Origin of the sequence: Caldicoprobacter faecalis (assembly GCF_900115765.1) — a bacterium.
GTDB classification, from domain to species: domain Bacteria; phylum Bacillota; class Clostridia; order Caldicoprobacterales; family Caldicoprobacteraceae; genus Caldicoprobacter; species Caldicoprobacter oshimai.
Window position 1 is genome coordinate 1 of record NZ_FOXR01000009.1, and the last position, 57,671, is coordinate 57,671.

Here is a 57,671-nt window from a genome sequence, read left to right on the forward strand (position 1 = left end):
ACATGATATATTCTATCAAAAGCATAGAGGTAAAAAATGGATATCTATATCATACTGTTTCTTAAAAAGTGTTGCATTTAATATTGCAATTTTCAATAATTATATCCATAAAACATGCAAGAGTAAAATTGAGAATCGTAATATTCGGGATAACTATAGATTATAGGCTGGAAGCAACAGATTTTGAACAAGCGGCACCCAGCGCCAAAATATAAAAACCATGGCAAGGGGTATTACACCCTCTTACCATGGTTCCATCCGCCTTATCATGACCAGTATATCCCACCATATAGTATAAAGACAATGGCTTCGCAAAATCTACCGACATTAGGGAACTCATCAATATCTCACGCAATTTCTCCCATCATTTTTTGCCCTGTACATCATTGCATCAGCTCTCTTCACAATGGAATCCGCTGTATCACCTTCTTGGTATTCAACCACGCCAAAGCTGGCGGTCAGACTATCGTCGTTTCCCACTTTCAGCTGCATCAGTTTCTGGCGCAGTTCCTCGGCCAATTTCACCGCATCCTCCAGCTTGGTATTTGGAAGGAGGATTATAAACTCCTCACCGCCCCACCGTGCCAGAGTATCGGTTCTCCGTATTCGTCCCTTCACCATATCAACCGTGGCTTTCAGTATCAAGTCTCCCACTTGATGGCCAAAGGAATCATTGAAACTCTTAAATCGGTCTATGTCAAACATTATGAGCGTAAAGCTTTCGCCGTATCGCTGCGCCCGCAAAATCTCCTCTTCAAGCTTTTTGGTAAAATATCGGAAATTATACGCATTGGTCAGGGGATCGGTGATGGACATCTCGTAAAGCTGCCTCTCCATCTCTTTCTTTTCGGTTATATCATCCATTATGATTTGGGCACCTTTTACCATTCCATCCTTATTTAAAAGGGGTTTGATGTGAGTCCTGAGCCAGATGCTTTTTCCCGATTTTGATGTATAAGACTTTTCTACAGTCTGGGACAGGTTGTTTTCCATACACTCCTTTAATTTTTGCGACAGGCCTGCCTCGACAAGCAATGGAAATGTCAAGAAGTTTATACTACTGGTTTCCTCCACCCCCGGAGATCCGAGTATCTCCAGGGCTTTTTTGTTTATGTATACAATATTTCCCTCCACATCGCACTTCAATATACCAATGGGAGCCTCTTGTGCCAGCTCGACATACTGCTTCCTGCTCTCATCAAGTTCGTCCTCGACCTTTTTTCGTTCAGTGACATCAACCGCAAACATCATGCAGTATTTGGATCTCCTGTATTCAAAGAGCTGCAGGTATGCTTCTACGTAATACAGCGAGCCATCCTTCCTTCTGTGAACAGTATTAAGCACCACCCGCTCCTGTTTGCCATGCATCAATCCTTTAATGATTTCTCTCAAGGTTTCAGTATCCAGCTGTGGATTTATATCAAAAATCGTCATTGCCTCAAGCTCACGATAGCTGTATCCCAAATTGCTTGTGGCGGCCCTGTTGACCACCACAAACCTGAACGACTCCGGGTTAAATATATAGAGCTCATTTACGGAAGTCTCAAAAAGGCGTTCAAACATGGTGGCATACACGCTTGCTTCGTGCAGCCTCATAGCCATATCTATCGTGGAAAGCAGTGCAATCCTGTCGGTATCCTTGAGCACAAATCCATACGCTTTAACCCTTCTAATCTTCTCAATGATCTCCTTTGACGTGTTGGCGGTGAGAAATACAATTGGTACATCCTGCTGTTTCGATATGATATCCGCTGCCTCAATGCCATCCATTTCCCCGGCCAGCTCTATGTCCATCAAGATCAAATCGGGAATTATACCCTCCTCTATCCGCTGTACCACTTCTTCTCCCGTAGGCACGACCTCTACTTCAAAGCCATTTTTAACCAAAAAATCGGCCACCATGGCAGCCGTCAGGCGGCTGTCCTCAACCAGCAGAATCCTCTTTTTTTCAAGTTTTTCGCTCATATTCCAATTTCATCCCTTTGTAAAGTCAACAGATATTCCTCCTATAATCTAATCTCGCCTACTTAAAAAGTCAAGTACACAAAATCAATATGGATTATATACCCAAAACCTTACTATATATAGGTAAACCTCAGACAGCAATGTTAAACGCCGTATCGATGAGTTCAAAAACTCTGAAAATTTAAAGGCCGGCCCTAAAAGCCGGCCCACACAGCCAAAATAAAAGATAAGGAGCCGGGAAACGCCCTCTTAGCCCCTTATCTTTCATGCATCCAAGCGCTTCAGATATAGCAAAACCTCTTATCATATTCGTACCCTTATTTGGTCAGTCCCTTCCTCAGCCTTGATGCAAGTCCCCAATGAATCCTGAGAAGCCCTTATTCCCTTTATAACCTCCACCGGCGTGATGTTGCGCAGCAATACATTCCACGGCTTGGCAGCGTTATCCACGGTAACGGTGATGATATCGCCTTCTCTTTCGGCCCGCACGCGCATTTCAGCCTGGCCGTGGATGTTGGGAACCTCTGCCTCCACGGCATTGCCATCATCCAGCTGGAAGATATGGAAGGTTACATTCTGGCTGTAATCATAATCGGGCCTTGTATCAACTGCACCCACAGCAACTATGGAATTGGGCCTTACCCATAGGGGTAAGCTCATATAATCGTATTTCTCCCTTATCCATCGTCCGCCATCCACTACCCGTCCATCTAGGAAGTGAGTCCATCGCCCCTCGGGGAGGTAATATTTGGCTATGCCCTTATCGTTGAATATGGGAGCCACCAGCAGAGCCCCGCCAAGCATGTACTGCAGGTCAAGATAGCTGCACGTGGGGTCGTCTGGAAACTCGAGCAGCATGCTCCTCAGTACGGGAATTCCCTTTTGAGAAGCCTCGCAGGCCGCAGCATACAGGTAGGGCATGAGCCTGCATTTCAGCTTTGTAAAGTGCCTGACCACATCCACTGCTTCCTCGTCAAACAGCCAGGGCACCCGGTAGGAGCTGCTGCCGTGCAGGCGGCTGTGGGAAGATAGAAGGCCGAAAGCCGCCCACCTCTTATACAGGTCCGGCGTGGCGGTGTGCTCAAAGCCGCTTATGTCGTGGCTCCAGAAGCCAAAGCCCGACATCCCAAGGGATAGGCCTCCCCTCAAAGTCTCGGCCATTGACTCATAGCTCGCCGTGCAGTCGCCTCCCCAGTGAACCGGGAACTGCTGGCTCCCTGCCGTAGCCGACCTCGCAAACAGGCACGCTCCGCCTTTGCCGTACTTCTCCTCCAGCACCTCAAACACCGTCTTGTTGTATAAATAAGTATAATAGTTGTGCATCTTTACCGGATCCGACCCATCGTAATACACCACATCGGTGGGTATCCTCTCGCCAAAATCGGTCTTGAAAGCGTCCACGCCCATATCAAGCAGGCGCCTCAGCTCGGCTTTAAACCATTCCCGTGCCTCGGGGTTGGTAAAGTCGACCAGAGCCATGCCGGCCTGCCACATATCCCACTGCCACACATCGCCATTGGGGCGCTTGAGCAGATACCCGTGCTTCATGCCCTCTTCAAACAGCCTGGAACGCTGGGCAATATATGGGTTGATCCACACGCATATCTTGAGCCCTTTTTCTTTTAGCCTCCGCAGCATACCCTCAGGGTCGGGGAATACCCTCTCATCCCATTCAAAGTTGCACCAATGAAACTCCTTCATCCAGAAACAGTCGAAGTGAAACACATGGAGGGGGATATCCCTTTCAGCCATGCCATCGATAAAGCTGTTGACGGTCTTTTCATCATAGCTGGTGGTAAAGGAGGTAGTAAGCCACAGCCCAAACGACCAGGCCGGCGGAAGAGCCGGCTTGCCGGTAAGGTCGGTATACTTCTCAAGTACCTTCTTGGGTTCGGGGCCGTAGATTATGAAGTATTCGAGGTATTCGCCCGGCACGCTGAACTGCACGCGGCTTACCTTCTCGGAGGCTATTTCAAACGACACCTTCTCGGGATGGTTGACAAATACCCCGTACCCCTGATTGGTCATGTAAAACGGGACATTCTTGTAGGCTATCTCGCTGCTGGTACCCCCGTCTTCGTTCCACATATCCACCGTTTGCCCGTTCTTTACAAAAGGAGTAAACCGCTCACCCAGCCCATATACGCATTCCCCAACTTTAAGCAGCAGCTGCTCGTGCACGTACGTCTCACCGCTGTCCATGACTATATAGCCCATATTCCTGAAGCTGCTCTCGGTGACCAGCTCATCGTCTCGCCCCAGAAACTCCACCCGCCAGTCGCCCTGCTTTCTCACCCGTACCTTAAGCTGTCCCGAAATGAGCGAGGCGTATTCGTCACCATCCACGATCTCGACATTTACATCGCGCTTTTCGTTGATATTGAAAAACGGCGGCTTTTCAACCTTTCCCTTGTGATGGCATATCTTTACTCTGATAACGTCCTCCATGGGCGAGCTGAACTCCACCGTAAAGAGCAGGCAATTCAGGGTATCGCCCCTGTGCCTTATGTGCCTGCAGGGAGCATACACTATGAGGGAATTGCCCTTTATTTCCACGTCATGTACCTCTGCGGGAAAAAAAGCCTTAAGCCCTTCGCGCATCTGCCAATAACCGTTTGTAAACTTCATCCAATCACCCTTTCCTCTCAAGAAGCTTTGTGTATTTATACCTGTTGAAAACTTCTTAAAAATCCGGCACTCTTCTTTTTAAAATATTGCCGATAACACACAGAGTGGTTGACACACCCCTCGCTGATTTTAAAGCATTTTGAAGCTTAACCGAATACTTTCTTTAAAACCCTTATCCAACTGCCAAAATTCCGCTGTTGAGCCAACAAAGCGCCCTCTATCGGCTCTAGACAAGCCAAGCAGGCTTACTTCTGCCCATAATAGGCATTGGGCCCATGCTTGCGCAGAAAATGCTTATCAAGTAGCACCTGATCAATGGCCTTGACGTTGGGCGATAGAGCAAACGTGTGGAAAGCCAGCTTAGCCACCTCTTCCATCACCACAGCGTTGTGAACCGCTTCATGAGGGTCTTTGCCCCAGCTGAAAGGCCCGTGGCTTTTAACCAGTACACCGGGCACATGCATGGGGTTTATACCCCTTGCCCTAAACGTTTCGACTATGACATTTCCGGTTTCGGCCTCATAGTCCCCCTGTATCTCTTCAGCCGCCATGTCACGGGTACAGGGTATCTCGCCGTAAAAATAATCGGCATGGGTGGTGCCCAGCGCAGGAATGCCTCTTCCCGCCTGCGCCCAGCTGGTAGCCCACGACGAGTGGGTATGTACCACACCTCCAATTTCGGGGAAAGCGCGATACAGCACCAGATGAGTGGGAGTATCAGATGAAGGCCTGAGCTTTCCCTCCACTTGATTCCCATCAAGGTCCACCACAACCAGGTCTTCCAGCTTTAACTCTTCATAAGGGACACCGCTTGGCTTTATGACCACCAAGCCCTCTTCCCTGGATATGCCGCTGACATTGCCCCAGGTATATATAACCAGGCCTCGCCGGGGCAGCTCCAAATTGGCCTCGAGCACAGCCTCTTTAAGCCATTTAAGCATATTAAAACATCACCCCTTCTTTATCCTCTAGTTCTAATCGATACAATTGAAAGCCCGTTGTTTCGTCAATATATTTCCCTCTTCCTTCAATCACTAATGCTTTACTGCTTCAACCAAAAACTCAATCAGCCTTAATTATTCCCATGAATGAAAGACGGGCGTCATTTCCCTAAATTCAACATTTCCTCCACACATCTCCCTCAGCATACCGCAAAACTCGTCCCAGTCCACAGGAACGACAACCTGCATGGTGACTTTGTCGCTGTATTCCACCCAGACAACGTGTACGCCCTTCTGACGCAAGAAATACTCCACCTGTCCTATGTGAGCATAGTCTAAATATATAATGCCTCTGGGGCTCAATACCATACGCCTTGTCCCGGCCCTATCCAAGACCTCAGCAGCAGTTCTAGAATAAGCCCTGACCAGCCCATTGGCACCAAGCTTTATCCCGCCAAAATAGCGCGTTACCACCACCAATACATTTTTGAGTTCCCTGTTTTGTATCACCTGCAGTATAGGCATCCCGGCAGTGCCGCCGGGCTCGCCATCATCGTTAAACCGTTGAACCAAAGCTTCCTGTCCTACTATATAGGCATAACAATGATGAGTGGCATCAGGAAACTCGGCCTTTACATCTTGAAGCCTTTCAAGGGCCTCACCCTCTGAACTTACATAGAATGCATCCCCTATGAATCTGGATTTCTGTATCACGATTTCATGCCGAGCTCTTTGCTTGATGGTGCAGTATTCCCTATTCATCATGTACGAGCGCAAGAGACCCTCTCTTCTTCAAGAGGGAGTCTCTTGCGCCTTTCCTCCCTTTCTGACACCAAAGTTTTTTACCCCTCTGCAAGTTTTAACCTGCTGTATACCTTATCCGCCGAAAGGCTTCTTACAACAAAGTAACCGCCCCTTACACCGGAAAATATCCCTTTCTCTTGCACATCGCATTTTGCATAACGCCAGATGCCTCTCATCTTTGAATCCCCAGTATTACATCTACCGCCACCGGCTGCATCCCTTTTAAATTACACCCATATTCTTAAGATTATCTATGCTCAGCTTAACGCTCTCCAACGGCGGCCTTTGGCACACATCCTGCTCAACTATTCCCCATTGAACCCCTATTTCCCTGGAGACCCTTATGATGCCGGCAATATCGATGCAGCCCTCTCCCACCTCAGCAAAGGGCGGTTCCTGGCCCTTGATCATATCTTTGAGATGCACCATGGTAACGCGGCCCGATAAGCCCTTCAAATAATCAACAGGGTCGACGCCTGCATACTGGACCCAGAAGGTATCCACCTCAAGCTTGACCACATCGGCATCGGTGTTATCAATTAGGATATCCAGCCCATACTTGCCATCAAACTTCTGAAATTCAAAGGCGTGGTTGTGATAGTGCAGGTTAAGACCCGCCTCTTTAATTTTCTTGCCCATGTCCTGCAATTGTCTTGCAACGGCTATCCACGCTTCCTTGCTGTTCCGCCTGTTTTCAACAAGATAGGGTACTGTTATATCCTTAAGCCCGATCCCCAGCGCATAGGAAATCTCGCCGTCCAAATCTTTCTCCAGCCTCTCTATTGCCACATGGCTGTTTACTGGAACTAAATTAAATTCTCTCAACGCATCCCTTAGCTCATCTGCTGGGAGTCCACCATACCCCGCAAACTCCACACCTTGATAACCGAGTTCAGCCACCTTTTTTAAAGTACCTATAAAGTCCTTTTCGGCCTCACTTCGCAGAGTATACAACTGTAAAGCGATGGGCATTTTAACAGACATAATAAACACCCTTTCTTTATTTGATATGTACCTATGTTACATTATACCACAGTTCAAACTCTTTTGAATACGAATTTGGTCTTGAAATTAGATTTTCAATCCATTAAACTTAGAGCATGTATACTCAAGTAAACAGGTGCTGGTTTTAAAGCTTTTAATTTTGACCAAAGGGGGACAACGTTGTAGTTATATGCTGGGCTACTCATAGCATATAAGCTTTGCTGGAGGATGTTTTATGTTCGAAGCGATGCATTATTTTCTAATATAAGGTGTCACCCGAATTAAACTGAAAAATTTTTAAAATTAAAAACAGGAGGGACCATATCATGAAGAGGGAAGAAATGATTCAAAGGGCAAAAGAGCATTTCGGGAAGCTCATTGAAGAGCAACTCGAAAGGATAGAGAGGATGAAGAGCCAACAGGACTTTATCGATTACAATAAGCTGCCCACAATAGTGATCGGTATAGTCGGCGGTGATGGCATCGGCCCATACATCACCTCTCAAGCTCAAAGGGTGCTGGAGTTTTTGCTTCAGGATGAGGTGAAAGCCGGCAAAGTAACGTTCAAAGTCATAGATGGGTTGACCATCGAAAACCGCGCAAGGCACAACAAAGCCATCCCCGATGATGTATTGGAGCAGCTCAAACAGTGCCACGTAATACTCAAAGGCCCCACCACCACGCCAAGAGCGGGAGACCCATGGCCAAACATAGAAAGCGCAAATGTGGCCATGAGAAAAGAGCTTGACCTTTTCGCCAACGTAAGGCCTGTCAAGATACCCCAGGAGGGCATAAACTGGACCTTCTTCCGCGAGAACACCGAAGGTGCCTATGCTGTTGGCAACAAAGGCATTCACGTCAATGAAGACCTGGCCATAGACTTCACCATAACCACCTACGAAGGGTCATACAGGATCCTCAAAGCCGCTTTTGATTATGCCCGCAAGACCGGCTTAAACAGGGTAACGGTAGTGACAAAAGCCAACGTCGTCAAAACCACAGATGGAAAATTTCTAGAAGTAGCCCGAGAAGTGGCCAAAGAATATCCCGAAGTTGAATGGGATGACTGGTACATCGATATCATGACTGCAAAGCTTTTGGACCCCAAACGCAGAACGCAGTTCAAGGTGATAGTTTTGCCCAATCTTTATGGGGATATACTGACCGACGAGGCCGCCGAACTGCAGGGAGGCGTAGGAACCGCCGGAAGCGCCAACATCGGGAAACGCTATGCCATGTTCGAGGCCATACACGGCTCTGCTCCGCGCATGGTGGAAGAGGGCCGTACCCAGTACGCCGACCCCAGCAGCATAATCCGCGCTGCAGGCATGCTTCTTGAACATATAGGCTATGGGGATAAAGCTAAAAAGCTGGACATGGCACTGGATATTTGCGGAACATACGAGAAAAAACTGGTCATAACCGGCAGGGATACGGGAGCCACAGGCGCCCAATTTGCCGATTACGTAATGGAAACGCTGTCTGATGAAAACCTGGAGAATCGCTGGGCAGAATATACAAATCTGCTCAAAGATTGACATTTGACAGTCTCATGAATCCATTAAAAAAGCCAGGGCAAACAAGATTATAACAGCTTTGCCCTGGCGTAAATTTTATGCCAATCACTCCAAAATAATTTTTATATCCCTCAAATTTTTATCCAGCAGCTCAAGGTATTTTTTGTAAAACATATCGCTGTGCTGCTTTTCCCATTCAGCCAAGTCGGTGAGCAGCTTTTTGACCTCAGGCTCGTCCACCGCCTGAGCTGCCTTGTTGTAGAAGTGCCAAAAGTCGGTCTCTATCAAATAGGCCATACGCATTACCGATACATCCGACACCCCTACATCCGCCTCTTGGAGCATATCGGAATTATCTGCCAATATATGAGGGTCTCTGGCTTTAAAATTGTCATCCACCACCCATGAGATATCTATGGGAGCCTCTGTAAAGCCCAACTTATCATATTCCTTCTTTAAGGTGTCAAAGTGCTGCTTTTCAATTTCAATCAGCTCTTCAAAGATGCGCTTTGTCTCCTCCGAGACATCCTTCTCAGCATAAAACTCATAGAAATCCTTGGCGTTTTTCTCCATTCTCATGGCAAATTTCAATATCTTCCTGATCTTTTCCATAAAAATCCTCCTATTCGTATTATTAATTTTATGTTCTACTACTCTAATACTACTACTCTAATACAAAATACCACACTGCGATAACAGTTGGGCTCTGCTATCATACGGCATTATACCATATCAGTCTTAAATAAATCTTAAATGAAATCATTTAAATACCCCTTTATCTTTTGTATATCGACGGGCCTATCTATAAGTGCAGGGCCTTCCCTTAAGAATTCAATCTTATCGCAGTATGTGGGTTTTTCTTCGCGATAGATTATGCCAATGGGTATACGGTCCCCCCACTCCATGGCCTTTTCCATGGCCTTCAGCTTATCGGTAGGGTCATAGCTCTCATCTAGTTTGTAAACCCTTTTGCTGTACCACTGAAAGGTGTTTACCTTATTAAAGCTGACGCAGGGCTGGAGTATGTCCACCAGAGAATACCCCTTGTGCTTTATGGCCTCCACCATGATCGATGTCAAATGTTCTTTATCGCCGCTGAAGGCCCGTGCCACAAAGCCTGCACCCAGCGCTATAGCCAGAAGCACTGGGTTGAGAGGCGGGTTTATATTGCCCGCAACCTGAACCTCGGTAACATGACCCAAATCAGTGGTGGGAGAGGCCTGCCCTTTGGTAAGCCCATATATCTGGTTGTCGTGCACAAAATGGGTTATATCGACGTTTCTCCGTATGTTATGTATGAAGTGGTTTCCGCCTTCACCGTATGAATCGCCGTCCCCGGTGTGCACGATAACGGTAAGGTCCTTATTCACCATTTTGGCTCCCACAGCGGCCGGAAGCGCCCTACCGTGCAGGCCGCAAAACCCGTTTGTGTTTATATATTGAGGTGTCTTGGCGGCCTGACCTATCCCCCCAACGATTAGCACTTCATGCGGCTTTTTCCCGAGAATCTCCAGGGCATTTTTCAATGCTTCAAGGATATTAAAATTGCCACAGCCGGGACACCATGCAGCCTCTGAAATGACATAATTTGTATTGCTCATAAGCCCTACTCCTTTTCCCTCACTTTCTCAAAGATATATCGTGGGCTCATCGGCCTTCCGTCGTATTTCAGTACGCTGAAGTCGCAGAATATCCCCGCCACCTCGGCCACCAGAGAGGCAAGCTGTCCGGTGGCATTTTGTTCTACGTTTATTATCTTCTTTGCCTTTTTGGCCTTTTCCACAAGCACCTTGGTAGGCAAAGGCCATACATCGCCAAACACCAGAGCAGCATATCTTGTACGCTGCCCGCTATTCAACATCGACACCGCTTCAGCCAGCGGCCCCCAGGTTGAACCCCACGCCAAAATCAACACATCAAAGTCGTCGTCGCCCAAAAACCAGGGCTCCTGCAATTCCTGCTTCAGATACTCCAGCTTTCTCAGCCTTTTGTCCACCATCTGCTGCCTGACGTCTGCCGATTCGGTTATATGGCCGTACTCGTCGTGTTCATCGCTGTCCACCAGCACCGTAACGCCAGGGATTTTACCCGGTATGACCCTGGGCGATACTCCTGTGGGAGTGATTTTGTACCTTTTGTAAGGCTTATCCTCCACAGTATGCGTTATGTACCTCTCATGGCGTATTCCATCGAAATCAAATGGCTTTATGGTCACCGTCGAATCGGCAAGGAATTGATCGCTCAAAAGTATGACTGGAATCTGATACTTATCGGCCAGGTTGAAGGCCCTCACCGTCTGGTAAAAGGCATCTTCAGCATTTCTGGGCGCGATGACCATGCGTGGAAACTCCCCTTGGGAAGCTGAAATCACGAATTTCAGGTCGCCCTGCTCGGTCCTGGTGGGAAATCCGGTTACCGGGCCCGGACGCTGCACCTCGACTATGACCAGCGGCACTTCAAGCATGCCGGCCAGTCCCAGCCCTTCCACCATGAGGGAAAACCCTCCGCCCGATGTACCAGTCATGGCTCTTGCCCCTGCATACGAAGCGCCGATTGCCATGTTTATGGCAGCAATCTCATCCTCGGCCTGCTCAACCACTATTTCAGCGTCCATCATCTTTGAAGCCAGATAATTCATTATGCTGGTTGACGGAGTCATGGGATAGGCCGAATAGAATTTGCAGCCCGCCGCCAGCGCTCCGAGGGCAATGGCCTGGTTGCCATTAATCAATATGTTTTCGCCTTCCTTGGGCAAGGATAGGCTATTTTTCGGCAATGATAGGTTATCCCCAGGCAATGACAGGTTGTACCTTGGCTGTACCAGCTTGCTGCCCTCCAAAACGGCCTCGGCGTTTTGCCTTGCTATATCGGGCCGAAAGATCTTCGAATATACGGCCTCAACTTCGGTCGCTGAAATGCCTAGCAGCGCTAGTGCCGCTCCCAAAGCAGCGCTTCCTGACACCCTGGCATTTCCGACCCGCCTGGCGACCTCCATCAAGGGAAGCGCCATTACCCTGTCATCGGCGTGAGCAACCTGCTTATCGCAAATTACAAAACCGTCCGCCTTAAGCCTGCCTATGTGTAGGTCAACCGTTTCCTCGTTCAAAGCTATTATGCCATCCAGTTCATCTGCGTGAGAAAAAAGCTCTTGGTCTCCAAAGCGTATCTGAACGAAGTTGTGGCCACCGCGTACCCTTGACATGTAATCCCTTATGCTGAAAACCTTGAAGCCATTTCTCTGGAGCACCTTTTCGAACACGCTGGACAGGGTCTCCACCCCCTGACCGGCCGCGCCACCTATCAGGATACTGTAATCCATCTTTTCACTCCCTTGTTTCTTTCTTTAAATTACGGTAAAATGGCTTTCTTACACACTGCCTACCTTGACAAGCCGCTTATTTAAAACCCCCTTTCATATACAAAATACCAAAAACAGAATAAAGATGCTAACCGCGCACCTCCCAAAATTCCGAATGATTCTAAAGGATTTATACCACTGTATCTCGTTTCGAAAACAAAGATTCTACTCTTTTATTGTTTATGTTCAATATCGTATCGGGATAACAATATACAGCATCAAACTTCCCATCAGCATCTACAATCTTGCAATAAGTACTTACGCCGGCAGAAGAACCTACTATTCCGGCTTTTACCCCCTTGCCCGCTACCAGCATTCCTCCCAATACTATACTTTTGGGATCTTTGAAAATAATGCGGTTTTTAGCAACTATCTTGGATTGATAGCTTCCACGCCCTGTTACAAAAACGCTCCCACTGGCCAAAATCAAGGAGTTCTCACAATAGCTGAACGTTATGTTCATATTGGCGACATAGCGTTGTTTAAGGACATTTTCATACTCGACAAGCTCAGTATAAATGTGATGTATTTCATCTAAACTGTCTATCCGAAAAGCATTAACGCCAAACAACTTATCTTTTATTTTATGCAGCAATTTTAAAATATCGCTGGCTTCTTCCTCTTCCATGAGGGGCAGTATATTCTCTATATCCTCCACAAGCGTCTTAAGCTTAGTATTTTCGTTTATCAATTTATATACAACATGTCCTATGCTTCCATTCCTTTGCCGTAAATACATCACGGTTACTTTTTCAACAATAGCCTTCAATTCACGATTAATTCTTCCTATGGTAGGGAGTACAAACAAATGTTGGACGATATTGCCGCCTGCTGTGACCTTGCATTTGATGACTTTGCCGTGTATCTCTACATTTCTACCTGCTTTTATTGTCGCATGATAGCAGTTCCCGTAAATTATAATGTCCCCTCCAGCTATCACTTTCAAGCCGTCCTTTACATCACCTTTCACAACCACGTCACCATCAAACCTAATATTGCCTGTATCCACATTGACGTCACTGGGAACGGTCAATACTGGGTGTACACTCACTACGCCTTTCTCCAATACAGGCCTTCCGGGGATAGTTGCCACAATTCTGTTATTATCTAAAAGCATTGCACCTTTCCCTGCTTTAAACACCGCTTCTTGGGCGGGACGCGCTTTAATAACCTCTCCAGTAACCGTCATTCCATCCATGCCCGGTATAGCAGGAACCACCTTTTCAGCCAATATTTCCCCTACTTTAACCGTGGGAATAATGGTGTGATCCATCATATCCACTTTTTTGTCAGTATCAAAATCAGGGTTTCTATAGCTATGTTGGGTGAAAAAGTACTTTACACGGGCGTCAACGCCATCAATCGGTGGTCTCCCTTTTGCCACAACTGCACTTCCATTTCTTGGTAATTTAAGTAACTTTTCAATTTCTTCTATGAGTATGAACTCTGGTAAGACTCCATTCTTAATCAACTCTTGAATACACTGTTCAACCGTGATATCAGGTGGCGGAATTTCCTCATAATCTCCGCTAACCACAATGCTGTTGCCGGCTTTTACATCCCTCAAAAAGTACTTTTTCCCTGGTATCCTTTCGATTTTTAAGATTGCCTGCATCTTATCGGGTGTAATATAAACCTCCACGCGGGACACCGGAGGGATTTCCTTGGGTATAACCTGTATCCAATCTCTTTCTGTGACCACACATGATCCAACCGCTCTTTGGCCATTTATATATACTTCGATGTTTTGATCATTTACAATTAAAGAAGGATATTTCCCTCCACTCACGGGATTCTTGACTCTCACAACCCCATCTTTAATCTCTACTGTTCCATCAATGGGTTTAACACTTTCAATCACTTTTTCCCTCTTTTGCCTGGATACCTCTATCCTATAAACCCCTCGCCACCTGATAATTCCCCAAAGCATGGAACCCGGCGGCCTTATAGTATAAACCCTCAAATAATTTCTATGGCAGTTATAATACTTTTCAGCCCTGGATAGCGCCTCTTCTACGCTATCTGCCTTAAACAGCATGCCCTTCCCCTTTCGTCTCTTAACTAAGACGTTTAACCTTATTGATTTTTCCTTCATCCTCCTTTGTCAGCAAATTCAGAAAAATTTCCACAACCCGTGGGTCAAACTGCGTTCCAGCGTTCCTCTTTATTTCCGCAAGCGCCATTTCCCGGCTCATGGCTTTGCGGTACACACGATCGCTGGTCATAGCGTCATAGGCATCAACCACCGCCAGAATGCGGCACAGCAGTGGAATCTCTTCCCCCTTTAACCCTCTCGGATACCCGTGCCCATCCCAGCGTTCATGGTGATACAGTATATACTCAGCAATATGTACCAGCTCCGAAATGCCCTTTGCAATGCGCCAGCCAATCTCGGGGTGTTTTTTCATCTCCTCCCACTCTTCCGCGGTCAGCGGTCCCGGCTTTTTCAGTATGCTCTCATTTATACCGACCTTGCCTATATCATGGAGTACAGCCAGGAGGGCCAATTCATCCAGTTCCTTGGATGAGAGCCCCATTTTTCTGCCTATTGCCAAGCAATAGCTTTTCAATCGCTCGGCATGCTCCTCAGTCTCCGTACTTTTGGCAAACAGCGCCATAAGAATGCTGCTAACCACGGCATTGCGATAGCTTTTCTCCTCCATAAGCTTGGTACGATGCATCATCTCTTCTGCTTCTTTAACAACCTGATTCAAGCTTTCCAAGGGCTTTTTCTTTACCGCATAACCAATGGCCAGGCTGAGCTGCACCTCCCCCTCTTTCTCTTGTAGGCACCTGCTTTTTATCCTCTCCACAATTTTTTCGGCAGCCCTTGCTGTAATGCGTGGCAGAAGAATTAAAAATTCGTCTCCGTCCCATCTGGCTACTATATCGGTTCTCCTGCAGCTTTCCCTCAATATCCTGGCAGCCCTTTTAAGCAGGTTATCCCCTTCCTGAACCCCAAACATGTCGTTGACCAGCTTAAGCCCGTTGATATCAGCCACTATAACAGCAATGGAAAATGCTCTGGAAGAAGCCTGCCATCTTGCGAACTCTTCTTCCACAAAACGCCGGTTGTAAAGCCCGGTTAGCGGGTCACGGTAGCTCAAACTGTTAAACTTCTCCTGCCATACCTTTTCCTGCGTGATATCGCGAAACACCATGACTGCTCCCACTGTTTGGCCTTTCATATCTTTTATAGGCGCTGCCTTTATTGGTGTAACACTATCAGCTATCAGTACCCTACACCCTTCTTTGGTTACCAAGGCAGTATGTTTGGCCAAGCTAACAGTACTTCCTGTCCGCAAAGCTTCAGCTATGGGGTTCTCTACCATTTCCCCTGTATCCTCATTTATCAACTTAAAAACCTCATCAAAAGGCTTTCCCTTTACTTCATCCTCGCTCCAGCCAGTGATCTGCTGTGCGGCTGGATTGAGCATGCTAATCCGACCGGCCTGATCAGTAGTAACAACGCCCTCACCGATGGAAAGCAGGGTAATCCTGTACAGTTCTTTTTCGCAATACAGTTCTTCTCTATACCTTTCTCTGTCAGTGACCTCAAACCTCTCATTAAATACCGCGTCAGGCTCTGTAGTAAGGTCATTTATCCTACTCTCCTTCTCTCCCAAAGCATTCTCCAATTCCACTTCTTTGGTGACATCCTGAAATACCGTAACAAAATGCTCCTTATCTATTGCAAAAGCTGTTATCTTATACCAGCGCTTCAACGATTCCAGATATTGTTTAACCTCCTGTGTTTGTCCACTTAAGGTTACCCCTTCATATAAGCCTATCCAATCAAAAGCCCTCAGCTCTGTACCATACAAGACTTCCTTTACTCCCTTGCCTACGATAGCTTTCTTTGTTAACCCAGTCAATTTTTCAAATGTAGGATTAACATCAAGAAAGATGTAATCCTTATTCCCACCTTGCTCCTCAATCAGCTTGTGAATAGCACAGCCAAACGGGATCTGCTGCAGAATTTTTCGCATGATTTTCGCCTTCATTTTATCCCCCTTACCCCTAACTTGCTAATTTATAAAAATAAAAGGCCGTTGCAGCACCCTACCATATAGAAATACACAGCACAAGTCTAAAGTTGTGGTGCCCAACAGCCCTTCATGGTACACCAACTGCATATTTAACATTTATAGGTTTAGCTTCCATTTTATTACATTTAATGTATAAATTACCCCCCCCCCATGCGAACATATGTTTGGGATTGCTGTTGACAAAGGAAATTCCATCCATATTCCCTCTAATTGCAAATCTATGTAAACCAAATGCGAGAATGGCCATACACCTTCACCACCAGACAAATTTCAACTACTTCTCAATCACACGTACGTTCAGCCAAATAAAAAAGCTCTGCATGCCGATTGCAAAAGGAGTACATCTTCATCCCATGCAGAGCTACGTCTGTCTTTACAATCACCCTTTGTGCAACCGGCTGCCATAGAACGATAACGTTCCTTAGGCCCTTGGCTTTGCGCCCCTGCCTTTCGACAGGTTTGCCCTTTAACAAGGGTTACAGTTTTCCCCATTTTCATGGATTTAAGCCAAATACACCCCTAAAACGTATAGTAAAATTTTCTAATTTAATTATAGCAACATTTACCTCATATTTCAACAAATTACTCCATTTTTCTGCAATGTTTTTCATCGAAACTTTTATACACAGCCAACCAAAACCCCCTGATGCCAAAAATAAAAACAACCCCTCACGGGGTTTTAAAAATTTAATTATCTCTTCAGTGTTATCTCCAGTCTTCTGTCAATTCTGTATTCAAAACAGACCACCGCTTTCTCATCAGCAGGTACTTCAACCACAAATTCTATTTCGCGGGATGACTTCTTGATATAATCGTGACTTGACGATACCATCTCCCACACGCCCCAGATTTTATGAGTAAAATGCACTTCCGCTGGTTTATCCTTATGATTTTTTATTGTGTACTCATATCTGTAATGCTCAAAACCATTTAGTTTTTTACGCCCCACTTCTCTACAGTCAAAAGTTATATCAAAGGCATTACCTATCTTGAGCTTTATGTTTTCGTCTTTTGGGGTGTGATCTATAAAGTCTTCACCTATAAACTCCAGAGAACCATCGTCCTCATCCACCTTATACAGTTTGACTTTGCCTTTAGGCATAGGAATGCCCAGACCCGATTCCCTCGTGTTGGCAAACTCAACAACGATGTTTACTTTTTCATCATATACATCCAGCTGATAGTATTTCTTATATGGCACATTTAAACCGCTGAGTATGTTAATCTGCTTGGTCTGATTATCCTTCAACGTGGTAGGATGAAGCAGCGTATACATGTGATAGTCAAAAAAGCTCTTCTCTTCAGCCTGCGGCGCCATTGCCTCCTTAACATACACTCCATCCTCAAAACATTCAATCCGGCGGAGTTCCTTGACACGATACACATCACCGGCTATAAGCTTGACCTTGGCATTTTCAAACGTTGCCCCGCTCTCATTTTCAATCTCAGCCCATCCGGCGATGTTTAAAACATTTTCTGAAAGCTCTACCACATAATTGGCAACCCATTTAAATCCACGGCAGAGATAAGAAACCCTAACAGTATCCGTTCTGCTAGGCGCTATCTTCCATACAAGGGCCGGCTTCACGATTAGGCCAGACGGCAGCGACGGCAATACAATTTCAGCCTGTGAGTCAATGTATATCTCCTTTGTAGCACAATCTTCCAGAATACACTTACCTCCCTCTTCAACCGACAACAACCGGCATTTTTTCTTTTCACCAGTCTCTCTATCCACCAGCCATACATCTTTATCGATGTACTTTTGGAGGAGCTTATCCCTGCTCACCAGGTCATAATCATAGTTGAACTCAAGCACGTTTAATCCCTCAACAAGCAGCGAATCGGTTTCTATGCGCTGGGCCACATCTGCGAAGACAAGCTCGCTCTCTTCACCTGTAAGGCCAACCGTACGAACTTCTTTGACGGTTCCAAACCCTCCGTTGTAGATGGTCAAAGATACTTCTTTTGTATCCGCCGAGGTGCAAATCTTTACCATCGATTTTCACCCCCTGTATCTTAAACGTGCTGATATGCAGCTCTTACTGTGACAATTTTTTTTACAAAAATGACATTGTCTATAGGCTTCTTTATGTCCTGCTTATCACAATATATACTTACCGATTGCCCTGCTAAACGCCCGTATATCAAAAGAACCGCGAAGCTCGAATTTGACCTTACCAATAGCGCTTACATATATCTCCAGTTCACAATCCCTATCAAACACACCCGCCGTTTCAACCGAAAAAGCCTGAATTCTGCTGTACGGAATCGACGTGTAATCCACTTTGGTCCCGGTAAGGCCCTGCACGTTTACTGCGATAATGCGCTTATTTGTAAAAATTAGTTTATCCCGCACCGATTGAAAAGCTGCAATAACCTCCTCATCGTCTATCAAAAGAGGTGCTACCGCCTTTTCTCCTTCTGCCTTTGAGATTGGCGAAAGCTTAAACCAGCCATTTTTAAAGTCGATCATACCCTTTCTCCCTTCCTCAAAGATTTGTAATAAAAAGCGTCAAAGTCAAAGTTCAATTCGTTACTACATTTAAATAAGATGCAATCACCATCAAGCCTTTTTTATCAGCTCCTGCCTTTCATACGTGATACGCTCAATCTCTCTTTCAGCCTCATCAAGGGCTCTCTCAAGCCTTTGCTTAACATTCTCCACCTGCCTCAATACCCGCATTGCGCTTTCCCGCGATTCAGAAATCCGCGATTGAACAACCCAATCGGCAATTAGCCCATCAAAGAAGAAGTCGGCAAAGGTGGCAAAGGAGCCTATATCTATATTCAGATGCTGAAAGCTGCCCACATCCATAAGTTCCCTCTCCAGCCTGCGCAGCTGATATTGTACTTGACTTACGGTAGCTTTTGCATCATCAATGTAAGAATGTTTGATGGCTGTGGATAGAATCCCTCCTCCTATGATGTCCCATGTACCCCAACCACTAGCGCTATTAAGGCAGCTCAACACCCTCTCCAGTCCGGCCATTGCTGCATTGGCCGCTTCTAACGCTTCCCTGATCTCCTTTGCCTTTGCACGGGCTTTTGCCAGCTTTTCAGAAAGGTCTGCCAGTTCCCTGGAAGTGCCGTCGTGCATTCCCTCCAGGACTTTTTCCTTTTCCCATAGGAGGTCCTGGTATTCCCTTTCCAATACATTTATCTCTCCAAGCTGCAGCTTAAGATCGTGGATTTCCTTTTCCAGGGCATCCAGCTCATCCCGGCACTGGTCATACTTAAGCTTTGCAGCCAGATACTCCTGCCGCTCCTTGTCCAGCCGTTCTTCTTTCGTCCCCAGAATAGAATAGAACAGGTTGGTAAGGTTCATCCCTTCCAGCTGGGCCACATCCCTTTTTTCCTTCTCAAGCTGGTTTTTAAGTTCATCAATGCGCTTCTGTAACTCGTTATAGCTCTTCTCTGCAGCCTCCAACCTGCGCCGGATTTTGTAGCCTTCCTGGATTCGCTCTTGAAGCTCTATTAAACGGCTATTCAATTCTTCTAACATGGCAACACATCCTTTCCCTTGAAAGGCAATCTATACCTTCCAGTTTTTATACTTTTAAAATATTATACCATTAAAAACAGATTATAGCAGGCACCAAACATTAAATTTTTGTATAAAATCCCTTGGCTAAAAATACTATCACAAGCGAAATGAGCATGCCTTTATTTGTAGCGGAAAAAAGTACAAAAATTCAGTATATAAAACATTAACAGGGGTGTTTTATTCAAACACCCCTGTCTCAAGTCACGCTCTCCCCTCATTTATAGCCCTTATCTTGCTCGGATCAATTTTGGGCTTCCTGTCATATGTCATAAGGCCGTTAACCTCCTGCTGCACATCGGTAAGCTGGGTATAGCAAAAGCCGCATATATAGTCTATCGACATGATAGCGCGAGTCAAACCGGCAAAGCGCTTCAAAAACTCCTCCTCATCAGCAACCTTATCACCGTATCCCCATCCCTTGCCCGATGCAAAGGCTATACCGCCATACTCAGTTATAAGCACAGGCTGGCCTTTATAACCATACCCTTCAGCAAATATGAATTTCCCCGCAGGAGCGCCATTTACCACCTTATCTTTGTCAGCATAAACCCTCCTCAAATCCTCTCCATTTGAACGGTAATCGTGTATGGTACACAAATCTGTATCGGTATGTTCCCATCCGTCATTGGATATCACCAGCCTCGTTCTATCCAGGCTCCGTATCATATTGACGACAGCCACCGTATAGCTCTGCTGCTGCCTATCCACCATTACGTTGGGCACACCCCAGGACTCATTGAATGCCGTCCAGGCTATGATGCAGGGATGATTGTAATCCCGCTCGATGATTTCCTGCCACTCCTTAATATACGCATTGGCTGCCCTTGGGCTGTATTCATAATATGAGGCCATCTCGCCCCAGACCAAAAGTCCCAGCTTATCGCACCAGTAGAGATACAATGGGTCCTCCACCTTCTGATGCTTCCGTACACCGTTATAGCCAAAGGCCTTGGTCATTTTTATATCGTTTATCAAAGCCTCCTCGCTGGGAGCAGTGAGGTTTGACCCGGGGAAATACCCCTGATCCAGTATCAGCTTTTGATAATAAGGGCGATTGTTTAGTAGCACCTTGCCGTCCTTGACCGACACCTTGCGCATGCCAAAATAGCTGACAACATGGTCAACCGTATCGCCTTTTTCATCCACCAACGTAAACGTTATATCGTAAAGATTTGGATTTTCCGGGCTCCACAGCATTAAACCCCACTTGAAGGCATGGCTTATGACGCTCACCTCGAAAATGACCCGCTGCTGAAGACAGGGCACAACAACTGAAGCTACTGACACGCCGCCAAAAGATATACAGGCTTTCAAGGTGCAGCCGACGGCTTGTGGAGTAAGGAAAGCCTCTATGTTGACAGTGCCTTTGTCAATATCAGGAGTCATGCGGACGTTGACAATATGCGCCGGGTTTACGGGCTCCAGCCACACCGTCTGCCAGATCCCAGAGGTACGGTCATACCAACAGTCAAAAGGCTCATCCAACCACGACTGCTTCCCACGAGCCTGCTGGCGTTCGGACGATATGTCGTCCGCTTTTACCACCACTTCATCGCTGCCATCCCACCTTAGAGCATCGGTTATGTCAAAGCTAAAAGGCGTATGGCCACCGGTATGGCTCCCCATATATACACCGTTTACCCACACTTTAGCGTGGTAATCCACTGCACCAAAGTGCAATATAATCCTTTTGCCCTTCCAGCTGTCCGGCACTGCCAGTTTGCGCCTGTACCATATGTGGTCATGGCGCGACGTATCCCCTATGCCGCTTAACTCGCTTTCAAAGCAAAACGGGACATTTATGGTACGTGAAAAAGCGTGCCCTTTATACCACTTCTCCCTCTCCCCGACATCTTCATCATCGAATTCAAACTCCCACACCCCATTTAAATTAAGCCAATCTTTTCTCACAAAATTGGGACGCGGATACTCAGGCCGTGGTATGCTTGACATGAAAAACCCTCCTTTTTCAAGCTTATACACCAATTTGTTCATTGCTCAAAAGCGTTTTTTTCCGCCAGTTGCCTTTTTTGTAGAAAACCGTGGTGATTATGGCACCACACACCCAGGCAATCAGCAGGGATATAAACACAGACTCTGGCCTGCCAGTGGGATAGGCTTCACTTCGCGTCAGGTAGGCGATGCCGTAGGCAATGGGCACACGCAAAGCAATTGTGGTTATAAGGGAAATCCACATGGGCGTCATGGTATCGCCTGCCCCGCGCATAACCCCCGACAGAACCTGCGTCACCGCCATGGCGATATATCCCGCCGCAAGGATGCGCATCATGCGCATGCTTAAATCCACAAGCTCAACGGTACTGGTAAATATGTTCATGAGATACCTGCCAAAGGTCAATATGATTATTGTAATTATGGTAGAAACGCTAACCGCGATTATAAGACCCTCCCGGGTTCCCCTCTCCACTCTGTCCATCTTTCTTGCACCAACGTTCTGCCCTGCAAAGGTAGTCATGGCAACGCCAAAGGTAAAGTTTGGCATCATGGCAAAACCGTCCACGCGCATGACCATGACGCTACAGGCGATAACCATTTCACCGAAGGTGTTGGTCAAAGACTGTACAGCAATCATTGCAAATGAGAATATGGCCTGAGTCAGTCCGGATGGTATCCCGAGCTTTATCAGCTGAAGTACATACCTCTTCAGCGGCTTGAGCACCTTCCAGTTGAGGTCAAATACTTCATCCATTTTTTTCAGCTTAACGAGGCACAGGACGGCAGATACCATCTGCGCAATAACGGTTGCCAGCGCTACCCCGGATACACCCATATTAAACCCTGCAACAAACCATATGTCCAGTACCACGTTGAGAGCGGTAGATATAAGCAAAAACACCAGCGCCGAAAGCGAATCTCCCAGGCCGCGCAGGATTCCCGATAAAATATTAAAGTACGAAAAACCCCAGTTGCCTACTAACAATATCAATAGGTAATTGGCGCACCAGTCTAAAATGGACTCGGGCGTATTTATAAACACGAGCATAGGACGGACCACAATGGGCCCCACCACCATTATTATCAACGACGCTATGGCCGTAAGGGTGATACATACACCAATGGAACGTGAAAGCCTTTCGCGGTCCTTTGCCCCGAAATACTGCGCGACCATTATGCCCGCACCGGTGGCCACCGCTACAAAAAGCACAAGCAAAAAATTCAATACCGGGAAAGCAGTACCCACAGCAGCAAGGGCATTATCCCCCACATACCTTCCAATGACAATCGAGTCAACGGTATTATAAAGCTGCTGCGCCACATTGCCAATAAGCATGGGAATGGAAAACTCGATTATTCGCTTCCACGGTTCCCCCACTGTCATATCTCTTGGAGCAAACAAGTCTGCAAGCCTTGCCATATGTACATTACCAACCCCTTTTTTATAAACCCCTTTTCTGTGTATTTCGCTGCTATGAATATCCTTTCACCTCATTTTAACAAACATCCCACAAAAGGTTAAATGTGCATAGCCACCCCACCCCCTACGTATCACATATCAAGCAAAACCCAACACTTATTTTACCATATTTTTGTGAAATAGTCTCGTCTTACGAACTTTTTGTCAGCTCTGAAATCCCGAAAAGAAAGCTTTTGCTACTGTCACAAGTTATTGACAAATAACATGACCGTGATTATTATATTACTCATATAGGATTACTTAAAAATATTCATTATTAAAGAAGGCTGGTTTGATAAAAACCACCCTAAGCATATAAACTTTTAATATTGGGTAAATAACGAACAAGGGGGGTAAAAATAATGCCTACTGGAGCGCATGCCAATGAGGCACATGCCAAGCTGGAAGCATTAAAAGATTTGCTCAAATCCATGGGAAGCGTCGTCATCGCCTTTTCAGGAGGAGTGGACTCTTCATTTCTCGTAAAAGTAGCCCATGATGTTTTGGGGGATAAGGTGCTTGCTGTGACCGCCAGATCCTCTACATATCCCGAAAGGGAATTCAATGAGGCAGTGCAGTTTGCAGCCGAGCATGGAATTCCACACAGGGTAATAGTATCGGAAGAGCTCGAAGTGAAAGGCTTTTCTGACAACCCTTTAAACAGGTGCTACTTATGCAAACATGAGCTGTTCAGCAAGATCAAGAAGCTTGCAGAGGAAGAAGGCTTCAAATTTGTAGCCGAGGGCTCAAATTATGATGACCTCATAGGAGACTACCGCCCCGGCCTTCAGGCGGTGTCAGAACTCGGTGTGGTAAGCCCTTTGAGGGAAGTCAAGCTCACTAAGGAGGAAATCAGGCTGCTGTCAAAAGAGATGGGCCTGAAAACCTGGAACAAGCCCTCTTTCGCCTGCTTGTCATCAAGATTCCCTTACGGAGAGAAGATAACGAAGGAAAAGCTGGAAATGGTGGACAAGGCAGAGCAGTTCCTTATAGATCTGGGCTTCAGGCAGGTCCGCGTAAGATATCACGGCAGCGTAGCCAGAATCGAGACAGATGAAAACGGCTTTGACAAATTCCTGGATAAGCAGGTAAGGGAAGCCATATATTCAAGGTTCAAAGAGCTGGGCTTTCTATACGTCGCCCTTGACCTTAAAGGATACAGAACAGGAAGCATGAACGAAGGTTTTTTCAAAAGGGGTGAGGCAAATGCATAAGGCTGTGCATACCGATAAAGCTCCCACTGCTATAGGGCCATATTCTCAGGCTATAGACACAGGGGCTTTGATTTATACATCGGGGCAGATCCCAATAGACCCTTCAACCGGCCAGGTGGTAAGCGGCGGGATTAAAGAGCAAACCGCCCAGGTGCTGGAAAACCTAAAGAACGTGCTTGAAGCCGCAGGGAGCGGCATGGAAAAGGTGATAAAGACCACCGTATTTATGAAGGACCTCAGCGATTTCTCGGCCATGAATGAGGTGTATGCAAAGTATTTTTCCGAGCCGTATCCCGCAAGGTCGTGCGTTGAAGTAAACAGGCTGCCCAAGGATGTATTGATAGAAATCGAAGCCGTTGCGCTAAAGTGAAAGAGGAGCGGTGATGTTTCATGGGGATATCCAAGCAATTAAAACTCGAAACCAAAGTAGTACATGGATATAAGGGCTATGACCAATACACCGGCGCGGTAAGCTTTCCGATATATCAGAGCGCTACCTTTAAGCATCCGGGCCTGAATCAAACAACAGGATACGATTACTCCAGGGTTCAAAACCCAACAAGGGAAGAGCTTGAAAATACCATTGCAAACCTTGAAAATGGAAAACATGGTTTTGCATTTTCAAGCGGTATGGCCGCTATTTCAACAGTGCTTTCTTTATTTGAGCCAGGCCAGCACATCATCGTTTCAGATGACCTTTATGGGGGTACATACAGGCTGTTTGAAGAAATTTACAGGCGATACGGTATTGAATTCACTTATGTAGATACCAGCCGTATCCATGAAGTAGAACAGGCCTTAAGAAATACCACAACAGCAATATTTATCGAAACGCCTTCCAATCCCATGATGAAGGTTACCGATATTGCCCTTACAGCCGCCCTGGCAAAATCAAGAAAAATACTGACCATTGTGGATAATACCTTTCTTACCCCATATTTTCAAAGGCCTCTCGAACTGGGAGCCGATATCGTAATCCACAGCGGGACCAAATACCTCGGAGGCCACAACGATACATTGGCAGGATTTATAGTTGTAAACGACGACGACATAGCCGAAAGGATAAAACTGATACAGAAATCCGAAGGAGCGGTTTTAGCTCCCTTTGATAGTTGGTTGATCCTCCGGGGAATCAAAACGCTGGCAGTAAGGCTTGAAAAACAGCAAGAAAATGCGCTGACTATCGCTAAATGGCTGCAAAACCATAAGAAGGTTGAAAAAGTGTATTATGTAGGGCTGAGCGATCATGAGGGCTACGAGATTTCCAGGAGGCAGGCTTCGGGTTTTGGCGCAATGATATCATTTTCAGTTAAGGACACAGCACTGGTAGAACAGGTCCTTAAAAGGGTACAGGTAATTATGTTTGCCGAAAGCCTTGGAGGCGTAGAAAGCCTCATAACCTATCCTATTGTACAGACACACTCAGCTATACCTGAAGAAATGAGAAGGCGAATTGGCGTTACAGATAAACTTCTTAGGCTGTCTGTAGGAATTGAGGCGGTTGAAGATCTTATATCCGATCTGGAACAGGCGCTGGACTAAGACGTGAAACAAATTCCGTTTGCCAGCCCCGCTTATGCAGGTAAATGATAGTTTCCCATAATCAAGTCAATAATCAAGATAAGGTGATATATATGAGATTTGCAACAAAACTAATTCATAACGGAAATGAAATGGATAAAAATACGGGAGCGCTCAGCATACCAATATACCAGGTTTCAACCTACCACCTGAGAGACATCGACCAACCACAGGAATACGAATACTCCCGCTCGGGCAATCCAACCAGAAAGGCCCTTGAAGAAACCATAGCCATACTGGAGGGAGGCGATAAAGGCTTTGCCTTTGCTTCCGGAATGGCCGCAATATCCTCGGTGCTCTCGATTTTTTCTTCGGGCGATCATATTATAGTGAGCCAAGACGTGTATGGCGGGACCCACCGGATCATAACATCGTTCTTCGCACGCTATCACCTCTCCGCCAGCTTTGTTGACACAACAGATATCGATGCTGTAAAGAAAAGCATCACCCCCAATACTAGGGCGATTTATGTCGAAACGCCTTCAAATCCCTTGCTTAAAATAACTGATTTAAGGAGCATAGTTAAAATCGCCAGAGAGCATAACCTTATCACCATTATCGACAACACCTTTATGTCGCCCTATCTGCAAAGGCCTATAGAGCTTGGGTTTGACATTGTAATTCACAGCGCTACAAAGTTTATCGGCGGACACAGCGACGTGATTGGAGGCCTGGTAGTGGTCAAAGGCGCTGAATTGAGCCAAAGGATATATTCAGTGCAAAATGGCTTTGGCGCAATTCTTGGCCCTCAGGACAGCTGGCTGCTTTTAAGAGGCTTGAAAACGCTTAAGGTCAGGCTTGATTATCAGCAGGATAGCGCGCAAAAGCTCGCAGAATATCTGCAGAAGAATAAAAATGTAAAACAGGTATACTATCCAGGGCTTCAAAATCACGAGGGCAGAGACATTCATTACAGCCAGGCGGATGGAGCAGGAGCTGTGCTTTCTTTTAAAACCATCGATGCTGAAAAAGCAAAGAGTTTCATGAAAAAAATAAAGCTAGCCGCAGTGGCTGCAAGCCTCGGCGGAATTGAAACCATCGTATCCTATCCGGTTAAAATGTCGCATGCCGCTGTACCCAAATCAGAAAGAGAAAGGCTGGGGATAACAGACGATTTGATAAGAGTATCGGTGGGGCTTGAAGACATCGAGGATTTAATTGAAGATTTCGAAAAAGCGTTATATTGATTCTTTTATGTTGATTCTTAAAACTCCTAACCAAAGGCTTACCTTAATTCAAGGTAAGCCTTTTTTTATAAGTTTTTAAGTTTTTACAACTATTCATATTATTCATATAGGAATTATTTAAAATAACTGTTGACAGCCGTTATGTTTTTAAATAAAATTAAATAGTACTAATCATATAGGAATAGTATTATTTGCAGGAGGGTTGGAAATGAACTTGCACCATCCACGCCACTATCATCACACACATTTCGGTCATAAAGAGCGGGTTTACTACCATCATGCTGAAAACTTCAACGACTACATCCAGGCAGTAGAGGAATATAAAAAAGCTTTCCTTCAAAAAGCGATGTACTGAAATATACCCCCGACCCGGCAGTCAGGGAAATGCTTCTACATATGGAAAAGGCGGGATGTGAAACCTGCTTTGACCGCTTTGACAAACAAAAACCTCAATGCTCTTTCGGTATAGCAGGTGTATGCTGCAGAAACTGCAATATGGGTCCATGCAGGATTACCAAAAAAAGCCCCAAAGGAGTATGCGGCGCAGACGCCGACCTTATTGTGGCCAGAAATCTTTTGCGTTGGGTTGCAGCAGGAGTGGCAGCTCATGGCGCAAGGGGCCGCGAAATAATGCTGGCTTTAAAAGCTGCCGCTCAGGGTCTTCTAGAGATGCCCATTGCAGGAGCTGATAAGTTGAAAAAGTCGGCCGTCCAGCTTGGAATCAATACAGAGGGAAAAACCTTGGAAGAAATAGCTTCTGAGGTAGCCGATATTCTCATCGAAGATTTATGCAGAGCGGTCCCTGGCAAACATAAAACCTTGCACGCCTTTGCACCAGAAGAAAGAATAAGAGTATGGGAGGAGCTTGATATTCTCCCCATCGGAGCCTATCACGAGGTGTTTGAGGCTCTTCACAGAACAAGCACGGGGACCGATGGAGATTGGGAAAATGTCATGAAGCAGTTCTTAAGGTGTGGGCTTGCATTTGCCTGGACCAGCGTACTTGGTTCCTCCATAGCCATGGACAGCCTTTTCGGCATGCCCCAAAGAAGAACGGTAAGAGCAAATTTAGGAGCTTTGAAAGAAGGGTACGTCAATATTGCCGTCCACGGGCACTCTCCGTTGCTGGTTAGCGAAATCGTAAAACAAGGAAGAAGCCAGGAGTTTATAAACCTCGCAAAACAAAAAGGTGCTTTGGGCATTCAATTTTACGGCATATGCTGTTCAGGGCTTTCTGCAATGTATCGTTACGGCGGAGTCATTCCGCTATCAAATGCCATTGGCGTAGAGCTGGTGCTTGGCACAGGCGCTATTGACCTGTGGGTAGCAGATGTTCAGGATGTATATCCTTCCATCATGGAAGTGGCGAAATGCTTTAAAACAACTGTGGTGACAACCAGCGATTCTGCAAGGCTACCGGGAGCCGAACATTACGGATACGACCACATGCATTCGAATCTGAGCGAGACCAAAGCGCTCGCAAGAAAAATCATAAAAAGAGCTATTGACAGCTTTGCATCGAGGAGGGATGTTCCTGTCTTCATACCCCAATATGAAGTAGAAGCTGAAGTAGGCTTTTCATTGGAGTATGCTATCAGCCATTTTGGAAGCATAGAAGTAATAGCTGATGCCCTGAGAGACGGCAAGATCGCAGGAATTGTAAATCTCGTGGGTTGCAACAACCCAAGAGTGATTTATGAAAAGGCGATTACAGACATCGCATCGATCTTAATACAAAACAACATCCTCGTTCTGACAAACGGCTGTGCTTCATTCCCTTTGCTGAAATTGGGCTTTTGCAATAAATCCGCCCTTAGCATGACCGGGAGTGAATTAAGAGAGTTTCTCCAACCGGATCTCCCTCCGGTCTGGCATATGGGTGAGTGCCTTGACAACGCGAGAGCATCTGCGTTTTTCAGAGCGCTGGCTGATGCCTTAGGTAAAGATATAAAAGATATGCCTTTTGCCTTTGCAAGCCCAGAATGGTCCAATGAAAAAGGAGTCGGGGCAGCTTTGGGATTCAGGCTCCTTGGAATCAACTCTTATCATTCGGTTTATCCACCGGTGCAGGGTTCTGAAAAGGTGATGAAATTTCTATTTGAGGATACGCAAAAGACTCTGGGCTCGGTTATGGTTGTGGAAGTAGACCACGAAAAGCTTGCTGAAAGAATAGTGTCAGATATAAAAAACAAGCGAAAAGCCTTGGGATGGGAATAAAAATCATTACAACAATCAGAGACAAATCGGAGGTAAATATTGGAGGGAAATATTAATGAAGGAAAAATTTATTAGAGCCATCTTTGCCCTTATATTAGCGCTTTTGATGCTCAACCTAGCGGGCTGCAAATCAACATATGAGACAAATACACAGGCAGAGACAAAAACGATAAAGATAGCATATATTCCAATTACGCATGCAGTCCCGCTGTATATACAAAATGAACTATTAAAACAAAACCCACAGGATGTAAAGCTTGAACTCGTTAAGTTTAGTTCATGGCCTGAGGTTATAGAAGCTTTAAATGCTGGTAAAGTAGATGGCGCCTCCATATTGATTCAGCTTGCGATGAAAGCCCGAGAACAGGGAATTGACTTAAAAGCCGTTGCTTTAGGCCACAGAGACGGAAACGTTGTTGTGACATCAAAAGATATAAGCAGCGTTGCTTAATTAAAAGGGAAGACGTTTGCAATTCCCCATCGGCTTTCTACCCACAATATTTTGCTGTATATTATGCTAAAGAACAATGGGCTTTCATACAATGACATAAACGTAATAGAACTCTCCCCGCCAGAAATGCCCGCAGCTCTGTCGGAAGGAAGGATATCCGGCTATTCAGTTGCAGAACCCTTTGGCGCTGTGTCGGTTGCCAACGGTAAAGGAAAGGTATTGTTTGACTCTCAAAACCTGTGGGGGAATTCCGTTTGCTGCGCTCTTGTGCTGAGAAATGATTTCATTCAAAACAATAGATCCATCGCAGAAAAATTTGTACAGGAGTATGTAAATGCAGCCCATAAAGCAGATTTAAAAGACCGCGCTACATTGGATATCCTAACAAAATACTTAAGAACCGACTCACGCGTCCTTGAGCTATCGCTCAAATGGATTTCTTATAAAAATTTAAAACTTGAGGAAAAGGATTACAATGACCTTTCAAAATACCTTGTTGAAATGGGCCTTATAGAAAATCCTCCTCCATACAGTGATTTTGTAGACAATACACTAATAGATAATGCGAAGTGATGCTGTTATGGGGAAAATAGTAAAAGTTTTAAAAGTTATCTCAAGTTTGGCTTTATTCGTTGGAATATGGGAGCTGATAGTGCTTACAGGAAGATATGAACCATCCCTCCTTCCCTCCCCTGTAAAAGTGCTAGAAGGAATGGGAGAACTGGTAAAAGACGGAACCCTTATTACCCATTTTAAAGTCAGCCTGTCAAGATTTATAACGGGATATACTGTGGCTGCAGTTACAGGAATAAGCCTTGGCCTTGTCTTAGGCTACAATAAAAAAGTATGGGAATTTGTAGAACCCGTTGTGCAATTGTTGAGACCTGTGTCTCCCATTGCCTGGTTTCCTTTTATCGTCCTCTGGTTCGGCATAGGCGATGTTCCTGCAATCATCATCATTTTCATTGCCGGGTTCTTCCCTACCCTTCTTTCCACAGTTTCCGGAGTTAGAAAGGTGGATCCTGCTTATTTGAATGTTGCAAACAATTTTGGCATTCGGCAACCACACTTGCTTTTTAAAATCATACTTCCCGCCGCCTTCCCAATGATTGCTAACGGGCTGCACATAGCGCTGGGTACAGCGTGGGTTTTCCTGGTTGCCGGGGAAATGGTAGGAGCGCAATCCGGCTTAGGATACCTGATAATAGATTCAAGGAATTCCTTAAGATCGGATCTAATTTTAGCGGGCATAATTTTTATTGGCATATCAGGGCTCGTTCTGGATCGGCTGATAAAACTTCTGGAAGGCTATATCGAAAGACAATGGGGAGTTTCAGAGGGGAGGAGGAACTAATATGTACATTTCTATCGAGAAAGTATCAAAAGCTTTTACGTTGAAAGATAAAAGCACCTTGACAGTGCTCGATAAAGTTGATTTGTATATAAAAGAAGGGGAATCTATATGCCTTCTTGGCCCCAGCGGTTGTGGAAAATCCACCCTTCTAAACCTGATAGCGGGCTTTGACACACCGTCTACCGGCACCATCAAGATAGACGGAGATACCGTTACACAGCCCTCTATTGATCGCATAGTTATATTTCAAAATTATGGATTACTGCCGTGGAGAAATGTAATAAAAAATGTGGAACTTGGCCTCGAAGCTAAGAAACTAAAAAGGAAAGAGCGCCGTCGAATAGCGGAGGAATATATTAAGCTCGTGGGGTTATCGGATTACAAAAAACATCATCCACCACAACTATCAGGAGGAATGCAGCAGAGGGTTGCGCTGGCAAGGGCCTTAGCAGTGGAACCCAAGATTTTGCTCATGGATGAACCTTTTGGAGCATTGGATGCCATGACCCGTATGCACATGCAGGATGAAATAGAGAGGATATGGCAGGAAAAGAAAAAGACAATTATATTTGTAACACATGATATTGAAGAAGCTGTCTTTCTAGCCGATAGAATCGTCATCATGACACCCTCTCCCGGAAGGGTTAAAACCATTATTGAAGTACCATTGCCAAGAAAAAGAGACAAAACAAGCCTTGATTTTCTTAAAATCAAGGACAAAGTATTTACGGAGTTCAATCTCAAATAAAATTCTTTTTTCAGCTTATCCCAGTTGTACCTTGCCACATCACCTCACCACCTTAGATTTTATGCATGAAAAAAGGGCCTATTTAGGCCCTATCCTTGTGTGGTTGTTTTTTTAGTTCTTTTTTTCTATTTAGCACAAAATACGATATTTGCATAGCAAATACAAGCAATATAATCATAATAATTACTACTGCAATCATAACAATTACTACTATGCTATTGTTTTTATTTAAAACAAAGAACATTTCTCTGCCTATAACTAGCCATATTAATGCAACTATAAATGCCATCATAGTCGTCAATATTATCGTTTCTGCTTTTGTTTCCGATTTTAGTTCGCTGGCCAATGAAAGAGCCGTTACCTTTTCTGTTGTTTCTTCAACAATTTTATCATTACCTAGATTAGAGATAATCAGTTCAATCATTTCTTTTCTCTGCTCTTGGGGTATTAGCTTGATGTTAATTATTTCTTTCACTAATACAGCTCTAATCTGGTTAATGTTGTATAAATCTTTTACATTTACATTTGATTCCAACGATACCGCATAGATAATTTCTTCTATTACAGTTTTATCTACATTTTTAAACGAAATTATATAATCGGTTAGCAATTCTATTATATTGGAATTAGCACTATTGACCCTCTTGTAATATTCACTTTTATTTACTCTCTTAGTAAGCCAGTTACTTAGCGGCCAAGTTATAATAAAGACAATTATCCCGGAAATATAGGGATCTGTTAATACTTCATATACTCTTTCCAATCAAGCTCCTCCTTTCAATCTGCTACTCCTACAGAAAAGTAAAAATCTTTGCAATAAAATATAGCAAGTTCGACGTATGACAACAGCCCAGCAGGGAAAACCGAACCTGGGAAGGAGAGGAATTTGCATAATCGCATCTTATACAACCACCCCTCCTATTCTCTGTATAACTCAATCCAATCATCCAATCGCATTGTAACCGACCACTCGCAATTGTTTTTTGTGAAATCTTCTGCTGCTACCTAAATTCTTTATAAACATATAATGGTATTAACCAATGTATTAGGAGGTGATTTATATGAATTACCAGTATCACTCTCATAGCCTTTGTGGTTCAACATCATATGATGATGGCCATCTTCACCATTATGGTACAGTAACAGAACTTGCTCCCAGTGGGGTTTCTCACATTCATAGGTTCTGTGGTGATACTTCCTATATCGATGGTCATACTCACCCATATTATTCAGAAACAGGTCCAGCTATACTAACTAAAGATGGTAGACATTATCATGAATACCATGCAATAGTTCAGTGCGTAGATGGCCATATTCATCATATATGCGGATATACAAGTATTGACTAATACCTTATATCCATACAGTAAATCCAGGACGCTTTCCATGGATCTACTAGTACATAAATAATCACAAAATCAAGCATTTGTTCCATTACCGCGGTAAATGGTGGAGCAGCTATGATAGGTACACGCAAATATGCCGGCCGAAATAAGACTGCCATAGCTGCTGGTATGTTTCATCCCTCTATGAAGGTAAAATGGAGGAGCTGGAAAACGAGAAGGCAAACTTGATACAAAAACTAAAAGAAGTTAAACTTAAGGCTGACATGCACACTCCAAGCGAAGATAGGATATTCGGTTATTTGCAAAAAGGTGCTGACACAAAAATAAAAGCCTGGAAAAGCAAAAACGCACCATCCAGACTTACGTTGTATGCCTTCTTTCTGTCTTCTAACTACTAATGGAATACAATGAAGAATCAGTCTACCCCTTTACTTGCCAAACACATTAATATATCCCTGAATAAGTACCACTATGATAATAGCAGGTAATATCCAGGTCAAATATCCTTTCAGCACACGAGGCATTTTCAGGCCCTCACCTGTATTGACTTCCTTTAGGTAATTGTCAAATCCCCATCCGTAGCGGGTAACGCAGAAAAGCACGTAAACCAGTGAACCCAAAGGAAGCAGATTATAGCTGAGTATAAAATCCTCAAGATCCAGTATACCGGTACCCTCTCCTAAAGGCTGAATCCAGCTGAGAACATTGAAGCCTAAAACACACGGCATGGAAAGTACAATAATTAAAAACATATTAATTATAGATGCTTTTTTTCGGCTCCAGCCCCAGAGATCGACTCCAAAGGAAATAATGTTTTCAAACACGGCAATAACCGTAGAATATGCAGCAAATGTCATAAAGATAAAAAACAGTGAACCCCAGATTCTCCCGCCAGCCATTGAATTAAAAATATTGGGCAGCGTTACAAACACAAGACCTGGGCCTTGACCTGGGTCAACATTAAAAGCAAAGCAGGCCGGGAAAATAATAAGCCCTGCAATCAACGAAATTGCAGTATCCAACATGGCGATATTAATGGACTCGCCAAGAAGGCTGCGTTCTTTCTCAATGTAGCTTCCAAATATGGCCAGAGAACCAATTCCTATGCTCAAGGTAAAAAATGCCTGGCTCATAGCTGCAAATACTACTTCCCAGATACCATATTCTTTTATACGATTAACATCGGGCATTAGATAGAACCTTAAACCTTCGCTTGCATTTGGAAGCGTCATGGATTTAACCGCAAGTACCACGATGATAGCCAGCAGCAATACCATCATGACCTTGGTAACCTTTTCCACTCCCTCTTGCAAACCAAGTGAACATATCCCAAAACAAATCACGGTTGTTATGACCATCCATATAGTCATTTCTACCGGATTTGCTATAAAATCTGTAAACACTTGACCAATCTGCTGAGTATCAAGCCCCTCAAATTGGCCTGTCATAAACTTGTAGAAATAAGCCAGCATCCAGCCTGCGATGGTGGTATAAAACATCATAAGTATGTAATTCCCGGCTACACCAGCATAGCCCATCCAATGCCATTTTTGGCCTTTTTTCTCCAGAACGTTAAATGAAGTAGCAATACTTTTTTGACTGGCACGTCCTACTGCAAGCTCCATTGTGATGATGGGCAAACCAAGCAAAAAAATGAATATCAGATAGACTAGAACAAATATTCCTCCGCCATATTGCCCTGTGATATAAGGGAAACGCCAAACATCACCCAATCCAATCGCACACCCCGCAGAGATCAAGATAAAACCTAAACGGGAAGCAAATCTCTCTCTTTTTTCCATTTCCCAATCTCCTCACAATTATAAAAATCAATCCACAACATTGAAAATGAACGGTTTACCCTTCAGGTCCGTTCATTCAATATGCACTAATACGCATTAGATTATATTACATTTTCTGCCCAATATCAACAAAACATTTTATTCATGTTATTATACTAAAAAATACAAAGATGTAAACTTCAGCCACTTTGTCGACTTGCTTATGGAAAATAAAAACATTAAAGTAAGTCATCCCTCTATATACAGAATCTTAAACAAAAGAGGGCTTCACCAGCCCTAAAAAACATCGCAAACGTAAAGCCCACCACAGAAGAAAAAGAATGCCTCAAAAAGGCATATTAGTTCAAATAGATGCTTCTAAACATGAATGGATCAAAGGCAAAGAGCCTTTTACCCTCCACGGCGCTGTCGATGATGCTACCGGCGAAATACTCGCTCTTTTCTTCACTCAAGAATAGTGTATGGAAGGATATTTCGAAATCATGAGACAAATGATCAATAACCAGGGTGTCCCCTTAAGTCTATACTACGACCTTCGTACTGTCTTTATCTCCCCCAACGATGGTAAACTATCCATCGAAGATCAACTGGGGTGGTCTATGATACTCTAGTACTCGAAGAACGGCCTAAAAAACAGACCTTAAAACAATCCGAAAATCAATCAGAGAAGAAACATAATCCTGTAAAACCGGCTCCTGATCATCCGTGGAAACAACAGGCTCAAAAAAGACCCAGGATTTCTTACGAGGAAACTGATCGGGAGATCCTGGAAATGCTAGCCCAGCTGTTTAATTTCACACGAGCCTGGGCATAGCAGACTCAAATCTATTACTTTTCTCATAGACTATCCTACAGGCTTTGATAGTATTTATCAAGGCTTAGTTTTTTATTGTCTTTTTTGCCCCCTTATAGTAGTAAAAAAGCTCTAGAGTCAGAATGTATGTCAAGTGAAGCGTAGAATAAGTTGAAATGACCCTAGAGCTTTACTGCTTATGCCGCGAAAGCCACTTGATATACATCCTTTTATGCAAGCTTTTGTCTATGCCTGAGGGTGTAGTACTCCCACAGGCCTGCCTAGCGGCGAGAGAAAAAATCCCTATTAGTTTTAATCATGAGCCCTCTTATAAGTCCATAGTGACATTTTTCCTGAATAAAATTGTCCTTCTTTATGTGACATTTTCACAGATTATTGACATCATTATGTTTTTCCTCTTACTTTGATATCTCTAAACCAGTCCAGCTTAAACACACTCTTCTGTCAAATCAAAATCTGCAATAAATTCCCTTGCTACTTTCTTACTACTCTAATATTTCAATTTCCCTCCAGGATCTTTCACTATAGTTCTAGAATTTTTCGGATATTGTATTTAATTTTACGACAAATCACAAAATTATTTACATTTTCTCGTTTTTATAATTTTTATTATATCTTTTCCTACAGTATGTCCTCGTATTTTTTTATCAATTCCTTTAGTCTTGAAGAACTTTTAACTTCCTCTGGTAATTTTCCTAAAAAATAATCTTCTAGTATATCCCAAATTTCTTCGCTGGAATAATTACCTTCGAAAATGTGGGTCATTAGTTCAACCGAAAGTTTGTGCCTATCTCTGACTAATTCTAGTAATTTGTTTGTATAACTATAAGGTTTTTCTATAATTTGCTTCATTGTCTTTGTCTGATTAACATAAATATAAAGTTGACTATTTTGACCACCTAAAGCATTAAAAACTAGTATATCCAAAGTTTCAAGAACACCTAATATTGTAAATATTTCCTTGAATTTACTCTCTCCGTCATTTTGAACTACACATATAGTATTTTTTCCCTGTCTTATTAAATCATTGTAAAATTTTTCTATCCATTTAAAAAACGTTTCAACGCCATTATAAAATATGTACTTAACCTCGCCATTCATGAGCATTTTATCTTTTATAACCCTAGCATTTAAATTGTTAGAATAATTACGCTGATACAACATTAAAGCATTTATAATATTCTCCACTATACATTTTGCTTTATATCTCTCTATTTGACTGTATTTTATTAACTGTTCAACCAGACCATCTTGTCCTTCAATCGAGTAAAATTTTTCTTCTCTTACGCATCTTCTAATTATTGTCTTTATACTTTCATAGTACATACTGTAATTTTTGCTAAAGTTTTTATTAAAACTGATATCAACCCTAATAGCTGGCTTCATCAAATTTTTATACTTGAAATTTAACTCGTCTGAATTGCTGTATAATAAATATTTAAATTTAGGAAAAGAATAGATAGATATAAAATCCTTTTCCCAAATAGCTTTCAAATTTACTGAATATATATCCTGCTCTTCCGTCCTATCAAGTATATGTCCATAATCATTTTCGATTTCTTTTACATAAGGCCTTTTAATCTCAAAAAAACCTTGCTCAAATAAAGGAATCGGCCTTACATAAAATGGAGAAAATGAATATTTTCTTTCAAAATCCTTTTGAATTAGAAGCATAGCTGTTTTTACTTTATTAATAGCATCGTCTTCACTAAAAAAAGGATTCTCAAAAATATGAGCAAAGCTTTCTGCATCAACTAACATCTCATTGCGTTTGCCCCTCTTCTTATTATCTTTGATATTATACTTAATATTTTCTTGATAAATTTCATAAACTTTTTTTATCACCTCAACCAACTGATATTCTTTGATAACGGATAAACCGTGAAGCCTATTTATATGTTTAAAATCGTTACTCATAAATTTATAGTAAGCTTCTCCTATTATTTCTTTCCTTCTTGCCGCTCTACCTATTTCCTGGACATAATCACATACATTTCCAGTAGGAGCAAAATGCGTAATTACATGAATATCGTCTATATCTATACCCATTCCAAAAGCCTTAGTAGCAATCATTATTGGCTTTTCCTTTGTTAAGAATTTATAATAATTATCTTCCTTCTCGTCAGGCAGCATCTTGCCATGATATTTTGCTACATATCTTCCAATATTTTTTAAATAACAATAGTCATAAAATCTTTCCAAAAGCGCTACCGTCGGAAAATAAATAAGCATTTTTTTATCTTCTAGCATTACCTCATCTATTTTTTGTATTAAATTGTCAAATTTGTTTAATTCATACTCAGCTTTGTTAGTAATAGTTCTTGTTTTATCTATATTTATTTTTATATCTTCCCTTTTTATGTAACCTAAATAGACAATAGGGTTAACCATCTTTAAGCTTTGCACTGTCTCCTCATACATATTTTCAATTCCACCATAAATTGCCGTTGCAGTAAAAGCTGCTATAACAAATCCCATATTCTTATCTTCTTTCCTTAGCTGCACTTTTTTTAATCTACTCAAATGATCTCCTAAATACCAATAGTCTGGTCTAAATTGCTTACCCCAAGTAGTAACTATATGTGCCTCATCTACAACCAAAAGCCCAAGCACTCTATTACCAATTATCTGTTCTAAATCACTCTTACTTAATAGGGACTCTGGAGAAATATACAATATATGACATTTTCCATCGTGGATATCATCTATAATTTTTTGCCTCTCCAGAGGAGATATATCAGAGTTTATTGTTCTAGCATGCTTGTAATTCCTTATTTCTAAATTCTTTACTTGATCTTTCATCAATCCAATCAATGGAGATATAACTATAGTAAACAATCCATACTTTTCAGCAAGATATATTGCTGGAATCTGAAACATTATTGATTTACCTGATCCTGTGGGTGCTGTAACGAATATGTCCCTATAGTCTTTTTTATTCATACAATTCTCTACTTGTTCTACTATATTTGAAATTATTTCGCCCTGTGATACCTCTTCTATCATCTTTTTGCCTAATTCCAGTTGGTTTAGGTTATATGTTCTAATACTTCTAAAACTGTTATAACCCCAATATTTTTTTAAAATATTTAAATATTCTTCCTTTATATCTACAGCCCTTTTATCTTTAGTAAATGCCAGTTTTATTTTTACATTATCACCACAATACTTATTCAGTATACTCAATCTTTCTATTAATATACTTTGAGGGATAGCGCTGTTTTTATATATAACATAAAATGTTCCTGAGTTCATATTTAAGACATTGTCCAAAAAAACAATATAATCCTCTTCATCTATTATCTGTACTATTTTAGAACTATTTGAAGTGCCGTTTATTTCAATTTTTCCTATTTCCAACTGTGCTACATGGAATATATTTTCAATATACTCCTTTTCATTTTCTATATTCTCATTATACGCAACATAAATTTTCCCATTTACTTCCATAACATTTGCATATATATCAGTATACTCTTTTAACTCTTGAACAGAAATATTTTCTTTATCTTCACCCTCACCAAAATGACATAGAAGCTCCCTTATTTTTTCTTCATTAATTTTTGCTGTCAAAGGATAGTAGTGAATATAAAGATTATTTTCCAATATAATTATTTTCTTATACTGACTGACAACAAAATCATATAACGCTAAATATTCATCATAAGTTATTATTTTTCTACCCATTTTATATATTTCAAAAAAATAAGCCAACTTATCATTAAGTATTTTATCTATGTCTATTACTAAGTCACTATAAAATTTACTTATGTCAACACCTTTCAAAACTATTATCCCATCTTGACCCAAATACTCTCTCACCTTTTGATTTATTTGTTCATCTATATTCATTTTCCACATCACTCCTCGATATAAGCTCTAAGTTTTCTACTCCTTGAGGGATGCCTCAATTTTCTAATTGCCTTTGCTTCAATTTGCCTTATCCTTTCCCTTGTCACACCTAATTTCTCTCCAATTTCTTCTAATGTCCTTGGTCTTCCATCTTCAAGCCCGAATCTTAACCTTATTATCATTTTCTCCTTAGGCGAAATAGTATTCAGTACATCTTCAAGATCTTTCCTCATAAATTTTGTTTCTATTTCCTTTTCTACAGATAATGAATTTTCATCGCATATAAATTCAATTAATTCAGTATCTTTATCTTCACCCACACACTCATTTAAAGAAGATAAGTTCAATATATATTTTGATATATACATCAACTTATCAAATTGCTCCCTAGACATTTTATCAGAAAAATAATTCTCGTAAATTTCATCTTTGGTTAGGTAATCCTTGTGTTCTACTATAAATAATAACTTAAACAGCTTTTCATATAAATGAACAGGTATTCTAATTAATGAGCTTTGATCCATTATTCCTCTTAATATAGCCTGGTCAATCCACCATACAGCGTAAGTAGTAAAATGGCGCCCTTTTTTTACATCAAATTTTTGAATAGCCTTCATCAATCCCATCATGCCGAATTGATACAAATCATCAAAATCAAGACTATTCTTATATGCTTTAATATACCTCAAAACTCTAGATCGCACTAATCCTTGATTTTTGACAACAAGAGCTTCCATTGCTTTTTTATATCCTTGGTCATATAAAGCACAAAGCTGCTCATTTGTCAAACTACTAAATTTTTTATCTTCTCCAGCATAGACATATAGCATTGTCGGGGTCGTACTATCGTTTCCTTGTCCTTCCATTTCATCGTATATAATATCTATACCTTCTTCGATAAGTATGTTAATAACTTTATACTGCTGGCGCAATTCTAAATTTGAAAATAAGCTGTCAAATTCCTTTTCTGTTATACTTTTATTTTTTAAATAAGGTCTTATCCTATCCAATACGTACTGTTTGTTCACCTTGCATCACGCTCATGTTAAATAGAATAGCAAAAAATAACTAGAATCGCGAAAATAATTTCCATACAGCATGAAACGAAGAGCTAAGCGAAGGCTCTTCATCGCATTTTTATATTTGTTTTCCTACATAATCATTCGTTTTGCAATTCTACTTTTTCCAATCCACTAATAACTATCATTTGTCCATCTTTTATGGAAATTCTGATCTTTTCTACCCCAATATCACCGCTTCCTAAAATTTCATTTACAACCGGGAAATCGCCATCATACACAATAAAATTTCCAGTCCCTTGAGGAGCAGTCACTATATAAGTTCCAGCAGGAACATCTCTTCCCACAAGGTGATTGCCAGAAACCAACGTTGTTTTGAGTGCAATCTCTGCTGGTTTTAACAAAACTTTATTTATACCAGATATTTGAATCCTGTTTCCTTCGTACAAATCAATTTGTATTTTGGTTACACCTATCTGTCCACCAGCTTGGTTCGTAAGTATTTCGTTCACAATGGGCATCTCACCATCATATACAACAAAATTACCAACCCCATCTAGACTCGTAATATCATATCTTCCAGGTACTACATTTTCTCCTACTATAAACTCTCCTGCAAACAATTCTACCTCTTTAGCAGTATTAACATATGTTTCTTCATTTGTTGTTTCTGCTGTCTTAGAAGTATCTGTCGTCTCAGTATTCTCAACCGTTTGTGCTTCTGTTGATTCTTCAGGTCCTTCTTGAGATCCTTCTTGTTCGGGCTGTTCCGCCTCACTTTGGGTATTCCCTTTCGAAGCCACATTTTCCGTATTTTGTTCTTGACTTGTTGGCGTCTCTTTTTCCCCTCCGCTACTTGCAATTGCAATTACGATAACTATCACAACAACCCAAAACCACCAGCGCTTGAAAACAGGTTTCTTTGGATTTTCTGACAATTTTAATCCCTCCTATGTATTTTGTTTGTATTATAACATAGGAGAATAAATTTTTTCTACTCTTAATTAGCCACTATTTTTGGCTCATAAAACATAAATGAAAAAACCGATCATGATATTTCCGTTTTCCCGTAGTAAAAGAAGCGCATATTGACAAGATCTGCCCTTCCCGCTGGTGAATACCTTTCTGGTTAGGATGATAATGTCGTGCTTCTTCCAAAGTAAGCAAAAAATTCCCTCCTTTTCCCAAGGTTCCCTATCTCCATCCCCTCATCAAATACTTTCGTTTCTCCCTGTTATCCAGCACCCTAGCACAGCTTTCCCAGTCAACCTTGCCTACATTGACATGGTATCTTATTTCAAAAGGATGCTGCTTGGGTATAGCGTCAATCTTCTTTTTCGCCTCTTCAATTTCATTTAAGGCCACATGTACCCATACATCCTCCAATACATCGGGGATTTGCCCAAACATATTGTAAATATTTGCAAACCTTTCTGAGAGCAATTGATGTACCCTGTCTTCAACCGAACCTTTATACCTCATGTTATATATATACACTTTGTCATAAACTTGTCCTATGCGCTGGATTCTGCCTTTGCGTTGTTCAAGCCTTGTTGGGTTCCACGGCAGGTCAAGATTTATAAGCGTGCCCAGTGTTTGAAGGTTTAATCCCTCACTGGCCGCATCAGTTCCAACCAAAACCTTTAATTCATGCCTTTTAACCATTTGTTTTATCTCTTCCTTGCTTTTTCTTTCGTATATTCCATTGACAAATACTCCTGATTTATCTCCTCCTGCATAAAGCCCTATTTTTTCATTTGGAAGATCGCGAGATAAGCTCTCGGCAACCCAAAAAGCCGAATCATAATACTGAGAAAAGATAATACACCCGCGTTCTATCCATTTATCCTCAATTAGCAATTTTAAAACGAGATTGTACTTGGGATCTCTTTCCTTATTAATGTTCAATGCCTCGATTAACTTTTTGAGACAGTTTCTTTCTTCTTCGGTCAAGTTTTTCTCTTCGCTCTGGAGATCTTTCTCTTCTTCTACTTCGTCCTCCTCATAATCTTCCTCCAGCACAAGTTGGCCCCAACTGTTGAGCATCCTCTCTGCTGTAATCTTACCCGCAATTATGGTACTGCCAATTCTTCTCAATAGCAATGTCTTGAAAAATCCCTTAGTTTTTAACCTTTTCTTGAGAAGTTCGCAAAATTCCTCTGCATAATTGTATGCTTCCTGCAAATAAGGAGGCAATATGATAGCCTCATCATCGCTTTCCCCCATCAACTCTACTTCAATCTTTTTTAAATACGGTTCTCCAGTTTCAGGATTTATAGTATTTTCAAGATAATCCCTCGTCCTTCTTACAATATGCCTTATAAAAGGATTGTGTTCGGTCATAAAGTTATCATCAATAATCCTAAAGATCCTGCGCTTATCCTGTTCCCTCAATTGGTCAAACACTTCAGGTCTTATCACAAACTCGTCATCGGCCATCCCCAACTGTTTTCTTATAAACCCAAATGTTGTTTCTCCTTCTGATGCAGGCGGAAATGGGTTCCGTATCCATTCCCAATTTTCTCTATCAAAGCGGTCAAGCGTTTGTTTGCCCGTGATCAAATCAATGGCTCTTTGGGGATATTTTCTCCACATGCTGAAAGCATTTCCTAAAACAGCATCGCTTCCTTGAGCAAGAATATAAAGCAAATCCCATGCTTCAATTGGATACAGCTGCACAGGCGTTGCGGTAGCTAAAAGCATGCTCTTGGTACGCTTAGAGATTTCAAGCAAGAACTTCATAAGATTATTGGGCTCGGGCTTTTCATCTTCCCTGCCAGGCCCTAAATTTTTTCTCCTGGCCCTGTGAGCTTCATCCACGATTACGCACTCATATTCTAAATTCAGAAGATGCTGAACCTGCTCCGAATTTGCCGTGATCAAGCCTTGCGAGATTATACCGATACGCCTCGGACACTTTTTTATAGCTGCATCGCCATTTGCGGGATACCTTATGCCGTTTTCATCCACCCATCCTTTCCCGTCCCATACGGCCGAGGGCATATCCAAAAGGGTATTCATCTCATCCTGCCACTGCCAGATAAGAGTTTTGGGCACAATTACGAGAATAGGCTTGTCTCCGTACAAGGCCATAAGCTGCGCGGCCATGGCAAGCTGTACGGTTTTTCCTAAACCCACCATATCAGCAAGCACATACCTTGCTCCATATTTTTTATGGTCATTAAATGCCATATTTATAAAATATTTCTGGTGTTCCCACAAACCCAGTTCTTCCCTGTATACTGGCGATTCTATAACAGTCGAAGCAGGTTCAGGGTCTTTTCTCCATTCCTCAATCGAATAAACCACTTTTCTACGGGAAATTCTCTTAATGTCCTCAACGATAAAATCCGCCAGGAGCACCGCATAGGGGCTATTCCAGAAATAATCAAATTCTTCCTGAACCCACTTTACTGCCTCTTCCGAATCGTCCTCCCAAAGTATCTCATAATTCAGCTTCCAACCGGCATAGCTTTCGTTTACACTGCCTATAAAAGCTGTTTTTCGCCCATCCTTCAGAGTTATGACCCCTGCCTTCCCATGGATAAGGCCAAACACATCGTTGGGAACAACTTTTATGAGCAGCTTGCCACTTTTTATGAGGTCATAAAGCTTTTCCAACCTTTCAGGAATGTCCATATATCTCTCTTCGGGCTTTATGCTACACCATTCCCTGCGCATGGCGTTTACAGCAGCGCTTGCTGTCACCACATCTTCCTTTTTCATCTCTGAATTGCACACAATTCTGGCACAGCCCTGTATGCTCTCAATTGCCTCTCCCGCCACTTCAATGATGGAAGAGCTGAAATAACCAGCAATCCTGTCGTAACTTATGGCATCTTTTAGCTTTTCATTTAAAAAGCTAGTATCTAGCCTTTTTCTCCTTGAGGAATAACGATATATCATTATATAATCCCCTCGCTCATACTCCATCATTTCTCACCAGTTCTGCAAGAAGCCCTGCATACTTGGCCTCTTCTTTCCAGTGGGGCATCGTTTCAATATTGCCCAAAGCGGATATGTATTCCAATATATCAACAATGGTATTCCGCTGATCCCAGTAATTGGGCAATTCATTTTTAAGCCAGTTTCTGCCCTTTGTCGTATCCTCTGCTTTTATGGCCTGATGCAGGGCGGCAAGGATGTTTCGAACGAGCGTATTGCTGAATTTATCGCTGGTGCCCAATCCCCTCATCCCAAACTCCAAAGCAGTCTTAAGCCTTGCCTTGTTGGCGCGGGTAGAGGCAAGAAGGTAACTGTACTCCCTCACGCCGAAGCCCTTTGCCAGTTCTTGATATGCGCCCAGCTGATAAATGCCGTCCTTTTCCAGGTCTAAGCCTTTGATATAAAACCTCTCTTCTGGTGTCAACATCTTCCACGTATAGGAATCAAAACCCTTAGGTATAATGTAGTCATAAGCAATCTTCACAGCTTCATTTATTATCTTTTCAATGGGCGATTCCTCACCCGGTTGCCTTGTCTTTGAAAGTTCATACTGGATGTCTATGTCTTCTATCTTCCTGTAAGAAGTCAGCACCTTCAGCGAAGCCGCGTAAGCGGCAAGCAGATAATCGGTATCGCTGAAATTGGGGTCTTCCTTGTCATCCAGCTCCCGCATGATGTCAATTTGCCTTTGAACCTCGCTTTCAATCTCGGGATAAAGCTCGTCAAGGTACGCGGTCTCTTCGGATGTCTGCTTGCGAAGGACAAGTAGGACAGTCCCTTTTACATAGTTGCCCTGCTTTATTCCGCTGGCGTCGGTTTCAGTGGCTATGTTCCATGCAGCGGTCACCCTCAAACCCGCCGCCCACAAAATCAACGCCAGATCCGCCCACACGCTGACATTTTGATGGGTAAACATTATTATCTGCAGCCCATTATCGGGCATATGCTCCGCCAGGTTCCTGTAAACCTCCACCATGCTGTGTTTGAAGCTTTCTCCGGTTCCCTTTATTGCAAGGGCGCGCTTGCTGTCGGCATACCAGTCAGGAAAAATATCAAGGAGCATCTTCTTATCCCATGCAAGGAAAAATTCGGAAAGCTCGTGGTAGTTTATAGCATCAGCATAGGGTGGATCGGTGAGCCAGATATCTGATTGATTTGTTATTTGTCTTGCATCTTTCACCATATGCAAAAATTCAGGATTAATTAATCGTTTTCTTAGATATAAAATCCAATTATTTCTCAATAAAAATAACGATTTTGTTCCATAATTATACAGGGTATTAAGTGCCTGATTATAATAAGTCTGTTCACTTTCATCTCTTCCAGAATGCCATCGTGATAACTTCGAATTCCAATCACAACATTTATTCACCCCCAACAGCCCCACTACTTTCTCCTTCTTCGTCTTCGCATGCCTATCAATAAGCTCCATCAAAAGTCCGTGTATGAGAAGCTGCCTCGGGTTGAACAGCTGATGCCAGTATGCCCAGCCTCTTTCCCTATATAATCTTGATGTCTCTTCCCCTTCTTCAATTATGCTGCTCGGAATATACCCCTTCTCCTGCCATTTGTTGAACCTCTCCTTAAGGAGATCTACAACCTTCTCTTCTCTCTCTAAATCTTCTTGTGTGGGAGCCGTATAATACCTCTTGCCGTCCTGCGTTTCGTACCTTATGCAATACAGCCTCTCCTGAAAAACATCGTCGGGGCGGGGTACAAATTCATGGGCTTCCCATCTGCGAAGGCCGTATTCTACCGAGCCATCCTCCATTATCCTGTCTTTTCGGATAGCTGCTATGGGAGTTGACACTTTGCAGTGAGGACACACCAGGCTGCTATCACTGACGGTTGCCATCCTTTGCGCAAGTTCCATCTCTTTATCAGTCGCATTTGGCTTGATTTCAATATCAAAGCTTTTAGTCTGTGGATTTTCCTTCAAGATAGCAACCGTCTTGGTCCCCTTACCTATGACCCAGGATGGCGCAAGAGGCACCCTCCATCCGCATTCGGGACAGATGGTTTCATTGCAGTATAAATAAGCGTTTGCCCTGTGCCCCTGTTCGTTGTGTTCTATCCCCCACTCGGTAATCTGCTTATCGGCCAGCTCAAATATCTTCTTTTGAAACTTCTTTAGGCTTTCAATCTCCTCCTCGGAACTTCCCAGTATATTCAAAGAGGCCCACGTCAAAAGCATGGCAATGGGATTCAAATCCGAAGCATATACGTCAAATCCCATCCTTGCCGCTTCAAAGGGAACGCTCCCACCGCCGCAGAAGCAGTCACCCACAACCGGAACTTTGCCAAACCTCTTCTTACCCAATTGATGGACAAGCTCCTGTAAGCTCTTGGCATTTGTGCCCAAATGCTCATTTATGACCTGCCACTCGGACTCGGGCAGATTATCTATTTCTTCAGGCCTTAGACAATATTTCAGCTTTTCATCATAAGAAAGCCTATTAAATACAAGCTTTTGCAGCTTTTCCCTATCCTCTTTGGTTATACCCTTCTTATATGCAATTTTCCCATTGGCATCCTCGAAATATCTTTGCCTTTCCTCTTCTGATAGATTTTCGTATATCACCGCCGCAGGAATCGACTGCTTTTTGCGAAGCCATAGCCCCTCTTCATCCATCGTCAATATTTTTAAGAATATCTCCATATCCTTTTTGGGATTGTCGCTTGCAGGCATCAGCAGTCCCAGCAATGCCGCTCTGACAAGAATAAGGGGCTTTCTGCCCCACCATTTCCCAAGCCCTGTCAACGTTTGACCGCTACCTGCCTTTCTCTCTTTATAGCTCTCCTTTGAGACCTTCGAAACAGGAAATTGAACTTCTATAAAAGATGTATCACATCCAAACACACTACCACCCCTTTAGTCGTCTATCTTTCTCTGAAGCAACAAATCAAATAGATCCAGCTGCTTATTGGTCTCCTCAACGGGATTTTCAGTAAGCGCGTACCTTATAGCCTTTCGCCAGCCTCTTTTGTCATAGAGCCCCCCTGTGGCGGCATTGGTCATGGTAAACAGCCACCAGCGCTCCTCCGGCGAGAGCCCGAGCCAGTTTTTAATGGCAACGGGTATAACCGAGGGATCGCAGTCCTCTATTGCCCAGGCCAAAAGCACCATCTCTTTGCCAAAAAGCCGCTGAACAGGAACCTGCCCCGTATGCCACTTGCCGGCAGGCAGCTTTTCCTTCTTCAGCCTTGCATTGAACTCATTTTTTAGAGTATCTTCTATCTGTTTCCATTTGTATTTCGAAATCTCCACTTTCGGCCTGTCCTCTTTTATGTCAATCGTCTGCTCTTTGGCGCCATCCTGCCATTTGAAGCGTTCATAAATGATAACCTTGCCATTGCTGGCGCGAGGTATAATCACCAAAAAATGATGCTGTGACTCTTCGGGAATAAAGCCAAAGCCCAAAACTTGCCTTTTCTCTGCCATTATTGAACGATCTCCTGTTCTTTAAAGTCTTTTAAATCCAATTTCTTTTCCGCCACCCAATCCATAAATTTTTGTCCGCTATCAAAGTGGACAGCATTGCATTCAAAATTGATGTTGACTTTACCTTCATTGACAAAGTTGTCCCTGATGTTGTCTATCCCATTTTCAAGCTTTTCAATATCCACTTTCATGGAAGAATCAAAGGTTAATTCTATCCAGTTTTTATCTCTATCACTGCTCTCTATGTAGAAGGTAACTATAATATCGCTGACCTTGGCTCCGTACTTTTTGAGCAAATCGAGCTCTTTATAGGTCTCGGCCGTATCATTTGTCCTTATACGCCTACTGAGCGTCAACGGCTTCTCAGGAATAATATTTGCTTTATCGTCTCCTTTCTCTATTTTGATTTCCACGGTATCTGAATAGACCCCCGCAGCTTCTGCAACCGCTACCACATAGGTACAGCCTTCAGGCACAATAATCTCGTCCTCGTATATCCCCCCGCTTTCTTTCGGATTGGAACCATCGGTGGTATACCTTATAGTGGCCGGGGGAATGGACTTTAGCTCAACAACCTTGTTGCCCCCTTTGCTGTACTGCCGATACTTAAGAGTTATTTTATTGGTCCACTCTACCGGTTCACCCGTTTCATGCTCGCCAGTGCTGTCAACGCACAGAAACGACAGTTTAACCTCTTTTGTCCTAAACTCATACGGGTTTTCTACGAGATTTGAGGCCTCGGTGGCTACAGAACCCACCTCATAGTAAATCTTATCTCCATAAAGCGGAGTAATCTTCAGAACCACTTCGCCTGTCTCCTCGTCCTTGCGCAGCTCCTGAATCTGAACGCTGGTTTTTTCTTTGGGGAAAGGTCCCTTATCTATGTATCCGCCATATTCACGCCATATACCTTTCCTAAGCATCTCTTCTTTTAAATTGTCAAGCGCTGTTGGAATATGCCACTGCCACAATGAATTTGTTGCCGCTCGCTCTTTCACATCGCTCCACCGCATCTCTTTTTGCGTAAACAATCTCTCTTCGCACTTCTTCCTGAATATATCCCCTGTGACATCGGTAGTAAACTTCTGGCGCTGTATCAGTACATCCCTTATCTGCTTCTCTCCGTTATACTCGTTACCCACAAACTCCATCAAGAAATCGGCTTTCAAAAGGCCGGCCTTGCTGGGGTAATACAGCTGCGTGAAGGTTTCTCTGGCCGCCTGTAAAAGCTCCAACACTATCCTGTCTCTCTTCTCAAGAGCTTTCTGGTATTGAGGATTGTTGGCGGAAACTTTATCAACGTTTTCCATCCTGTTAATTATTTCATTAATCGCCCTGTGTTCCTTTGCGGCATGCAAGAGCTTTTCCATTGTACTCCTTGAACCCGAGAGAAACATTACCCTGTTCTTGTACTTCTCGTTCTCATAGAATTTTCGCAAGTCAGGATGTAAGCCCGAACCGCCTGTGTATGGTTCAAATAAAACAAGCGTAACCTTATCCTCAGAAAGCTCTATTTCATCAACAGCAGGGAAAACCAGTACTCTCTGGTAACAATCACCTATATTGGGCTTGAACTTTTCCTCCAGGAAAGCCCTCAATTCCTTTCTAGCGCTGTCATTGTCATAGGAATCAACCAGCGAATTAAGCTCGGCAATCAAGTTTCTGGTATTTTGGAAATACAGCCTGCCGTCCCTGTCGGTATGGAGATACCAGGCACGCATAACAAATTCATCAAGCGCCCTTTTCACACGCCTAATGTCTTTCCCGGGCTCGCATAAGTACCCTATGGTCTCCTGCAGGGAAAGTCCCAGCAAAGCATTGGGCACATCCGCCAAAGAGGAAACCAGTATAAGCTTTGCAAGGTCCTGCATGTGGGATTCTCCCAAAGCCGCATCAACCGTTTCCGCAACCGACTTCCCACTTGAAGCAATATCATGAGCTATGGCATTGGCAAGCGAGGGTTTTACCTGTGTAATAGCACTGTGCATTTCGGGGTCATTTAAGTCAAAATCATAAGCGTGTATCAAATATTTATTTTTCGCCTTTGGATTGTCTCCCCTGTAAAGCTGAGAAACCACAATGCGCATCAACCGCAGCAGGCCTCTTGTCTGCTGAAAACCGGGATTTTCTTTAAACCTTGCATACAAGTCTCTCAGCGAAGGATGGAAAGGATAAGAATCCTTTATCCCAATGAAAATTTGATCAGGCGGCACATTGGTATACCCCATCTGTTTTGCTTCCGAAACAGCCTGTTTATAAGCATTTGCCACTTCATTTATCTCCGCATCGGATGGCAAAACTTTAAAAAGCCTCTTTCTCAAAATATGGTATATCTCGTCAGATGTCATGTTTACAGGTTCAATGTTTATAGCCAAACGATTGACCTCATTCTCAAGTTCCTTAAAAGAGGACTGCAAGAGTTCACTCCCGCTTTCGTATGTAGCCCTCAAATCTGAAATAACCAGGCACACGTTGGAAAGTTCCTCTTTATTTAAAGCATTAAATAGGTTTGCCAAAGCAGTGGTGGTCACCACGGCCAGATTAGAATCGCCAATAGGCTTCGACTTTGCATATTCCAAATAAGGAGGCAGCTCATCAAGGAGTATCAATAGCGGCTCTCCCTTTAAGAGGTTCACCCACGCGCTCTGGCCAGGCGCTTGCAGCGGGGAATAATAATCTCTAAACATCTCTTTTTTCCCGAGCTGCTCCGCAATAGCTCCCCATATACCATAGGGGGCATCACTTTCCCTTCCTGTAAAGCCAACAACTTTGATCTTTCCCAGGTGGCTGTCCTTGAACTTATCCCCCATTATCTTTATTCGAAATTCGGGATATTGGCACAATAGCCCCAACGCAATCATGTTATGCGTCTTACCGCCGCCCATGTTTTGAGTCAATTTAATGATACCCGCTGCGCTCTGCCTGTGAAAGCGCTTAAAAGCCGTCTCAAACAATATTTTCATGCCTTGAGTCACGTAGTTTTCTTCAAAAAATCGGTGGGGATCTATCCTATTTTCGATTAGATTTGTCAAATCCAATACATCATCTCTTTTTGTCTCATCGAAAACACTCTCGCGCGGCACACAAAGGTCATATAAGGTCTTCATGTTTAACCCCCGCCCTTCACTTTTTATTTCACAGCTAATAATCAGTGAAAAAAGCATATTCATACAAGAATGCTGCGTAGCTCTGTGTAAGATCATCTCAATTTCTTTGAAAGATACTATAAAAATCATTAAGCTAATAAATAAGTTTAATTTTCCTTATTTATCATATCACAATACAAAAGAAAAATCACGATGTCGTTACGTTTTTGCGCTAAAGTTAAGTCAATACAATCATGTAAAAAGCAGTTACACTTTCAAAAAACTAAAAACGAGAAATGGCTCCTACATTCACAAAAATTGAAATTGAGCATTTGATACATTATAATAATATTAATATTTATAAGAACAAACGTTCGCATTTGGAGGCGTTTATATTATGACACCTGAAGAAAGCACATATGTTGCAGGAATCATCGATGGTGAAGGAAGTATTATGTTAATCCGGTTTCACAACAACCAAAATCCCGCACCATGCGTTAGCATCTCTTCCGCTTTAATTGAACTCCTTAAATGGATAAAAAAATTACAAACCAGATATTTACCAAAATTCATATGTATATACTGTAAAATATAATGAAAAGTTAAATTGGCCGTATATATACTACAATTTTTCCGCTTTACTATTATTTTTGTTCCAAAATTGCAGAATAATTTAGAACAACACAAAAGGGCTGCTCTTTTGAGTTAACCAAAGTAGCAGCCCTTATCTTTTTGGTGGAGGCGAGGGGACGCATGCTTCCACTGTTTCCAGTGGTGCTGACTATGTCTTGAACTCCATACGGAGTTCCCCGGCGTATTATGGAAGCCATATTTTAGGTACCAGCTTCCATCCTAGTACTTCATGTCCGATGGTATTTTTAAATATCACACATCGGATTTAGAAGCCTATGAGTCGATACAGGGCTGTTGGATTTCTCCACATACCCCTCGGCGTTACCGTCGGCTTCACGTTACGGCTTCGCCGATTAAGCCGGGTTTACACTTGCAGATCGCTCTGCAAGGCGACTCTTTCTGAATCGAACCCCTGTCCGAAGATGCCTCGGCGAAAGCCTCTCCGAGCGCAGTCAGTGTTTTGACATTCCCTTCACCGGGCTCCCACTGACAGGATCCCGGCGTCGGTAGCTTCATTGAAATCCGGCCTGCCCCGAAGCAAAGGCAGGTTCGTTCCCCACTGAGTCGGCGCCCAGCACCTGTAGCGTGGGCACTACAGGGTGGACGTTAGCTGCTTCCTTACGCAGCTAAGGCTAACTGTGCGTCGTCTGCACTTATTTTTTCTCCAGGTTGTTGACGCGGTCCCGGAGTCCGCGGCTCGCTTCTTTCGCCTCAACTATCCCCGTCGAAACCCAGTACGCCCCCACGATATATATAGCGTTGTACCTTTAGCTGTCTATATGGATGCATCGTTGGATGCATCTTTTAACAGCCTACATCTTCTGGCGTTCGCGGAAGGCCCTTTCTATAGCCCTTTGGGCATCGCGCTTGGCAATACTCTGGCGCTTATCGTAAATCTTCTTACCTTTGGCTACCGCCAATTCTATCTTAACCCATCCCCTCTTTAGATAAACCTTAAGGGGGACCAGGGTATAACCCTTTTGCTGTACATAACCCGTCAGCTTATTGATCTCGCTGCGGTTTAGCAACAGCTTGCGCGTCCTCAATGGGTCTCGATTGAATATATTCCCCTTCTCATAAGGGCTTATGTGCATGTTGTAGAGGAAAACTTCGCCATCTTTGATGGCGGCATAGCTGTCGCGGATATTCACCTTGCCCTGGCGTACTGACTTCACTTCTGTACCCGCTAGGACAATCCCTGCTTCATACGTCTCTTCAATGAAGTAATCATGCCAAGCCTTTTTGTTCTGGGCAATTATCTTTATACCCTCATCTGCCATTCAATAAACACCTACTATCGACAAAACAACCCTACTTGAACTGATCAAGCAGCACAAATAGGGTTCATCTTCTTGCTACTTCCTATTCAATTGCGATTAAAGTATATCACACATCCAGCAACATGTCAATAAGGGAACATGGCCGTTTTTATCATTCCACCAGCACAAAATCGATATTTCTGGATGCCATGTCCACCCCCACAACCCTTACCCTGACGGCATCGCCCAACCGGTATATCTTATTGGTCCTCTGGCCAATCAAACAATAATGCTTTTCATCGTAGACGTAGTAGTCATCGTCCATGGTACTTATGTGCACGAGGCCTTCCACCGTATTGCCCAGCTCCACATATATGCCGTAGCTTGTAACTCCTGATATTATCCCGTCAAACTCCATGCCTATTTTGTCAAGCATGAACTCGGCTTTCTTCAAATCATCGACCTCGCGCTCTACTTCATCCGCAACGATCTCGCGTTCCGAACAATGCTCGGCTATCTCGGGCAAAATGCTTTCAAGCTTCGCTATTCGTGCTGAATCCAACCTATTATGGAGCATATCCTTTATTATCCTATGATCCACCAGGTCAGGGTATCTCCTGATTGGCGAGGTAAAATGGCAGTAATGCTCTGCCGCCAGTCCAAAATGGCCTGTATTGTCGGGGCTGTACCTGGCCTTTTGAAGCGACCTCAACATAACGGTGTTTATTATGGCCTCTTCCCTGGTCCCGCGGATCTTTTCCAGCAGCTGTTGCAGCGTCTTGGGATGTATTTGCCCCCCGATTCCCTTTAAGTGATACCCAAAGTTGTGTATAAACTCGTTGAACTCCAACATCTTTTCAATGTCCGGATCCTCGTGTATGCGGTAGATAAAAGGTATATTCCGCCAAAACACATGCTGCGCTATAGTCTCGTTGCATATGAGCATGAACTCCTCTATCATGCGCTCGCTGACGCCGCGGGTGTACAGCCTGACGTCAACCACCTTGCCTTCTTCGTCTAAGGTTATCTTAGCCTCATTGAGGTCAAAATCTATGCTGCCCCTTCTCATCCTGCGCCTGTGAAGTATCTCGCTCAAACGTTGCATGTTTCTCAAATCCTCTAAGAACTCGGCATACTTGGGCAGCAGCTCCTGGTCGTTATCCTCCAAAACCCTGTTGACCTCTTCATATATCATTCGCATCTTGCTGCGGATAACGCTCTCGTATATCTGATAATCCACGACTTTGCCTTCCTCGTCGATTTCCATCATGACCGAAATGGCAAGGCGGTCTTCATTTGGATTCAAGCTGCATATGCCATTGGACAGCTCGGGCGGCAACATGGGAATCACCCTGTCCACCAGATACACGCTGGTACCCCTCAGCAGCGCCTCTTTGTCTATGGGCGACCCTTCCTTGACATAATGGCTCACATCTGCTATATGGACACCCAGAAGGAAATGGCCATTGTCCATTATCTCAAGGGAAACCGCATCGTCAAAATCCCTTGCATCGGCACCGTCAATGGTAAACGTCCGCAAGTGCCTGAAATCTTTGCGCCCCACCATATCCTCTTCCCGCACTGTCTGGCTGATCTCAGCGGCAGCAGCCTCAACCCCGGCAGGAAATTTTTCCGGCAGCTTGTACTGCCGTATGATAGACAGCACGTCAACCCCGGCGTCATCCTTATGGCCCAAGACCTCGATAATCCTTCCTACTGGATTTCTCCTTTGCTCAGGCCACTTATAGATCTCCACCACCACTTTATAGCCCGTTTTGACGTTGATACCCTCTATCGAGGGAATAAATACATCCATCCCAATCTTCGGGTCATCAGGCACCACAAAGCCATGACGGCCTTTACCGTTGGCCTCAAAGGTGCCGACGATGGTCTTGTTCGCACGCTCGAGGACCTTGTACACTTCTCCCTCTCGCGATGGATAGCCATACACGTTGGGCAAAAGGCGTACTATGACCCTGTCGTTGTGCATGGCGCCGTTCATGTTCTCTGCCGATATATACACATCTTCCTGAGCGGGGTCATCGGGAATCAAAAATCCGAACCCTCTTGGATTACCCTGAATCCTGCCTATTATATACCCCAACCGCTCAGGTAGGGCATATTTCTTCTTCTTGGTCTGGATAATCTGTCCATCTTTGACCATTTCATCCAGTATGGACTGGAGCATCTTCTTCTCGCCAGGCGAAATGCCAAGGATCTCCATCAACTGCTCGATATACATGGGCGGCCTATTGTTCTCCCCTAAAATCTCGATTATCTTGTCCTTTATCCTCAAGCCTTCTTTCCTCCACTTCATTTGTTTATCGTTTCCCGCCAATGCCATAAAAATTCTTGTGACCTTCTCCCACCTTTTTCAATGGTAGGCTTCCTCTTTCATCGAAGGGGACTTACACGAATGCAGGAATTGCTCTCCGGCACCCGTGCAGCGGCCCCTTTCTCCGGAAGCTTAAATTCGGACCGGTCCAGCCCTACTACATCAAACCGCCTTTCATCCCACATTTAAAAAAGTTGGATTTACCGGCGATTTGATCATAAAACCGTTCTGCAATCTAAAGCTTATTTATTCTTATAGTTTAACCTTTTTAACAGCATTGCAAACAAGAAATTGCTATAGCCCCAAATCATCGGCTATGGACTGCATGGCAGTAATCGCCAGGCCAATGAACTCCTCCAGGGTGAGTCCCAGCTCCTGGCAGCTCATGATTTGCTCCCTTGAAGCACCGCGAGCAAACGATTTTTCCTTGAATTTTTTCAATACAAATTCGGTATCCACGTCTGCCAGCTTTTTGCTTGGCTTAACCAGCGCAGCAGCTACAATCAACCCGGTTACCGGATCAGCGGCATACAAGGCCTTATCAAGCTTGGTTACGCGCTGGTATCCCAAAGACTCGTTGTGGGCCTTCACCGCGTTTACCTCGTCCTCTTCCATTCCTGCTTGGGCAAGCATCTGCGCCCCTATAAGACCATGCTGCAATGGAGAATCGGCGGTCTTTTCATAGTCAACATCATGGACAAGGCCTACCAATCCCCATTTCTCCTCATCCTCGCCTAATCTCCTAGCCAGAGCGCGCATGACCGCTTCGGTGGCCAACATGTGTTTTATCAAATTGGCGTTTTTGACATTCTCCTTCACCATCTGAAGGGCTTCTTCTCTCGTCATCCTTATTACCTCCCTGAATTTTTGGTTTACCTACAAACCTCTCATTTACAAGGCGTTAACCTCAAACAGACACTCGCCTTCATGCGAATTTAATCTCTAATACAGGCCATGCTCAAAACAAGCCGCTCCTCTAACAAAAGCACCATACGCATATTCGTCACCACTACAGCAGCAACTGTCTTGTTAGAAAAGTTCCACTTTAAGCCCCGACTTAACTTTACGTGTAGCAATAAAAAAACCATATCCTCATATAACAGAAAAAACGACCATTGGGTCGTTTTTGTTCACCTCTTCTTTTTAAAATCTTTAACTCAAAGGAACTCAAAAGTTAGACGACAGAAAGCAAATCCTCCGGCGCTGTCAGAAAACCAATCCTCCCTACTCCAGAATGGCCAGAACCATCGCAATGACTATGAACAGCACCGCTGATATCTTGGTCAATCGATGAAGCTTTCCTTCAAAGCTTCTAGCCTTGTTCTTGCCGAAAAAGGTCTCGGCACCCCCTGCAATGGCTCCCGATAAACCAGCTTTTCTGCCCGACTGGAGCAGTACGACGGCTATCAAAAACAGCTCGACGATTACAAGCAACGCAGTAAGTATCCCTTTCACAACAGCCAACGGAACTCCTCCTTCCTATGGATGACGGCAATATTGTACCACACCCCCATGGTAAAATCAAGGCAAATTTTTTCAACATACCCATCCAGCACAATCCTGCTGCAGCATAAATATATCCCCCACCTTAAGTCAGGTGGGGGATACTGTCTTACTTGTTCTTCAGATTGAACCAGGCATTGAGGCCAGGATACTGCGCCACATCGCCCAGCTGCTCTTCTATGCGGAGCAACTGGTTGTACTTGGCGACGCGGTCGGTACGCGACGGAGCACCCGTCTTGATCTGGCCGGCATTTACGGCCACCACCAGGTCGGAGATGGTGGTATCCTCCGTCTCACCCGAACGGTGAGATACAACAGCCGTATATCCTGCGCGGTTGGCCATCTGGATGGCATCCAAGGTCTCGGTCAAAGTGCCAATCTGGTTCACCTTGATAAGGATTGAGTTTGCAACGCCCAACTCAATACCCTTGGCCAATCTCTTGGTATTGGTTACAAACAGGTCGTCGCCCACCAGCTGGATCCTGCTGCCCAGCTTTTGGGTGAGCAGCTTCCAACCATCCCAGTCTTCCTCGGCTACGCCGTCCTCCAGCGATATAATCGGGTACTTATCAACCAGGTTGACGTAATAGTCTACCATCTCGGCTGCCGTCCTTACCACGCCTTCGCCAGGGAAGTGGTATTTCCCGTCTTCTTCATTGTAAAGCTCGGTAGCTG

At 43.6% G+C, this 57,671-nt stretch carries 39 protein-coding genes, 1 other RNA gene, 2 pseudogenes and 1 riboswitch (1 of these 43 running past the window's edge); of the genes and pseudogenes, 11 read left to right on the top strand and 31 right to left on the bottom strand.

Going from position 1 to position 57,671, the window contains the following annotated elements; translation table 11 throughout:
* Positions 1-339 precede the first annotated feature (339 nt).
* The 6 genes from BM241_RS05135 to BM241_RS05155 all read right to left on the bottom strand — a co-directional run bounded on the left by BM241_RS05135 (position 340) and on the right by BM241_RS05155 (position 7,322).
* On the bottom strand, positions 340-1,965 hold the full coding sequence (locus BM241_RS05135) for a GGDEF domain-containing response regulator (protein ID WP_092282194.1): 1,626 nt from the start codon (positions 1,963-1,965) through the stop codon (positions 340-342).
* Between the two features lie 303 nt (positions 1,966-2,268).
* Positions 2,269-4,593: an alpha-xylosidase gene (gene yicI / locus BM241_RS05140; protein WP_025747813.1), complete on the bottom strand. Its 2,325-nt coding sequence runs from the start codon at positions 4,591-4,593 to the stop codon at positions 2,269-2,271.
* 245 nt (positions 4,594-4,838) lie between these two features.
* Positions 4,839-5,534, bottom strand: coding sequence for an L-ribulose-5-phosphate 4-epimerase (araD, locus tag BM241_RS05145; protein WP_025747814.1), 696 nt, complete (start codon positions 5,532-5,534; stop codon positions 4,839-4,841).
* A 135-nt stretch (positions 5,535-5,669) separates the two neighbouring features.
* Positions 5,670-6,311, bottom strand: a complete 642-nt coding sequence (locus tag BM241_RS05150; RefSeq protein WP_143094057.1) for an IMPACT family protein — start codon at positions 6,309-6,311, stop codon at positions 5,670-5,672.
* A gap of 65 nt (positions 6,312-6,376) precedes the next feature.
* Positions 6,377-6,514 carry a hypothetical protein gene (locus BM241_RS12410; RefSeq protein ID WP_156925091.1) on the bottom strand — a complete coding sequence of 46 codons (138 nt, stop codon included), beginning with the start codon at positions 6,512-6,514 and terminating at the stop codon, positions 6,377-6,379.
* 46 nt (positions 6,515-6,560) lie between these two features.
* Positions 6,561-7,322, bottom strand: a complete 762-nt coding sequence (locus BM241_RS05155; RefSeq protein ID WP_025747816.1) for a sugar phosphate isomerase/epimerase family protein — start codon at positions 7,320-7,322, stop codon at positions 6,561-6,563.
* Positions 7,323-7,648: 326 nt separating this feature from the next.
* Between BM241_RS05155 and BM241_RS05160 the strand changes: the two genes are divergently transcribed.
* Positions 7,649-8,860, top strand: a complete 1,212-nt coding sequence (locus BM241_RS05160; RefSeq protein WP_025747817.1) for an isocitrate/isopropylmalate family dehydrogenase — start codon at positions 7,649-7,651, stop codon at positions 8,858-8,860.
* 84 nt (positions 8,861-8,944) lie between these two features.
* Here the strand turns inward: BM241_RS05160 and BM241_RS05165 are convergent, their stop codons facing one another.
* The 10 genes from BM241_RS05165 to BM241_RS05215 form a co-directional block, all read right to left on the bottom strand.
* Positions 8,945-9,451, bottom strand: a complete 507-nt coding sequence (locus BM241_RS05165) for a ferritin family protein (RefSeq protein ID WP_025747818.1) — start codon at positions 9,449-9,451, stop codon at positions 8,945-8,947.
* Between the two features lie 137 nt (positions 9,452-9,588).
* Entirely contained in the window at positions 9,589-10,440 is an 852-nt protein-coding gene (locus BM241_RS05170; RefSeq protein WP_092282195.1) for a 2-oxoacid:ferredoxin oxidoreductase subunit beta, read from the bottom strand.
* 5 nt (positions 10,441-10,445) lie between these two features.
* Positions 10,446-12,158 carry a 2-oxoacid:acceptor oxidoreductase subunit alpha gene (locus tag BM241_RS05175; protein WP_092282196.1) on the bottom strand — a complete coding sequence of 571 codons (1,713 nt, stop codon included), beginning with the start codon at positions 12,156-12,158 and terminating at the stop codon, positions 10,446-10,448.
* A 169-nt stretch (positions 12,159-12,327) separates the two neighbouring features.
* Positions 12,328-14,292 carry a DUF342 domain-containing protein gene (locus BM241_RS05180; protein ID WP_092282197.1) on the bottom strand — a complete coding sequence of 655 codons (1,965 nt, stop codon included), beginning with the start codon at positions 14,290-14,292 and terminating at the stop codon, positions 12,328-12,330.
* Positions 14,255-16,201, bottom strand: coding sequence for an HD domain-containing phosphohydrolase (locus tag BM241_RS05185; protein WP_242948264.1), 1,947 nt, complete (start codon positions 16,199-16,201; stop codon positions 14,255-14,257). Before BM241_RS05185 ends, BM241_RS05180 begins: the two co-directional genes overlap by 38 nt.
* A gap of 431 nt (positions 16,202-16,632) precedes the next feature.
* Positions 16,633-16,720: riboswitch (cyclic di-GMP riboswitch) on the bottom strand.
* 217 nt (positions 16,721-16,937) lie between these two features.
* A complete protein-coding gene (locus BM241_RS05195) occupies positions 16,938-18,245 on the bottom strand; it encodes a DUF4139 domain-containing protein (RefSeq protein WP_092282199.1) in 1,308 nt (435 codons plus the stop codon).
* Between the two features lie 105 nt (positions 18,246-18,350).
* Positions 18,351-18,722, bottom strand: coding sequence for a PH domain-containing protein (locus tag BM241_RS05200; RefSeq protein WP_025747825.1), 372 nt, complete (start codon positions 18,720-18,722; stop codon positions 18,351-18,353).
* 90 nt (positions 18,723-18,812) lie between these two features.
* Positions 18,813-19,751: a hypothetical protein gene (locus BM241_RS05205; protein WP_092282200.1), complete on the bottom strand. Its 939-nt coding sequence runs from the start codon at positions 19,749-19,751 to the stop codon at positions 18,813-18,815.
* A 243-nt stretch (positions 19,752-19,994) separates the two neighbouring features.
* A complete protein-coding gene (locus BM241_RS05210; protein ID WP_092282201.1) occupies positions 19,995-21,746 on the bottom strand; it encodes a glycoside hydrolase family 2 protein in 1,752 nt (583 codons plus the stop codon).
* A 22-nt stretch (positions 21,747-21,768) separates the two neighbouring features.
* The gene (locus BM241_RS05215) at positions 21,769-23,169 is read right to left on the bottom strand and encodes an MATE family efflux transporter (RefSeq protein WP_092282202.1); all 1,401 of its coding nucleotides are present in this window, start codon (positions 23,167-23,169) and stop codon (positions 21,769-21,771) included.
* Between the two features lie 401 nt (positions 23,170-23,570).
* On the opposite strand from BM241_RS05215, the gene larE reads away from it, so the two are divergent.
* The 8 genes and pseudogenes from larE to BM241_RS05255 all read left to right on the top strand — a co-directional run bounded on the left by larE (position 23,571) and on the right by BM241_RS05255 (position 31,960).
* Positions 23,571-24,422, top strand: coding sequence for an ATP-dependent sacrificial sulfur transferase LarE (gene larE / locus BM241_RS05220; RefSeq protein WP_092282203.1), 852 nt, complete (start codon positions 23,571-23,573; stop codon positions 24,420-24,422).
* On the top strand, positions 24,415-24,792 hold the full coding sequence (locus BM241_RS05225; RefSeq protein ID WP_092282204.1) for a RidA family protein: 378 nt from the start codon (positions 24,415-24,417) through the stop codon (positions 24,790-24,792). The genes larE and BM241_RS05225 overlap by 8 nt, the downstream gene beginning before the upstream one ends.
* Positions 24,793-24,812: 20 nt before the next feature.
* A complete protein-coding gene (locus tag BM241_RS05230) occupies positions 24,813-25,964 on the top strand; it encodes a trans-sulfuration enzyme family protein (RefSeq protein ID WP_092282205.1) in 1,152 nt (383 codons plus the stop codon).
* A 92-nt stretch (positions 25,965-26,056) separates the two neighbouring features.
* Positions 26,057-27,190, top strand: a complete 1,134-nt coding sequence (locus BM241_RS05235) for a trans-sulfuration enzyme family protein (RefSeq protein ID WP_092282206.1) — start codon at positions 26,057-26,059, stop codon at positions 27,188-27,190.
* Positions 27,191-27,398: 208 nt separating this feature from the next.
* Positions 27,399-29,407 (top strand): annotated as a pseudogene (gene cooS, locus BM241_RS05240) (anaerobic carbon-monoxide dehydrogenase catalytic subunit).
* Positions 29,408-29,462: 55 nt separating this feature from the next.
* Positions 29,463-30,431: pseudogene (locus BM241_RS05245) on the top strand (ABC transporter substrate-binding protein).
* A gap of 7 nt (positions 30,432-30,438) precedes the next feature.
* Positions 30,439-31,212 (top strand): ABC transporter permease, encoded by a 774-nt coding sequence (locus tag BM241_RS05250; protein ID WP_092282207.1) that lies wholly within the window; start codon positions 30,439-30,441, stop codon positions 31,210-31,212.
* Between the two features lies 1 nt (position 31,213).
* A complete protein-coding gene (locus BM241_RS05255) occupies positions 31,214-31,960 on the top strand; it encodes an ABC transporter ATP-binding protein (protein ID WP_092282208.1) in 747 nt (248 codons plus the stop codon).
* Positions 31,961-32,042: 82 nt separating this feature from the next.
* Here BM241_RS05255 and BM241_RS05260 read toward each other — a convergent pair whose 3' ends face one another.
* Positions 32,043-32,723 (bottom strand): hypothetical protein, encoded by a 681-nt coding sequence (locus tag BM241_RS05260; protein ID WP_092282209.1) that lies wholly within the window; start codon positions 32,721-32,723, stop codon positions 32,043-32,045.
* A 298-nt stretch (positions 32,724-33,021) separates the two neighbouring features.
* On the opposite strand from BM241_RS05260, the gene BM241_RS05265 reads away from it, so the two are divergent.
* Positions 33,022-33,309: a YmaF family protein gene (locus tag BM241_RS05265; RefSeq protein ID WP_092282210.1), complete on the top strand. Its 288-nt coding sequence runs from the start codon at positions 33,022-33,024 to the stop codon at positions 33,307-33,309.
* A 191-nt stretch (positions 33,310-33,500) separates the two neighbouring features.
* Positions 33,501-33,704: a hypothetical protein gene (locus BM241_RS05270; protein WP_092282211.1), complete on the top strand. Its 204-nt coding sequence runs from the start codon at positions 33,501-33,503 to the stop codon at positions 33,702-33,704.
* A gap of 30 nt (positions 33,705-33,734) precedes the next feature.
* Here the strand turns inward: BM241_RS05270 and BM241_RS05275 are convergent, their stop codons facing one another.
* The 14 genes from BM241_RS05275 to eno form a co-directional block, all read right to left on the bottom strand.
* Positions 33,735-35,108: a sodium-dependent transporter gene (locus BM241_RS05275; RefSeq protein WP_025747838.1), complete on the bottom strand. Its 1,374-nt coding sequence runs from the start codon at positions 35,106-35,108 to the stop codon at positions 33,735-33,737.
* A 1,435-nt stretch (positions 35,109-36,543) separates the two neighbouring features.
* Positions 36,544-39,774, bottom strand: coding sequence for a DEAD/DEAH box helicase (locus BM241_RS05285; protein ID WP_025747840.1), 3,231 nt, complete (start codon positions 39,772-39,774; stop codon positions 36,544-36,546).
* Between the two features lie 8 nt (positions 39,775-39,782).
* Positions 39,783-40,802 (bottom strand): sigma-70 family RNA polymerase sigma factor, encoded by a 1,020-nt coding sequence (locus BM241_RS05290; RefSeq protein ID WP_092282212.1) that lies wholly within the window; start codon positions 40,800-40,802, stop codon positions 39,783-39,785.
* Between the two features lie 131 nt (positions 40,803-40,933).
* The gene (locus BM241_RS05295) at positions 40,934-41,731 is read right to left on the bottom strand and encodes a hypothetical protein (protein WP_092282213.1); all 798 of its coding nucleotides are present in this window, start codon (positions 41,729-41,731) and stop codon (positions 40,934-40,936) included.
* Positions 41,732-41,987: 256 nt separating this feature from the next.
* Positions 41,988-44,699 (bottom strand): phospholipase D-like domain-containing anti-phage protein, encoded by a 2,712-nt coding sequence (locus BM241_RS05300; RefSeq protein WP_092282225.1) that lies wholly within the window; start codon positions 44,697-44,699, stop codon positions 41,988-41,990.
* Positions 44,700-44,715: 16 nt separating this feature from the next.
* Complete coding sequence (locus BM241_RS05305; protein ID WP_092282214.1) at positions 44,716-47,598, bottom strand: anti-phage-associated DUF1156 domain-containing protein; 2,883 nt, start codon at positions 47,596-47,598, stop codon at positions 44,716-44,718.
* A gap of 12 nt (positions 47,599-47,610) precedes the next feature.
* Positions 47,611-48,180, bottom strand: coding sequence for a DUF3780 domain-containing protein (locus BM241_RS05310; protein WP_025747845.1), 570 nt, complete (start codon positions 48,178-48,180; stop codon positions 47,611-47,613).
* Entirely contained in the window at positions 48,180-51,287 is a 3,108-nt protein-coding gene (locus BM241_RS05315; protein WP_092282215.1) for a DUF499 domain-containing protein, read from the bottom strand. The genes BM241_RS05310 and BM241_RS05315 overlap by 1 nt, the downstream gene beginning before the upstream one ends.
* Positions 51,288-52,299: 1,012 nt before the next feature.
* Positions 52,300-52,634, bottom strand: a transfer-messenger RNA (tmRNA) gene (gene ssrA, locus BM241_RS05325).
* A 77-nt stretch (positions 52,635-52,711) separates the two neighbouring features.
* Complete coding sequence (gene smpB / locus BM241_RS05330; RefSeq protein ID WP_025747848.1) at positions 52,712-53,179, bottom strand: SsrA-binding protein SmpB; 468 nt, start codon at positions 53,177-53,179, stop codon at positions 52,712-52,714.
* Between the two features lie 151 nt (positions 53,180-53,330).
* Positions 53,331-55,475 carry a ribonuclease R gene (gene rnr, locus BM241_RS05335; protein ID WP_242948269.1) on the bottom strand — a complete coding sequence of 715 codons (2,145 nt, stop codon included), beginning with the start codon at positions 55,473-55,475 and terminating at the stop codon, positions 53,331-53,333.
* A gap of 312 nt (positions 55,476-55,787) precedes the next feature.
* Entirely contained in the window at positions 55,788-56,339 is a 552-nt protein-coding gene (locus tag BM241_RS05340) for an HDIG domain-containing metalloprotein (protein ID WP_025747850.1), read from the bottom strand.
* Positions 56,340-56,717: 378 nt separating this feature from the next.
* On the bottom strand, positions 56,718-56,948 hold the full coding sequence (gene secG / locus BM241_RS05345; RefSeq protein ID WP_025747851.1) for a preprotein translocase subunit SecG: 231 nt from the start codon (positions 56,946-56,948) through the stop codon (positions 56,718-56,720).
* Positions 56,949-57,105: 157 nt separating this feature from the next.
* Positions 57,106-57,671 carry the final stretch of a phosphopyruvate hydratase gene (gene eno, locus BM241_RS05350; RefSeq protein WP_092282217.1) on the bottom strand. 730 nt of this gene lie beyond the right edge of the window, so only the last 566 of its 1,296 coding nucleotides appear in the window; its start codon lies off the right edge, out of view; the stop codon is at positions 57,106-57,108.

Bases quoted from the DNA above. Each gene is read 5' to 3' on its own strand.
- BM241_RS05135 (WP_092282194.1), bottom strand. From the start codon at position 1,965: ATGAGCGAAAAACTTGAAAAAAAGAGGATTCTGCTGGTTGAGGACAGC.
- yicI (WP_025747813.1), bottom strand. From the start codon at position 4,593: ATGAAGTTTACAAACGGTTATTGGCAGATGCGCGAAGGGCTTAAGGCT.
- araD (WP_025747814.1), bottom strand. From the start codon at position 5,534: ATGCTTAAATGGCTTAAAGAGGCTGTGCTCGAGGCCAATTTGGAGCTG.
- BM241_RS12410 (WP_156925091.1), bottom strand. From the start codon at position 6,514: ATGAGAGGCATCTGGCGTTATGCAAAATGCGATGTGCAAGAGAAAGGG.
- BM241_RS05155 (WP_025747816.1), bottom strand. From the start codon at position 7,322: ATGTCTGTTAAAATGCCCATCGCTTTACAGTTGTATACTCTGCGAAGT.
- BM241_RS05160 (WP_025747817.1), top strand. From the start codon at position 7,649: ATGAAGAGGGAAGAAATGATTCAAAGGGCAAAAGAGCATTTCGGGAAG.
- BM241_RS05165 (WP_025747818.1), bottom strand. From the start codon at position 9,451: ATGGAAAAGATCAGGAAGATATTGAAATTTGCCATGAGAATGGAGAAA.
- BM241_RS05170 (WP_092282195.1), bottom strand. From the start codon at position 10,440: ATGAGCAATACAAATTATGTCATTTCAGAGGCTGCATGGTGTCCCGGC.
- BM241_RS05175 (WP_092282196.1), bottom strand. From the start codon at position 12,158: ATGGATTACAGTATCCTGATAGGTGGCGCGGCCGGTCAGGGGGTGGAG.
- BM241_RS05180 (WP_092282197.1), bottom strand. From the start codon at position 14,292: ATGAAGGAAAAATCAATAAGGTTAAACGTCTTAGTTAAGAGACGAAAG.
- BM241_RS05185 (WP_242948264.1), bottom strand. From the start codon at position 16,201: ATGAAGGCGAAAATCATGCGAAAAATTCTGCAGCAGATCCCGTTTGGC.
- BM241_RS05195 (WP_092282199.1), bottom strand. From the start codon at position 18,245: ATGGTAAAGATTTGCACCTCGGCGGATACAAAAGAAGTATCTTTGACC.
- BM241_RS05200 (WP_025747825.1), bottom strand. From the start codon at position 18,722: ATGATCGACTTTAAAAATGGCTGGTTTAAGCTTTCGCCAATCTCAAAG.
- BM241_RS05205 (WP_092282200.1), bottom strand. From the start codon at position 19,751: ATGTTAGAAGAATTGAATAGCCGTTTAATAGAGCTTCAAGAGCGAATC.
- BM241_RS05210 (WP_092282201.1), bottom strand. From the start codon at position 21,746: ATGTCAAGCATACCACGGCCTGAGTATCCGCGTCCCAATTTTGTGAGA.
- BM241_RS05215 (WP_092282202.1), bottom strand. From the start codon at position 23,169: ATGGCAAGGCTTGCAGACTTGTTTGCTCCAAGAGATATGACAGTGGGG.
- larE (WP_092282203.1), top strand. From the start codon at position 23,571: ATGCCTACTGGAGCGCATGCCAATGAGGCACATGCCAAGCTGGAAGCA.
- BM241_RS05225 (WP_092282204.1), top strand. From the start codon at position 24,415: ATGCATAAGGCTGTGCATACCGATAAAGCTCCCACTGCTATAGGGCCA.
- BM241_RS05230 (WP_092282205.1), top strand. From the start codon at position 24,813: ATGGGGATATCCAAGCAATTAAAACTCGAAACCAAAGTAGTACATGGA.
- BM241_RS05235 (WP_092282206.1), top strand. From the start codon at position 26,057: ATGAGATTTGCAACAAAACTAATTCATAACGGAAATGAAATGGATAAA.
- BM241_RS05250 (WP_092282207.1), top strand. From the start codon at position 30,439: ATGGGGAAAATAGTAAAAGTTTTAAAAGTTATCTCAAGTTTGGCTTTA.
- BM241_RS05255 (WP_092282208.1), top strand. From the start codon at position 31,214: ATGTACATTTCTATCGAGAAAGTATCAAAAGCTTTTACGTTGAAAGAT.
- BM241_RS05265 (WP_092282210.1), top strand. From the start codon at position 33,022: ATGAATTACCAGTATCACTCTCATAGCCTTTGTGGTTCAACATCATAT.
- BM241_RS05270 (WP_092282211.1), top strand. From the start codon at position 33,501: ATGGAGGAGCTGGAAAACGAGAAGGCAAACTTGATACAAAAACTAAAA.
- BM241_RS05275 (WP_025747838.1), bottom strand. From the start codon at position 35,108: ATGGAAAAAAGAGAGAGATTTGCTTCCCGTTTAGGTTTTATCTTGATC.
- BM241_RS05285 (WP_025747840.1), bottom strand. From the start codon at position 39,774: ATGAATATAGATGAACAAATAAATCAAAAGGTGAGAGAGTATTTGGGT.
- BM241_RS05300 (WP_092282225.1), bottom strand. From the start codon at position 44,699: ATGATATATCGTTATTCCTCAAGGAGAAAAAGGCTAGATACTAGCTTT.
- BM241_RS05310 (WP_025747845.1), bottom strand. From the start codon at position 48,180: ATGGCAGAGAAAAGGCAAGTTTTGGGCTTTGGCTTTATTCCCGAAGAG.
- BM241_RS05315 (WP_092282215.1), bottom strand. From the start codon at position 51,287: ATGAAGACCTTATATGACCTTTGTGTGCCGCGCGAGAGTGTTTTCGAT.
- smpB (WP_025747848.1), bottom strand. From the start codon at position 53,179: ATGGCAGATGAGGGTATAAAGATAATTGCCCAGAACAAAAAGGCTTGG.
- rnr (WP_242948269.1), bottom strand. From the start codon at position 55,475: ATGAAGTGGAGGAAAGAAGGCTTGAGGATAAAGGACAAGATAATCGAG.
- BM241_RS05340 (WP_025747850.1), bottom strand. From the start codon at position 56,339: ATGACGAGAGAAGAAGCCCTTCAGATGGTGAAGGAGAATGTCAAAAAC.